The organism is Arthrobacter antibioticus (assembly GCF_030063205.1).
GTDB lineage: Bacteria > Actinomycetota > Actinomycetes > Actinomycetales > Micrococcaceae > Specibacter.
The window spans coordinates 1-57,671 of sequence record NZ_JASISQ010000011.1 but is presented as its reverse complement, the minus strand read 5'-3'; the positions used below and the strand labels follow the sequence as shown (position 1 = coordinate 57,671).

The following is a 57,671-nucleotide window of genomic DNA, read 5'->3' as shown; positions in this document are numbered from 1 at the left end:
ACTATTCGCGATGAGACTGGCTAAACAGAGCTGAAATAGAACCCGGGGGAGTGGCCTAAATCAGAGTGAGCCCGCCGTGTCAGGACTGGTGAAACCACATCCACACGATCGAACCCGCTATCAGGCCCACCCCTGCACCTATGGCGAGACCTGGCGCGCCAGCAAACACGAGCCCCAACCCTGCGCCCATGGAGAGCCCAATGCCGGGCATGGATTCGAATAGGCTCCGGTAGTCTGCTGTTGTTTTTTCTCCCACAGTCATCATGAGCTGACCATACCTCTACCAGTGGTGCTTAGCGAGAGGTGGGGCCGTGCACTCTCACATAGGCCGAGGAGCTGGTTCGAGAACACGATAGGCCAGCAGTTTAATGCGGTCGCCCACTAGTGCCCAGATGATGGCGTAGCCCCAAACGAAAGCGGCCCACCCCCATCCCAGCGGTGTCATGAACAATCCGTACACGGCGATGAGTGTGGCAATCACCTGTGTACCTAAAACTGCCACCAAAAGGATACGGGCGGGACGGATAGACCAAAACGGGCCACGAGTTCGGGTGAGAAATATGGTTAGGTGCCCCGCTACGGAGAGCATCAGATACATCATGGTTTGTAGCTGGGGACGGCCCAGACCAAAGACCATCTCACCAAGGTAGAAGAGACCAAATGCCGCGATGGGACCTACAACGCCCAGAACGGTGGCGATCCCCAAGACTAGGCGCATGTTCCAAGCCTCGGGTTTCATCTTGAAATGGACGTTGTCATAGGCGATGGCGAGAATTGCGCCGTCGTTCAGCAGCGCCAGCATAACTATCATGATCGCGGTGACCGGAAAGAAGTTGAAGAACAGGATCGCCCCGGTAACGAACAACAGCACACGAAGTGTCTCCGCTATGCGGTACATGGCGTAGGAATTCATCCGCTGAAAAATCTTGCGGCTCTCTTTGATCGCATCAATGATCACTGCCAGTCCGGGAGTGAGCAGTATGATGGCCGCGGCCGCACGGGCGGCATCGGTGGCACCGGAAACGGCAATCCCACAGTCCGCCTTTTTCAAGGCTGGGGCATCGTTGACACCATCTCCTGTCATCCCAACAATATGACCGCGCTTCTGCAGTACGTCAATGATGTGGTATTTGTGCTCTGGGAAGACTTGAGCAAAGCCGTCTGCCGTCTCAATTGAGCGCATACTTGCAGGGCTTTCTTCTTTCTTTACATCACCAAGTCCGGATGCGTCGAGAATATTGGTGCCGAGCCCGACTTTCCCCGCGGTCTCTGTGGCAATCGCCAGGGCATCACCGGTGACCATTTTTACGCTGATGCCCATTGACCGCGCTGTGCTGATTGTTGACTTGGCGTCTTCTCTGGGTGGATCGAACAGCGGTAGCACCCCCAGAAATTGCCACTGGTTGTTCTCGTTGGTTTTAGCGACGCCCAACGAGCGGTAGCCGTGTGCAGCAAACGCATTGACGGCGGCCACAACTGTGGCGGTGACCTTGGCACCACCACCGGCAAGAGCAAGAATCACCTGCGGGGCGCCCTTGGTAACTTTGAAAAGATGTCCGTCGGCACTTGTGATGGCGGCCTCGGTGCGTTTATCTACTGGGTTGAACGGCTCGAAGTGAGTCACCGTGCATGAGTTCAATGCCGTTGTATCTTCTAGTCCGCCAAAGACGGCAAGGTCGATCGGATCCTCGTCATCAACTCGGGAAGCCAGTGCACCTGCCAAAATGACCTCTGCTGCGGTGACTGTGTCAACACTGAAAGTCTCGCCCAGAGTTAGAGAGTTTTGGGTGAGGGTGCCAGTTTTATCGGTGCAGAGCACGTCCACGCCGGCTAGTTCCTCAATGGCAACCAATCGGCTAACAATGGCCTTCTGTTTGGCCAGTAACCGGGCGCCTACAGCCATGGTCACCGACAACACCGTGGGCATCGCAACAGGAATTGCGGCGACAGTGAGTACAAGAGCGAACTGCAACGTGGTGAGAACGGCGTCGCCGCGCAGCAGGGATACAAATATTATTATTGCCACGAAAACGGCAGCGAGAAGGATCAGATAGTTGCCTATCTTCAGGACGGCCCTTTGGAAGTGGCTGACGGTGTGTGCCTCGGCAACAAGTTCGGCGGTTTTGCCGAAGTAGGTATGCGCTCCGGTGGCGTAGACCAGCGCACCGATCTCGCCCCGGCGGATGATAGAACCTGAAAATACTGCGTCCCCTGGTCCGCGAGTTGCAGGCAGGGATTCACCCGTGAGAGCAGACTGATCGACCTCAATCGGATCCCCGTCCAGTAGCCGGGCGTCAGCTGGGACAATGTCACCGAGTCGCAGACGAATCACATCACCAGGGACCAGATCCCGAGCCGCCGGGGTGATCCATGCGCCGTCGCGTCGAACACGGGCCGTGATAGCAAGCTTCGCCCGCAAGGCATCTATTGCACTTCCGGCTTGATGCTCTTCGGTGAAACCAACCAACGCGTTGGCAAGCAGAAGAATCAAGATGATGAAAAAGTCTGGCCAGTGCCCCACCACTGCTGATAGGAGCACCGCGATTTCAATCATCCACGGGATTGGTCCCCAAAAATAGGACAGGAACTTCAGCAGCGGATTCGTGTGGTGCTCGGCGATCTCGTTTGGTCCATATTTCAGCAATCGCTTCGCAGCCTCAGCCTGGCTCAGCCCGGCAGCCGTTGTTTCCAGCTGCCGGAATACCTCCTGCATGGGTAATGACTTATCAGCCATGACCCACCACCTCTGAGTTCCACGCCCAGTTGCAGATTTCGGGCAGGTCTTGGCTGTGCTGGTTGATATACAGGTTGTGTTCAGAGAGCTTGTGAGTCATGGCTTGTTTGAGATACTCCGCGGGGGCACCCAGTTGCGGAAGCCTGTCAATGAGGTGCTGAACCAGGTGAAAGCGGTCCAGCCGGTTCCGCACTGGCATATCGACTGCTGTGGTGATAGTGCCCACTTGGCTGTAGCCGCGCACGTATGTGTTTCGATTGCTGCGACGGTGAATCAGGCGGTGGATCAGACTCGGATATTCGTGAAAGGCGAGCACGATGCGTTTGTTTTTGCTGAACAGCGTGTCATAGTCCGGATCAGAGAGGCCAGGTGGATGCTCGTTTGCCGATTGCAGCTTCAACAAATCAACAACGTTGACAACCCGAACTTTCAGTTCTTTCACGTGTTCGCCCACGATTGAAACCGCTGCTAGTACCTCAAGAGTGGGTGGGTCACAGCAGCAGGGAAGGTCGACGTCGGCCATGGAGAACCACTGTGGCATGTCACGCTCACCGGCTACTAGGACTGCGATGTAATGGCGGCTGCGCAAACAATGGTCGGCAACAGTGAGCAGGGAGTTGGTGTCCGGAGAGAGGTGAATCCTGAAGATGTCTGCCTTCTTGTTCACCACATGATCCACATGATCCACATGATCCACAAAGCAAGGATCTTGGTCGGGGAAGCCGTTGTGGTCCTGCCGCCACAGGTGAGAAGCCAGCAAATAGTCTAGCGATGAGGTGTCTTGTCGCCACGGCAATGCCCTAATCTTGAGCTTGGCGCACTCATCGAAAAGCTCCTCGGGTCTGTAAGTACGTAGCCACTGTTCGAGCCGTTCACCGTGCTCGGGATGGGCATCCTCCACCAGTAGTGGAACTTGATGTGAGCGGAACGTGCCCTCAACCGGTAGCCCGTCCACCGTCTTGGGTCCTGTCCACTCTTTGGGGGAGCGCAAAACGAGCACGGGCCAGCGCGGCCAGCGCGTGCAACCATCGACCCGTGCAGCGGAGTGGACGGACAGGATGTCTTCTATGGCTTCTTCCAAGACAGCGGCCATTAGCTGATGCGGCGCGGCCGGGTCCTCACCTTCAACGTAGCGAGGATCATTTCCGCACCCAGGCAGAAGCGCATCCACTTCTGGTGGCTCGATGCGGGCCAACACCGTTGGATTGCTGATGTTATAGCCGTTCAAGTGCACGGAAATGAAATTCTGACCCGGAGTGGTGCCCCAATGCCCCACCGCCAAGGGCTTTACCTCCGTCAGTGGCAAGGGAGATTTGTCGAGGGTCCAGGTAGGGTCTTGACGCCCCATCCTGGTCCCTTCTGGCGCACCAGGCAAAGGAATCGCTACGCTGACGGAGTTTTTTAGCCAACTCATATTCCTGCTCCTTGTGAAATCCGTATCTCCGCGCGTTAATACGAGCAGACTGGTTGTCCCCGTCGGCTCAGTGGTGGATGAACTGTTCCATGGCTTTGCCCACGGAGATGCCCCACGCTAAGGCCCGATCCAGCTCGTCATTTGCCAGACCGTTGTCCGCAGTCACCAAGAAGCTCTCTGGCGTAATCGCTGAGCGCGACCCCCTTTTCGTGAGCGCGTGTTCAATGTGTCCTGACGCTGCACTGGTAATTATGTGGGCTTTGTCCACCCGGGTGTCGAACGCTGCACTCAGTGCTGGAACGAGGTCAAGGTCCCTGATCCATTCACGGACGCCGATCCCTGGCGCCGAGGGTTTAAGGATCAGATGTTTGGTGGAGTCTTTGGACCACCTTGCTGCTTCTTCCCGTGAAGCGGGGCGTGTCATGCCATGGACATGGGTTGGTCCACCGAGAACCAGCAACTCGGCGCAACGAGTGGCGCCAGTGGATCGTGGATCGTTGACGTTTGCAGTGACAACTACGCCAAAAGGGGCCAGGCCCTCAGCGATGGCAAAGGCTATTGTGCGGGTGTTGCCAAACATGGATTCATAGACGACGGCGATGCTCATCTTGATTGCCTTTCCAACGAATGAGGGGTGCGGTGTTTTGTTTCAAGACGTACTGCTCGCGGTCAAGAGCGCCGGTGCCGCACGCCCCACGGCACTGGTTCAGCCAACCCGGGAAATGATGACTTTAAGTGCCTTGGTCGTGGCTGCATTTGAGAATGTCTCGTAGGCCTCCAGCATCTGGTCAAGGTTGAAGAAGTGCGTGGCAAATCGCTCGGCGGCGAGTTTGTGTGAAGCAACGAGCTTGAGCAGCATCGGCGTCGTATTTGCATTGACAAGGCCCATAGTGATGGTGATGTTTCGAATCCACAGTTCTTCCAGATGTAGCGTGACAGCTTCGCCATGGACACCGACGTTGGCGACGTGGCCACCGGGGCGAACAATGTTTAGGGCTACCGCAAATGTCTCCGGCACACCAACGGCTTCAATGGCGACATCCACTCCTGCACCATCGGTGAGCGCCAGGACCTGTTCCTTCCAGTCGGCAGTGTCCGAGACAACCGTGTCGGTGGCACCAAAAGACTTGGCTTGCTCCAACCGTCCACGATCAAGGTCCAGGGCAATGATCGTTGCAGCCCCGCAGAGCCCGGCTGTCATCATCGAGGCCAGGCCCACTGGTCCGGCGCCGATGACCGCCACCACATCACCTGGCCTAACATGGCCGGCTAGAACGCCGATTTCAAATCCCGTGGGGAGAATGTCGGATAGCATAACCGCCGCAATGTCAGTAACACCTTCAGGGAGTTTATGCAGGGAGTTATCCGCGTATGGCACGCGCACATACTCGGCCTGTGTTCCATCGATCAGGTGGCCAAACACCCAGCCGATCCCGGATGCCCCTTCTTCTCCGAGGCAGTGCGAGTACAGCCCCGCGCGGCAATTAACACAGTGTCCACATGACTTGATGCAGGAGATAATGACGCGGTCGCCAACACTGAAGTCTTTGACCCCGGATCCAACTTCTGAGATGGTACCCACACCCTCATGACCCAAAATACGGCCGATACTGACGGCGGGAACATCTCCTTTGAGGATATGCAGATCGGTTCCACAAATTGTTGTGGTGTCGACGCGCACCACGACATCACTGTCATTGAGCAGTTGCGGTGCGGGTACCTCCATCCACTGCTTTTTCCCTGGACCTTGATAAACGAGTGCCTTCATATTTTGTTCCTTAGATGAGATGCCGTGACGTCCCCAGCGACGCGCTTACCTGAGGCTTGTGCGATGCCGCTACCGGATGTATTGGCCCACAGCACCTATTGGCCCACAGCAAAAACGTTACGTCTGCGGCCGCACCAGAAATAGGGCCAGAAGGCCCCTGTGGAGGAGATATTTTGTACGGCGTTGATGCTGTTGGCATTTCCAAGTGGACCAGGACATGAAGCCGTAAGCCGCCGGTAGCGGTGTTGGATTACATGGAACAGGCGGTTCGGGACCTTGTGCCCTGTGCAGGGCAGCGAAGCTGCGGGAATCATAGTAATTGCTGACGCTTTCAGGTGCACGAGGCAAGCTAGATGCAGGGAAGTGGCAGCGGTGCTCAAGCACGCAAGCAAGAAAAGGAACCCAGGCAAACAGGGGAAATCAACTTCAATGAAACTGCACAACGTTTCGCGGACGCTAGGCAGAACGGCTGAGACCGGTGGCTATGGTGCTGTCATTTTTGACATGGACGGGGTTGTCACTGACACAGCCCGGTTGCATGCCACCGCCTGGAAGGCGCTCTTTGACGAAGTATTGCCACGGTTAGGCGAATCGGAAACGGATGCTTTTGATACTGAACAGGACTATCGCCTGTACGTTGACGGCCGCAGTCGCGAAGACGGAATCCGGACTTTTCTAAATCATCGAGGCATCCACGCGCCAGACGGCGGTGCAGAGGATGATTCGGGCACCTTGAGCGTCACAGGCATGGCGGCCCGAAAGCAGGAGATCTTCGCTCAGCTCCTGAAGGATTCGGGGGTGGTTGTCTTTCCCGATGCCTTGGCTTTGTTGCGGCGACTTTTGGGGGCAATGGTGCCAACGGCTTTGGTCACCGCAAGCCGCAACAGCCGGGAAATTCTGGCTGCGGCGTCAATATCGGACCTATTTACGGTTTTGGTGGACGGCACGGATGCCCTAGAACTGGCACTGCCCGGGAAGCCGGACCCGGCCATGTTTCTTGAGGCAGCACACCGCCTAAAAATTCAACCATCGGACATCGTGGTTCTAGAAGACGCCACTGCAGGAGTCAAGGCCGGGGTGTCGGGTGGCTTTGCACTAGTTGTGGGGGTTGAGAGGGGAACCGGCGGGAGCGCCTTGCTGGCATCAGGGGCAAATCTGACGGTCACCGATCTCAATGCGTTATCCCTTGTACGCCCTCTCACTGATGCCACCCAGGGATCAGCCGTAGCTGTGGGTGACCACTACCCTTGGCCGAGTGAGGAGGTGAAGGATGAATGGTCGCTGGAGTACAACCAGTTTGACCCTGCCTTGGAAGGCCGTCGAGAGGCATTGTGCACTCTGGGCAACGGCTATTGGGCAACGCGCGGATCCATTCCCGGCAGTGTTGCGGATTCAGCCCACTATCCGGGGACGTACTTTGCCGGAGTCTACAACCGTGCCGTAACTGAGCTGGCCGGGCGCATTGATGAAACTGAGCACATGGTCAACGCTCCGGATTGGACTTTCCTTTCGCTCCAGCTCCCCGGTGGCTCCACGTTACGTCCAGGGGGCCCGGAGACGCTCAGCCACCATCAGAAGATTGATCTCAAGCATGGGATATTGACGCGGAAAAACCGCTACCTAGACTCGAATGGGCGGACCACCTGGATCACCTCCAGACAGTTTCAGTCAATGGATCAGAAGCACCTCGCCGTACTTGAGATGACAGTTGAAGCTGAAGATTGGGCGGGGGACGTCGACGTCGTTTCGGCTATCAATGGTGCCGTGGAGAATCGTAATTCACCGGCCGATAGTCAGCTGGAAGGTGATCACCTTGTAGCTGTTGGCGGCAGCGAAATAGGAGATGAAAGTGTCCTGTGGGAATCCCGGACCAAACAATCAGGGATCACTATTGCTATGGCCCTTCGCACAAGCCTTCGCAGTGCAAGCGGCGAACCGATCACCAGAGAGCGCGAACTTGTGCTTGACGATGCACGGGCAGGTCATCTCCTAAACTTTTCCTTGAAGCCCGGCGAACCTGTCACGATTATAAAGACGGTGGCCGCAGTAACGTCACGAGATCCGGCGATTTCAACTGCCGGATTGTCAGCCAGCGCGAAGATTCGAGGGGCATCAACGAGTGAGGTGCTCTTGGTGGAGCACACACGCGCTTGGGATGAACTATGGGACAGCTTCGGGGTTGAGCTGGGAGCCGGGCAATCACACTCTCAGGCTCTAAACCTCAACATCTTCCATGTGTTGCAAACCGTGGCGACCGCAGATCCAGACCTTGACGCTGGTGTCCCGGCCAGAGGTCTGCATGGCGAGGGCTACCGAGGACACATATTCTGGGATGAGCTTTTCGTTTATCCCATGGTGACCCTGAGGCGCCCAGATATCACCAGATCTTTTCTGATGTACAGATACCGGCGCTTGGGCGCGGCACGAGCAGCCGCGCGGGCTATAGGACACAAAGGAGCTATGTTTCCTTGGCAAAGTGGCAGTGATGGGCAAGAAGAGACACCATCTACTCTCTTCAATGTCCGCGGGCAACAGTGGATGCCTGACAACTCTCATCTCCAGCGCCACAGTGGTCTGGCCGTCGCCTACAATGTTTGGCAGTACTTTCAAGCCAGCAATGACTGGGTATTTCTAGCTCGTTACGGTGCAGAAATTCTTGTTGAAGTCTCACGTTTCTTCGCCGATCTGGCAGTACTTGACCCTGCCGACGGGCGGTATTGCATTACTGGGGTGATGGGACCTGATGAGTTTCACGACGGCTACCCCGGCCAAGCCGGTGCGGGGCTGCGCAATAACGCTTATACGAATGTGCTTGCATCGTGGGTTCTTTCCAAGGCTGGGGAAGCCGTCGGGGTTGTTTCTGCTGGTGATGGAGGTTTGTTGCGCGCTCGCCTGCTGGTGGATGGGCAGGAACTCGCCGAATGGGAGAAAATAAGCCGTCGGCTGCGTGTAGCCTTCCACGCAGATGGGGTGATCAGCCAGTTTGAGGGTTATGAGGACCTGCTGGAATTTGATTGGGGCAGTTACCGGGCTACTTATGGTGATATTGGCCGCTTGGATCTAATTCTTCAGGCAGAAGGGGATTCGACCAACTGTTACAAATTATCAAAACAGGCAGATGTGCTGATGCTGTTCTACCTGCTGTCTGCTGAAGAGCTGCGTACGGTATTTGAGCGGCTAGGTTACCCGCTGCCGCCAGAAGTTGTACCCCAAACCATCCGTTACTATTTGGCACGGACAAGTCATGGATCCACCCTAAGCCGGCTGGCTCACAGTTGGGTTCTGGCGCGCACCGATAGAGAACAGTCCTGGGCCCTGTTCACCCACGCACTTCAATGCGATATCGAGGACACCCAGGGTGGGAGCACTAGGGAGGGGGTCCACCTCGGGGCGATGGCTGGTACCTCGGACATGGTCCTTCGCTGTTATGGCGGGGTGGAAACCCGCGACAACACCTTACGATTGCATCCTCTTCTGCCGCGGGAGCTCTCGCGGGTGAGCTTTCAACTTTCATTTCACGGTCAATCAATCACCGTCAAGCTCACCCAGGACTCGCTTTCTTTGCACCTAGCTGAGGGCTTGGCCGCGCCTATCCGTGTCTGCATTGAGGAGAACCAAAAAATACTTGTTGCTGGAGATAGTCTGCACTTCTCTCATAAGAGTCAGAAATGCACCATCCGGCACAGCAAGGGCAGTGTGCATAGCTGAAACTCAGTGGATCCATTCCAACAGCTCAAGGAGAACAACTCGGCGTCCCACATTCTAAGGCTCCGCAGACGCTTCCGGAGCTGAGCCCGAAGGCGGATCAGGTGGTGGGTTTACGATCATGACCGGGCAGTGGGCGTGGGCGGTGCAGGCCGAACTGACGGATCCCATCAGCAAACCCTTGAATCCACCAAAGCCACGCCGTCCCAGAACGAGGATCATGGCATCTTCGCTAGCATCAATTAAAACTGACCGGGCAGAGCCTTGTACCAAGTGGGCGCTGAGCTGCCGGGGCCAGTCCAGCCCGAAGGCTCTTTCGACGGCGGAATCGAGCACCTCTTGTGCCGCCCCTTCAAAGTCAAAGTTTCCCAGAGCATATGGAACTACATAGGCATTGGGATAGTTCCAACAGGCCAAGGCTTTCACTTGCGCATCGAGGTGTTTCGCCAACCAAACAGCCTTACGCAGAGCTTCAACGGATGAGTCTGATCCGTCAACTCCCACTACAATGACGGCTGGTTCTTGTGGAGCTTTCATCACGAGGGTGTTCCTTATCTTTGCTGGTATCCCTGATCATGGCACGAAGCTAACCGCAAAGTTAGGGACCTATGACCCTGTGCAGTTTCTCCTGTGGGACTCGATCATTAAAGTGTGCAGACATAGCTGGCGCGCGTGAGAGACCGGAAGCGGCTCACTTCTTTTGCCGCTGGAAGTTGAAGTGAAAGAAACGGATGTGAAAGAGAAGAAGGATGGCTGGGACCATGGAAGAACAGGGAACCCCGAGAACTTCGCGCATTGTGGTTGGTGTTGATGGGTCTGCCGAGTCCGTGCTTGCCCTGAAGTGGGGGCAAAAAATGGCACAGTCCCTTAACACCAGAATTATTGCTGTTACTGCGTGGCACATGGAGACCGTCTTTGGCTCGTACATAATCCCTGACTGGGATCCGGACCAGGATGCGCAGCAGCTCCTTAAAGATGCCGCGCAGGAGGCATTTGGAGATGGGATGCCAGAAGGATTTACTGGGGTGTGTGTCCGAGGCAGGCCTGCCAAGGTGTTGATCGATGCCGCTGAATCCGCCCACATGCTTATAGTCGGCTCACGTGGGCGTGGCGGCTTCAAAGGAATGCTCTTGGGATCGGTTAGTTCGGCATGCGTAGAACATGCACCTTGTCCTGTGTTGGTAGTGCCTCTTTCCTTAGACACGGTCCCGGGGCCTGAGACGGTGGGCGCAAACAACGAGGATACCGATGAGCCCGTCTCTACCAGCTGAGAAGACAAATTTAGGGTGGCCTTCACTCGCCACCACCGCCCACACTAGCGTTGAACAGGTTCTTCTTGACTGTCACTGGAGCGTGATTGGTTTGTGTTCTGAGGAGGCGTGGCGTCGGTTGGCAGAAGTTTGTCCCAACGCTTTGCGCAGCCATCAGGTACGACCATGGTTGGTGTCGGTTTGGGGTTCCCAATGAATTTAGGGCCGAACAAGCTGCGCAGGCTCTTCATTCTCGCGTTACGCACATGGTTGTGCGGGACGGTGCAGACTGGCAAATTAGCGTCGTGGACTTAGTACCGGGTGACGTGGGTTCGCTGGATGGGATGACGTGCTGTCGTTTTATGGGGACCGTAGTGAACGCTGGCAATTGCGTGGGAGTTGTCGTAGCCACGGGTGGTCGTGCCGAGTTTGGCAAGATCGCCTTGGGCGTGGGGGAGCATCAACCACAGACGGAATTTCAACACGGTCTCAAGAGGTTCTCTTTCCTACTTCTACAAGTGGCGCTTGCCCTCACAGCTCTTATTTTCCTTACCAACCTGCTCGGTCGCCCTTTTCTGGTGTCGCTGCTCTTTTCCCCTCATAATAGCTGCGGGCATCACGCCGCAGCTGCTACCCGCCGTCGTCAGGACTTGCTTGGCGGCTGGAAGCCGGACGTTGGCCAAAAGAAAAGTACTGGTTAAACGGCTGGTTTGTATTGGGGATCTAGGTGATATGGATGTTCTTGTCACCGATAAAACCGGCACTCTGACAGAGTGGCATACCAGTTTTACTTCGGCATTCGCCATTGGTGCGGATATTACCGAGGCAGAACATTTTGTCCTGGGACTGGTGTCAACGGAAGTCGACCTGGCTCATGGCGAGGTCTCAATAGTGGGTCAAAATCGGTTGGATGCGGCTGTCTGGGAGGCCCTGCAAGCGCATGATTTTTCTCCTGGCAGCGACGTGCGTGTGGACATTATTCCCTTCGACCATCAGCGTCGTATGACAAGTGTTTTGGTGGTTGATCCGAGTGGGGCGCAACAAATTGTTACGAAGGGTTCGGTTGAGGACGTCATGCCGCTGTGTCTTGACGTGCCGCCACAAGCGCTGCTCCGATTAAATGAACAGTACGACGCCGGAGCACGGGTTATCGCTGTGGCTTCACGTCAGGTGGTGGGAATGAGTGCCATAGTCCCGGCTGAGGAAGTGAGGCTGACATTGGCTGGGTTTCTGGTCTTTGTGGACAAGCCAAAAGCCAACGTTAGGGAGTCCCTAATAGGGCTGGCGGAGCTTGGAATTACGGTCAAACTAGCCACAGGAGACAACGCCAGGGTTACAGAGAGAAACAGGGTTGCAGAGAAAGTGTGCAGGTATCTTGGACTAGCATTAGCCGGAACAAAAAGCCAGAATTATCAGGCTTATGCGGCAGTGGGGTTGGGCTGTGGCTTTTCTTGGCGACGGCGCCAATGATGCCCTGGCGTTACACCAGGGGGATGTTGGAATTTCGGTTGAGAGTGCAGCTGATGTTGCAAAGGACGCAGCGCACATCGTGCTGGCCGGCACGCAAGTAATTTCGGAAATATGCTCAGTGCTGCAACAGCCTGCGTGGTCCTTAGATTTCTGCCGATGCTGCCAGGACAAATCCTAGTCAACAACCTGCTGTATGACACAGGTCAACTCGCTATTCAAGGAGACCGCGTCGATAGGGAACACCCATTAGCCCCCTCCTATGGGGACATCGCCGTCATCCTCCGCTGCTTGTTCTTGTTCGGGCCAATCAGTTCACTGTTCGATTTCACCACGTTCTGCTAAGACGGTTGTGTATTTGGTGTTGGTGGAGCTAGCCAAACTATGGTTTTCCTCCCGGCCAGCCCAACAAAGCACTACAGTTCGCCACCGCGGAACCTCCCTCCATGTACACCGCCGAGCGGCGCGATTCAGCGTTCCAGAGCCACTAATCTGGTCAAGACCGTGGGTCATGAATCCATGAATTCAGCCAGCCTTGGGGGTCCAATGCTCGTTAATCTTCTCAGGTTGTAGAGGGGGTGGCTTGTGAAAAAGTGAAATATCCGACGCTAAGGTTTTGTCGAGCGCCGTAGTGGTCTGTATTTGCCGCGTTTGATCTGGTTGTTGCGGGGCCAGGTGTAGTCGCCGGTGAGGTTGATGTGTTCCCATCCCAGGGGTGAGAGGAACCGCAGCAGGTCGGGGTCCGTGGCGTTGCCCTCCTGGTTCAAGGTGGTGATGGTGCGGTCGAGGTAGACCGTGTTCCAGAGAACGATGGCCGCGGTGAGAAGATTCAGCCCCGAGGCCCGGTAGCGCTGTTGCTCGAAGGATCGATCGCGGATCTCTCCCAGACGATTGAAGAAAACGGCACGGGCCAGGGTGTTCCGTGCTTCTCCCTTGTTCAGCCCGGCTGTGACCTTGCGCCGCAGGTCGGGATCTTGGAGCCAGTCCAGCAGGAAGAGAGTTCGTTCCAGTTTGCCCAGTTCCCTCAGTGCGGTAGCGAGGCCATTTTGGCGTGGGTAGGCGCCGAGTTTGCGCATCATTAGGGAGGCGGTCACGGTGCCGGTTTTGATGGATGTGGCCAGGCGAAGGATTTCGTCCCAGTGTGCGGTGATGGTTTTGGTGTTGATGGTGCCGCCGATCAACGGAGTTAACGTCGACAGTCCCGGATCGTTGGTGGGTGTGTAGAGGCGGGTGTCGCCGATGTTGCGGATCCGGGGTGCGAACCGGTATCCGAGCAGGTGCATGAGGGCGAAGAGATGGTCGGTGAACCCGGCAGTGTCGGTGTAGTGCTCCTGGATCGCCAGATCGGACTCGTGATACAGCAGCCCATCCAAGACGTAGGTCGCGTCGCGGTCCCCGACATTGATCAGTTTGCTGTGGAAGGGCGAATATTTGTCAGAGACATGCGTGTAGATCATCCGTCCGGGCTCGGACCCGTATTTCGGGTTCACATGCCCGGTGGATTCGGCATGGCTACCGGCGCGGAAGCGCTGCCCGTCCGAGGAAGAGGTGGTGCCATCGCCCCAGTGCGCGCCGAATGGGTGTGCGTGCTGGGTATTGACCAGCTCGGCCAGGGCGGCACTGTAGGTTTCATCCCGGATATGGGAAGCCTGCTGGCGGTCGAGCTGGGCGTAGGTGACGCCGGTGCATGACTCTGACATCTTGGTCAGGCCCAGGTTGATTCCGTCGGCCAGGATTGCGGTGAGCAGGAGCTGCTTGTCCTTGGAGGGTTGGCCGGACTTGAGGTTGGTGAAGTGGCGGGTGAAGCCCGTCCAGCCATCGACTTCCATCAAAAGGTCGGTGATTCGTATTCGCGGGAACATGGCGCTGGCCTGATCGATCAGGGGTTGGGCGTGTGGTGGCACGATCGTCTCGAGCGGGGTGATCTTCACGCCGCTGGCCGTGATCAGCACCCCGTGCAGCTCATCACGGGACGCCAGGGCGTTGACTTGGTGCAGCCGTTCACTAAGCAGGGCAAGACGGTTCTTGAGATATTCTTCGCCGCCATTGGCTGTGACCAGGGGAAGGTCCCCGGCGTTCTTCATGGCCGTGTAGTCGGAGCCGGCCAGCAGGTAGTCATTGAAGTCACGGAATTGCCGGGAGCCGGTGACCCACATGTCTCCTGAGCGCAGCGCATTCTTGAGTTCCGCCAGGGCGCAGAACTCGTAGAATCCACGGTCTGTGCCGTTCTCGGTAAACACCAGTGGCTTCCACCTGGCCCGGATGAACGACGTGGGTGCATCCTCCGGGATCTTTCGGGCTCCGGTGGTATTCATTGTGCGGATGACCGTGATTGCGGCCACCAGGTCTTGGGCGGCGGGGGCTGCTTGGAGGTCGAGGACGGCAAGAAATGCCGGGGTGTAGCGGCGCAGCGTGGTGAAGTGGGCGCTGACGAGCGCGAGGTGGTCCTCGAGGGCTGGCCGGGTCAGGTCCTTGGCTTGGGCGATGCTTTCAGCCAAGGATTCCCAACCGATCGCAGTTTCGATCGCGGCGAAGGGATCTTCACCGTTCTCCTTGGCTGCGATCAGGGTATCGCCGAGCTTGGAGTGCAGGCGCATCATGGCTGCGACGGTTGCACGGGAGGCCAAGGTGTTCTGGTTTTGTTTGTTCCGGGCGGTGCGAATGATCCGGCCAATAATTCGGTCATGTAGATCGATGATTTCATCGGTGACGGTTGCCATACTTTCCACGGACATGGCGAACAGAGTCGCGTACCGGCGTCCGGGCTCGAACTTGGCTAGATCTGCCGCGGTCATCGAGGCGCCCTCGCGGGCCAACTTCAGCAACCTGTTCCGGTGCACCAGTTTGCCGGCGTCCCAGGGCAGGTCAAGTGCACGCCAGGTCGTGAGTCGGTCGATGTGCTCGTTCATCGACCGTGCGTTGGGTCGCAGTGGTGCCTGCCGCAGCCAGCCGATTTCGGTCAAGGAACTATCGGTGCGGCGAAGCAACAAACCATCCAGACGCCCTCGGTGCTCCTGGGAGAGTTGGTCGCATAAGATGGCGTAGATTCGCCGGTTCGCCCGGGTCAGGGCCTGCGCGCAGGCCCTTTCAATGACCCCCACCCCGGGCGAGGCAACCTTCCTTGAGCGCAGGAAGTCCTGCGCGCCTTCGACCAAGACGAGGCCCTTGTCTGTTTGTGCGGCCACCTCGTCGACGTGTTCCACGATCTGACGGAAGTCCTTGATACCGAATGCGGACATGCCCAGGTACGCGCCAATCTCCCGTCCATGTTCTTGCCGCGTTTCCCCACGTGTCCCATATTCATCCCAGGCCTCGGCCGGGATGGCCAGGCGGGCCGCGACCCAATCGATCATTTCAGGGGGCACTTCGGTGTCGTCGGCCAACGCGATACCCGGGTGCCGAAGCAGACACAGCTGGATGGCAAAGCCCAACCGGTTGGCATCCGCACGTCGTTGGCGAATCAACGACATGTCTGCTTCGCTGAGTGTGTAGTGGGCAGCGAGGACCCCGGCACCGGTGGGGATTTCAAGGACTTGGCCGCGTTCGGCAGTCGTGAGCAAGGAACGAAGGGCCATGTTAGAAATCCTTAGTTAGTTGGAAGGCCACGAAGTACGGTCTTGTCCTCGCGCTGCTGCGGAGAGCCATGCCCGCGAGTCATGGTTTGGCCAGGTGCCGGTAGATGGTGGGACGGCTGACGCTGAATTCCTGGGCGATGTGCTCGACGGTATGGGCACGTTTCCCGTCGGCATCCTTTTCCTCATACATTTCCCTTGCCAGCTTGACCTGGCGGGGACCGAGTTTTGGTTTCTGCCCACCGGTGCGCCCTCGTGCCCGGGCGGCGGCTAGCCCGTCGCGGGTCCGTTCGGACATCAGCGCGTGTTCGAACTCGGCTATTGAGCCGAGGATCTGGAAAAACATACGTCCGGCGGGTGATGACGTGTCGATGCCCTGGTCCAGGACCACCAGGTCCACGCCGCGCTCCTGCAGCGTATTGGACAGGTCTATGAGGTTTTCCAACGACCGCCCAAGACGGTCCAGCTTGGTGACAACAAGCTGGTCGCCGGACCGGTTGGCCGAGAGCAGCGCCTTGTCGAGTTCGGGCCTGCGGGCGAGTTTTCCCGAGGCGGTGTCGAGGAACACCTGCTCGCAGCTCGCCGCGCGCAGGGCGTCGTGTTGGGCCTCGGGGTGCTGATCGCGTGTTGAGACACGCCCATATCCGATTCGCATCACCAAAATGTATCACCAACCCGGTTGAGCGTTACATTGACGCGTACACGGCAAACGTTACAAAATCGGCTGCGGCAATCCGCGGGCCACGAAACCGAAGACAGAATGTCTCGCGAACGTTCGTTACCGGACATCGTGGAGGCTTGGCTTGGCCCGGATACTCGACGAATTCACAAGCCACCCCAACCACAACATGTACGCCCGGCAGTGCGCTTGTGATGGCTACTTTGTCTATCTGGTTCTTCCTGCTCAGTCTGCTGTTTTTCCTGTCACGCGAGACCCGAACTTCCGGGGACGTGGCCATGCACATCCAAGCCGGCTCCCAGCCCTACTCGGAGTCGCTACCAGTAGGCGACCCCAACAAATGCCCCGCCGGGACCAGCCCGGCGGGGCATTTCACTGACCAACCTTCGTCAAAAGCCGTCACGGCACCATCGTGAAACAACGGGACGGTCAACACCTAAGTTGTCCTGTTAGGAGACGAGAACCCCCCGTTTGGACAGTCGAGATCTCGTCAGTTGTCACCACCATCGTTCTTTGCTGCCAATTCCTCGCTGGCTGGGTCTATGGGACTAGTGCGCGGGATTCAAGGACAAGACTGGTGTCGCATCGTGATTCGACGTGATCGTTATGGGTGGCGATGAGGATGCTTGCTCCCTTTTCGGCCAGATAGCGAAGGGTACTTATGACCATGTCTGCGTTGTCGTCATCGAGGGCTCCGGTGGGTTCATCGGCCAGGATAAATACGGGCTTTTTTACGAGCAACCGAGCGAGGGCCACTCGCTGTTGCTCGCCACCACTGAGTTCGTAAACTAGGTCCCTGGAACGTCCAGTGAGTCCAACATGTTCCAGCGCTTCTTCGTAGACCTTGTGCTTCTCAGTGCGGCTTAGTTTGCGATTCTCTCCGCCGGCCACGGTGAGGTTGTCGTGAATGCTCGTGTTTTCAATTAAGGCGTAATTTTGGAATAGGTAGCCGAGGGTATCGCGGCGAAAGATGCGCTGTTGACGCTGGTTGTAAGAGGTGGTATTGGCACCTTGTATCAGCACGTGGCCAGCGGTGAGGGGCTCGAGGAGACCAAGGCAGTTTAGTAACGTGGATTTACCCGACCCACTGGGTCCGCGGACGGCCATCATTTCACCGCTATTGACGGTGACATCGAGTTCTTCCCAGAGAGTGCGTTGGCCGATCGTCTTTGTGAGTCCGTGTGCAGAAATCATCGAATCCTTCCTTTCTATGCGTCCGCCGAGTGTGAACGGATCAGTGAAGTTTTATAGCCCCGCAGCGCGAGTAGGGTGAGTGTGACGCTGAGGAGTGCAATGGCTAGGGCGATGGTAGGCGCCCATTGTACGAGTGGTTGTGATTCTCGAAGGATAGGTGAGGTGGCTCCCGTAGATCCGGCGGCTGTCGCTGCTGCGTCCTTTGCTGCCAGAGCGATCCCATAACCGATCAGTGCAATTGCTGCGGCGGACTCTACGGCTAGCAGCCACGCGTTGACTTGCCAAGACTGCCAACCGTGGATGAAGCTAACAAAGATTCTTTGGGCGTTCTTGCGGGTGTAGACGAGAGCGGCGCCCAGGGAGGTGACCAGCAAGACCAAGAGTGCTGCGCCGATGCTGAAGAGGTGGTTGCGGAAGGCTGCCGCATCCTTTTGGAAAGTGGCACTTGCGTCTAGAGCTGCTGGGCGGAATCCTGTGACAAACCCTGAGGCTCCCGCCTGATCGGTTCTGGCGATCATGTCTTCCGGATCAGTGAACAGGAGCCCTCCACTGGTTGCGTACGCGTAGTAGTCGCCATCGGGCATCCATGTACCGCCGGAGGGCACCGCAAGGACGACTGCATTGGGAAAAGATGTGCCCGCTTGAATGCCGTCGAAAGAGGAGAAGGCATTGATGCGCTGGTCGTCTGCAATGAGGACGGTCTCTTTTACGGGGCGATCCACGCCAATCGAGAACGAAACCGTTTCGGAGATCTTTTCCAGCTCTGGTTTCAATGAATTCGGTACCAAAAGCCGGACAGTGTCTGATGGAAGGATTCGTTGGCCCTGAGCGTCAAGCACAGTTTCGCGTTTGAGATAGGTCGAATTGACATACACCACCGGCGGTCCCGACACGGGGGCGACCGTCCCATTCGGGTCATAGGACTGGAGCGCCTCAAAGGGGAACATTTGGGCGAAAACCACGGTCCCGTCTCGGTCGGCCTTCCTTGCAGCTTGACCAAAGAGCTGACCGTGCTGCATGAATTCTTCCTGCGACAGGTTGGTTTTGAACTGAAGCATGGAGAGGTCGCTGTTGGCGGCCCAAACAGCCTTGCTTTCTTGCTGCCCCAGGACCTGTCCGCCCAAGACCAGAGTCGCCGAAACGATACCAAAGGCAAGGAAGGAAGCGACGATCTTGACTACGTAGACGGCGCCGAGGGTGCTCTTCGCAGGGATTTGTCCCTTTACGGCAGCTATGAGGGGAACCCTCCAAGCAAGCAGCAACACCCCACCATGAGTCAATAGGGCTGCTGTCGACAAGCTGGCAGCCACCAGGGCAGCGAACCAAGCGAATCCAGCAACCTGATGGAGTGAGTTATAGAAGTACAGTGCGACTAATGTGATCACAGCGAGTCCAGCGTAAATCGGTGTTGTGAACCGTGCCAAAGCAATTAGATCCCGACCGAGGGATGTCCAGTGCGAGCCACCCTGGAGCCGCTGAATAGCGTAGCTTCTAGCATTGAGGATCACCCCGGCTCCGGCGCTAACAATGACTATTAGGGCCAGGACCATGTAACTGTTTCCGAGCCCCGATGTGGATAGGAACCATTTGAAAGTCTCCAATGGACTAACGGACGCTGTACTAACTTCCAGTCCCATGCCCTGAAGCCCGGTGATTACTGCTTGTTCCAAGGAACTAGATCCAAAAACAACATATTGACCGCGGACATCCAAGGATGAGATCTTCGCGAAGGGCTGCACCGTTGTGGTCATAGATCGCGTAAAATCCGGATATCCTTTCTCAATCCATGAAGCAGAACTGGCCGAACTAGCTCCCACAGCCAGATATAGATTGCGGTGAGAGGTGGGGTTGCGCAGATCAGGAACAAGCCTGGCAATATTTCCCTGATGTTCCAATGCTGCGGACTGGATGAATGCCGAGGCAGCGCGCATATCAACATTCTGGACGTCACCCCCAACGGTGAGATTCATATCCGCACCTTGGAGCACGATCTCGTCCGAAGCCGACATGAAACCTAAGGCAAGTAATACTGAAAAGACTGCAATTACAAAGTGAACAAACCCAATAATCTTGTGAACCATCAATGCTTCTATCGTTCGGAAGAGGAATCTACGCAAAATATACGATGACAACAAAAATAGCCCTTGCCACCCGATGTCAGCGCGGCTACGGGGGGCGAGGGCTATTTTAGAGTTATTTAGCAGAAATTGTAGAAGTACTGGTAGCTGACGCCCGGGATTTGGGTAACGGACTTGAACGACCAAGCATTGGCCACAGTGCAGCCTGAACTATAGTTCGCCCCGTTGGCCTGAACGGTCGAGTAGTGGTTCATTCGTGCATGGAAGTAGTTAGAATAAGCCACTGAACCGTTGGTTCCATACTCCAACACACCCCCTCCAACGTTCATGGATGCCGCCATGGCGGGCGCAAGAGCACCAGCCGACAAGGCCGCCGTGAGACCAAGAATTGCAAATTTCTTCTAAAAGGACATTTCTCCCCCTTGGGAACATCGCTTGAGTAGTAACTTGAGTAGTAAAGAGCTGGCGCGGATAGAAGTAGGCAGAGTCACAGACCTGGCTCAAAACTCGGACGATCGAAGACCTACCTCTTGAGATTTGCCGTCAGTTCACCTTGACTATAACAACTCACAGCAGGCTAGTCGGAATTGAGTGAGATATTTCTTGGAAATTTCTTTTACTTAATTTCAAGTTCCGGTATCTCTGATTGTTTATCGTGCACAACAGCCACGAATCTCCCCGTGGGCCTGTCCACCATTCGCCTAGATTGTTGATTTCCCGCCATATAGCAGCCATGCACAACTAAGATACACCCGCAATGGTTTTGACGGATTACCAATTTCACGCGGCAAGGCGCGGTCGGTGTCGTACCCTCGAAGCAACAAGTTGGCGGAGTAGTGGAGTTGCTGGCGGGAAGCAGGGGTTGTCGTTTTCGGATCGGGCGGACATCGCTGTAGGCATCCTGGCTGGCAAGTCGGATCGGCAGATCGGTGTTGATCTCGGCCGGGACCACACCACTATTTGGCGCGAACGTCGATGGAACTCGACGAAGACCCGTGGCTACCGGCCCGTGAGTGCTGCCTGCTCTGCCGGGCGGTAGCGCAGGCGCCCGGAGACACGGAAAACCGAGACGAACCAGATCCTTGCCGCGCGGCTGAGGGAGGATCTGGGGAGGTCCAGGACGCCGCGGCAGATTGTGGGCCGTTTGCGTTTGGCTATACATCTGCTAAATCGCCATGTCGGGAGTCCTGAGCCCTGGAGATGCTCTCACCCCTGGGATGGGAACACATCAACCTCACCGGCGACTACACCTGGCCACGCAACAACCAGATCAAACCCGGCAAATGCAGACCACTACGGCGCTCGACAGAACCTTAGCGTCGGATATTTCACTTTTTCACAAGCCAACCCTAGAGGGAGACTATAACTTATCCGGCATCTGCGGGCCGCTTCCAGAGAAGGAGGGTAGCCTGTGGGGAGTAAGCCGTTTTTGAGGCTCGTAACACAATGACTGATGGGCCATCAAAGGTGGGTAAGGTGAAATATTCCGATGCAAATAATTCCACACCATTGTTGCCAGCGGCGGCAGGAACGCGCATTGAGGACCTACTCCGGGAGTTCGTAGACAGAGCGGGTGAACTGCTCTCCACACAGGAAAGAATGCGCGGCCTGCTTGAGGCTGTGGTTTCCGTAGCAGAAGACCTGAGTCTGGATGCGGTTCTGGAGAGAGTTGTTAGATCTGCTTGCACACTCCTTGACGCTCGCTATGCTGCTCTTGGCGTTATCGCGGAAGACCAATCCCTGAGTCATTTCATCACTGTTGGAATAGATGAAGAGCTCATCCGCAAGATTGGCCCATTGCCCACCGGTCACGGTGTTTTAGGGCTGTTGACAAGTGACCCACATCCGATGCGGTTACGTGATCTGCACGATCACCCCGCCTCCTACGGGTTCCCTGAACACCATCCGTCAATGGTCTCTTTTCTGGGAGTTCCTGTGCGGGTTAGAGGGAGAGTTTTCGGAAACCTTTACCTCACAGAGAAGTCAGATGGGGCGGACTTCACGGCGGAGGATGAGGAGTTGGCTGTTGCTTTGGCGGCAGCTGCGGGCGTTGCCATTGAAAATGCTCGTTTGTTTGAGGATGCCAGACGCCGCTCGAGCTGGTTGGAAGCGAGCATGAGTGTCACTGGCCGGATGATGGATGATGATAGAAACATCACTGGAAGTAGTTTGGATATGATTGCGGCCACCGCGTTGGCCGAGTCTGACTCCGCACTGGCCATGATTGGTGTTTCCTCTGACAAGGGACCTGACTTATTCGTTGCTGCTGCTGCCGGAGAGCGGGCATCACTGCTTGTTGGCCGCTCGCTTGTCCTGGATTCCCCGGAAATCGTGGAGGTCTTGAGAACAGGTGTCCCAACAGTGTTCAATGACGCCACTGGCCTACTGGGTAAAGCGGAAGGCACCACTCTTGGGCCAACGATCGTCATTCCGTTGGGCCCTCAGGGCACCAACCAAGGCTTGCTAATACTTGCAAAGAACCAAGATTCTGAAAGTTACTCCAAGATCGTAGTGGAGATGAGTGCAGTGTTTGGCTCTCACGTTGCTTTGGCTTTGGAATTAGCCAGGACACACCGTTTGCGTGAACAGATTATGGTCTTTACCGACCGGGATCGCATTGCCAGGGACTTGCACGACGTCGTCATTCAGCGCCTCTTTGCTGCAGGGCTGAGCATGCAGAGTATGCAGCGTCTCATTACGGATAAAACAGCGTTGGAACGGATCAAAAATGTCACCACTGAACTGGATGAGACCATTCGGGATCTACGTAACACTATTTATTCATTGCAGGTCAGCTCCAACGAAACGGAGCTTCTCAGTGACTTGATCTTGCGAGCTGTCCGAAACGCTGCGAAGCCTCTCGCGTTTGCACCGCGCCTGAATCTTGCAGGACCCATCGATTCCACGGTATCCGAGGAGACGGCGAAACATCTGCTGGCGGTTTTATCTGAAGGATTGAGCAATGCCGTACGTCATTCCAAGGCTGGGGTCATCGAGGTTTGCGTGGACGTGACAGCGGATAAAGTTACTGTGACTATTGTTGACGACGGCATTGGAGTGGGTGAGCCGGGCCGCCGTAGTGGGCTGCTAAACATGGAAAAAAGGGCCAAACTTCTGAACGGGACTTTTGAGATTGAGAGTACTGAAACTACTGGAACTCGCATGACCTGGGAAGTTCCTAGTGAAGATGCTCAGTGATTCGGTGGTGGGATCATCCAGCTTTTGTTGGTGATAAAAACTGCCGCCTGTGTGCGTCGGACGAATCCCAGCTTTGCCAAGAGTGAAGAGACGTAGTTCTTAACAGTCTTTTCTGCCAGAAACATCTCACGGCCAATGTCCCGGTTGGTCAAGCCGGCGCCAATGAGGTTTAGAACACGGCTTTCCTGCGGTGTTAGGGCAGCGATCCGCGGATCTGTTCGTTCTGGTTCTGCCAGTCCTTGAATCACTTTGGCCACGACGTCGGGGGAGAAGAGTGTTTCGCCCTTGGCGGTGCGGCGCAGCGAGGTCAGCAGATCTGTTCCATCGATTTCTTTCAGCACGTAACCGCATGCACCGGCAAGAACCGCGCCGCGAAGGGCTTGTGCGTCGTCGTAACTGGTGAGTATAAGGCATTGCAAGGAGGGGTCCACAGACCGCACGTTGCGGCAAACTTCAATGCCGGTTCCATCCGGGAGCCTTGCATCCAACACGCAAACATCCGGATGCAAAGCCGGAATAAGTCTTGTCGCCTCCAGAGCGGAGCCACTGGAGCCGATGACGCTGAAGCCTTCGCCCTCAAGGAGTTCTTTGAGTCCGCGTCTGACTAGTTCGTGATCGTCCAGTATAAAGACCGTGATAGGCGCCAACGCTGGAGTTGCTGTGTCTTTCGCCGTCGCATCCAGCTGAACCATTAGTCTTCCCTCCGTTCGTAATGCGGATCATTCCAGCCAGTCTCTCCTATGCGCCAGTGACCAACAAGGGCCGAAAGGCCCTGAGCAGCAGAATGGGTAGTGGAGGTTCTCCGCTATGAAATATCCTTGAAGTTCGGACCTGAATATACACCGCTGCGCGTGTTTGCTGCGAAGCTCTCGCTGCGGCACTCCTGTAGGGTTCAGGCATGGTGTACTTCCGGTCTGATTCATTGTGAGCAGGAAAGTCAAGATGGGCCACGATAGGCCGCATAAACCGCATCGTCGGGGACTTTCCAATGAAGAAGTAGCTAACCGGAATTCGGCAGGGCTGACAAACCGGGTATTGCAATCCTCCAGTCGAAGTCTGTGGAGCATTGTGCAAGCGAACGTGCTCACATTGTTCAATGCGATCGTGGCAGGGAGTTTTATCCTTCTGCTGATGCTGGGCCAATGGCGAGATGCGCTGTTTGGATTTGCTGCCGTGGGTAACGCGGTGATCGGCGTGGTACAGGAGTACCGTGCCAAGAGGGCACTTGACCGGCTCGCCGTCATCAATACCCCGGATGCACGGGTCCTTCGGGAAGGCGCCGTGCAGGACATCGCGGTCGAGGCCGTGGTGCGCGATGACATCCTTGTCTTTAGAGCCGGGGACCAGGTGTGCGCTGATGCCACGATGCTCGACAGCGAGGGCCTGGAAATTGACGAATCTCTCCTTACCGGTGAGGCAGAACCAGTAGTAAAGTCTCCGGGAGATCGAGTCCTCTCCGGCTCAAGTGTGGTGGGCGGAAACGGGAGGGCAAAGGTCACCCATGTGGGGGCAGAATCCTTTGCCAGCAAACTAAGCGCTGAGGCCAAGCAATTTTCGCTTGTTAATTCTGAAATTCGCAATGGGCTCAATAGGGTGCTGCGATGGATCACGTGGGCGCTTCTTCCCATTATGGCGATCGTTGTCAACGGCCAGATGCAGGCCGCGGGCGGCTGGGAAGCAGCCATCAGCACCGGAACCTGGAAAACTGCTGCAGTGGGAGCAGTAGCGAGTATCATCGCCATGGTTCCATTGGGTCTGGTCCTACTGACAAGCGTCGCCTTTGCCGTCAGTGGTGTGCGGTTGGCCCAACAGAAGGTGCTGATCCAAGAACTTGCCGCTGTTGAAGTGCTGGCGCGGGTGGACATTATTTGTTTGGACAAAACTGGAACCCTCACCGAGGGTGCCATCATGTTCGACGCCGTTCACTCCCTTGCCACGTTATCCTCACGGAGCCTGGACCAAGGTTCCGGATGGCGGCAAAGCCTGGGTTGGTTTGGCACGGAACCAAATGCGAATGCGACGGCGCGGTGTCTGGCGAAGGAGTTCCCGGCTCAGAGGGGACTCAATCCCGTGGCCACGACGCCCTTCTCATCCGAGCGCAAGTGGAGCGCAGTTTCGTTCTCTAATACTGACACCGCTGCCGGTACTTGGCTGCTGGGCGCCCCAGAGATGGTCTTGGACCCCGGCGTGAGTACTGAAACAGGTCACGGTCTGTCGACGCTGGAACCATCCGGTTCTGTTGTCGCAGTGCTGGCCGAAGCTAAAAGACTCGCGTCGGCTGGCATGCGAACACTTGTGCTCGCCCACAGTACCGAGTTGATCTCAGACGGTACCCGGTTGCCATCGGGGATATCGCCGGTGGTGCTGCTGACTTTTCGCGAGAAGGTGCGCGCTGACGCGGCTCGCACAATCTCGTTTTTCCACGAACAAGGTGTTGGAGTGCGCGTCATCTCCGGTGACGATCCTGCGACGGTGGCAGCTGTTGCCCGTGAGGTGGGTGTGCATGTCGAGAAAGGCTACGACGCTCGTCAACTGCCCGAGGATCCCGACAAACTAGGTGATGTTATGGACAGACACTTTGTTTTTGGTCGGGTCACCCCGGTCCAAAAGAAACAGATGGTCAAGGCGCTCCAGCAGCGCGGACACGTAGTCGCGATGACGGGGGACGGGGTCAACGATGCCCTCGCACTGAAAAATGCTGACATTGGCATCGCCATGAATTCGGCTGCGGCAGCTACCAAAGCGGTCTCCAAGCTGGTGTTGCTGGACGGCCGGTTCGACCGTTTGCCGAGCGTCGTGGCGGAGGGCCGGCAAGTGATCGCTAACATTGAGCGGGTTTCCATGCTGTATTTGAGCAAGACAGCATACGCCGTTGCAATGTCGGTGATCTTTGGGGCACTTATCTGGGGTTTCCCTTTCCTTCCCCGCCAACTCTCCGCTACTGATGGTCTCACGATCGGTATCCCGTCCTTCTTCCTCGCTTTGATGGCAAACAATCGCCGGTACCGTCGAGGATTCTTGAAACGTTCCCTCTCCTTCGCGATACCTGCCGGGCTTATCGTTACCGCCAGCATTCTGGGCGTGAAGATGTACGCGACACTGCACGGAGAATTCTCCACGGTAGAGGTTCAGAGCGCATCAGTGATCACGCTTTCGCTCATCGGCCTGTGGGTTCTCGTGATAGTCGCCCGACCGCTGAACTTGAAGCGCATCGCCGTCGCTCTCGCCATGTACGCCGTGCTTGGTGGGCTGCTGTTGATTCCGCTCCCCAGAGACTTCTTCAACGTGGTGGTACCTCCGGCGCAGCTGCTACAAGTCACAGTGATAGCCTCACTGATTGGGTGCGTGGCGGTCGAGATTCTAGGACGGGTCCGGGCACGGATCAACTCACATGCCGACCACCAGGCCATCCCCGGCTAGAGCTGGCAGAAAGCCGCATTTACAGTGTCAGTGACGGATTTATAGGTTTCCAGAAGGAGCACTTCGTCCTTGATATTGATGAAGGCCCAGAGGAAGTCACCGCGACGCTGAAAGAAGTGTCATCGCTGGGCACTGTCTTTTTCATCTCTGCCAGCATCTCTGGACCGAGTAGACGGCCATCAAGCACTGCTCGGGTGAACTCATTGAGTTCGCTGGGGTGGAGATGACTTTTCCGGCTGCCCATCCCCACGAGGGATCGAGGCGGCTCACGTTGGTCGGTGTGCCCTTTGCCTCCGGGTGAAAGCCTGAGGGGTGTGCACCTCTGAAGTCCTGTTCGCCAACCTCTGGAAAATAGGTATGTTTAAAATTCAGTGGTTCTGGCTGGTTACTTCTACCGGACAGTGGTTTGCGTGGCACCGTTGAGACTGAATACAGCCGGTGGACATCATCATGGCTCGGGCAGCATGGGTGGAGTCGGCGCCGATCCGGATCCGGTCATGAAGTCAGGAGTGAGATCTTCAGGAAAACATGGCTTTGCATATTGCTAAAACATCTGTCCGTGATCCCACACAGAGTTTGAGCCCCACGGGTTCCCCCGGAGAGAGTTCGCGCATAGTTGACATGAACTGGATGAGTTCCCGTGGTGTTGAAAAAACTTTGTGCGCTGCCGAACTCACACATTGCACTCCCTCTTGCATATTACGAGCCTTGGCAATTTCGGCGGTCACCTCGCCGACGGGAAGGACACCGCCAATGCTCGGCTTGGCGCCTGGACTTAGCTTCAGTGAGAGGCATTTAACGGATGGGTGGGCAGCCGTCTCGGCGAACATCCGCGGATCAAAATCACCGTCCTTGGTGCGGGTCCCGAAGTAACCGCTGACGATCTCCCACATAAGATAATCCCCATCTCGTAGGGCTGAGAGCAGTCCGGGCCGCCGGTACGGACAGTTGGTGCGTGCTCGGTTGGTTCCAACGGTGCCGTGGAATGCACAAGATCTTCGTAACCAACTTCCCCAGCAGCGCGTTCAGTACCAAAAGCTTGTTTTTAGTTTGGCGACTTTGGCCCGTTCGCAGATTAAGGATCGAGGGCTTCTTCTGCCCGGTACCGGTGATGGCCAAAATAAGTAACGCCACAAGAAGCACTGGAACCAGAGTCACGAGAAACAACATGGAAACCATCAGGATCCTGAGCATGAGATCAGAACAAACTTGGCAAGCCCATCCATGAGCTGATTTGACCAAGAATATTACGGACAGTCATAGAACTAGAAAACCGCTGCCTTTAGCGGATTATCCGATACCAGCAGCCGCACGCAGGCCATGTTCGACGGCGTGAGTAGCTTGGCCGCCGTCGGACGTGAAAGAGAGCCGGGTCTTAGAAGATCGACTAATTTAGCGGGTCTTGGCACGGTGTGCTGAGGCTCGGCTGGTCCGCAAAGATGGTGTCAGAGGAGGGGGCGCAGGGGGATGAGGACGGTTTCACTAAACCTGGAAAGCAGAGACCGGTCCTGCCATTCATCCACTGTCAGCACCTTGGCGTTGCGGCTGTCGATTTCGAAGATCTTCTGCATATCAGAGGCGAAATCTTCATCATGGATTTCAAGGTTGATCTCGTAATTCCCTGTCAGACTCAACCTGTCGATATTGGCGCTGCCCACGGTGGACCAGCTACCATCAATCGTTGCCGTTTTTGCATGGATCATCGCGTTCCGATAGAGCAGGATCGTGACTCCATCGTTAAGCAGGGACCGGTAGAACCCGCGGGACAACCAGTCCGAGAGAACGTGGTTGGAATCCTCGGGAAGAATAATCCTAACGTCAACCCCGCGCCGACTGGCAGCAAGTAACGCCCTGAGGATCTGCTGGTCAGGGATAAAATAGGCCATGGTGACGTAAATATGTTTTTGTGCCCGCGTGATCGCATCCAGATAAACCCCGCGGATCGGAAAAACAAGATCCGAGGGGATATTGTTGACCGCTCGGATCCGAGGTTCCCACACCTCGGGACGCGTGTGCGGAATTTCTGGGGTTGTGCCGGAAGCGTTCTCATTCCAAACGTTGACAAACGCTTGACGCAAATCCCACACGGAGGGCCCCACGAGGCGTAGATGAGTATCTCGCCACTCGGTGGCGTAGAGGGAACCAATATTATAGCCACCCACGAAGCCAATCTCACCATCAACGATAAGCAGTTTGCGGTGATCCAGCCCCGTGCTGCGGATGGTTTTGGTGAGCATTGAGGTGCGCAGCACAGGGAATCGATGCACATGGACATCTGGGTGGAACCGGAAAAAAGAGGTTGGCACTACCAAGTTGGCGAAACCATCATAGATGAGAAAAACCTCAACGCCACGACTGGCTGCTTCATTAATCGCGTTCTTGAACTGCTTCCCGGTCTCGTCGTCTTTCCAGATAAAAGTTTCTATCAGGATGGATTCTTTTGCTTCCCGGATCGCTTGGAGCATGTCGCTATACAGGTCAGCACCGTAGGTGTAGGTGGTGACAAGCGTATCGGCGATGGTCTTCTCGAATACTCCCGGGTGTGGGAAGCCTTTGCGTTTAGTGCGGTCTCGTTTTTTAACTATGTCTACAACAACAAGCCCTGTGATCACGACTGCTTGTACGGCTGCGAAGGCTAATAGTGAGCGACCTACGGTCTTTCGTGCGATCTCAGCTGCCGGTTCCCGGAGTAATTCATCCATTGGTAGAGTCTATCGGTTGGGAAGTCCCTCACTAGCACCGTCCCACGGCGATAGACTCAGATCGGCCGGAAGAATTGCAGATACACGGCGTACATACTGGCCTAGCAACAAATCTATTGGTACTGCTCGCTCCAGTATTGTTCAGTGTTGGAGTAATCCGCAGTTTGGCAGAGAACTTTAGCAGGCAATTTCGGTAGGTATTGGAGAAGACCCTGTGCGGGTGTCAGCTGGTAGACGCGGCCACGATGCACTTCCCCACCCCCGCTCGCGCTGAAGCTGGAGCGAGGGTTCTGTTTTTGGTACTTTCACTTGCCAACTTAGGAGTATTCATGACCGTCACCGCTTTTTTTACTATTCGCATCCATGGCGACCACTCACTAGCCCGGGTGGCTGGGGCATGAGGGCTGGTAAAGAAACTCGCAAGGTGGCAAGCCGCGCCGGTAACAGTCAAACACTGACCATGATCGCCCGGATCGGCTTTGCCGCCAATGGGCTGATTCACGTGCTGATGGGATATCTAGCTCTTCAGATTGCTTTCCACCATGGAGGGGAATCAGACCAGTCAGGTGCGTTCGCGCAACTGATGAAGCTGCCCGGGGGTGTGATTGTTTTGTGGGTCACCGTTGTAGGCCTGGCAGCTTTATCTCTATGGTTTCTGCTTCAGGCAGGACTGGGGATCGGTTCATCATCAAAAAAACGTTGGACACGCAGTTTGTCTGCTCTGGGCAATGCCATCGCCTACATCGCGGTAGCATCGACGGCTCTCTCCTTTGCGCTGCGGCGCCCCAGCGACTCCTCAACGTCAACGAGCCAGACCAGCGCAGATATTCTCTCCTTTCCCGGCGGCCAGTTCTTGCTAATTACTATTGGACTCGCCACGGTTGGCATTGGTTGCTACTTCATCTATAAGGGTGCCCGGCAAAAGTTCCGTAACGATATCCGCATACCCTCCGGCAGTGCCAAAAAGGTTGTTGTTGCGGTGGCCATTACAGGACATATTGCTAAAGGAATAGCTATCCTCACGCTTGGTATTCTGTTCATTGTTGCAGCCGTCAAAGTTGATCCAGGAAATGCAACAGGTCTTGACGGTGCCCTGAAAGCCTTGACAGCGCTACCCTTTGGGGAAGCAGTTCTGGCCGTGGTTGGCGTCGGACTTATTGCGTATGGACTCTATAGCTTCGCCAGGGCCCGTTTGGCTCTGCTCTGAGGCCAGGGATGGTGTGCAACTCTCAGCCTGGACTATCTGGCAGAAAAAAAGATGAGGACTTAAGAAGTTACGCAGGTATCTCCGCAGGCAAAGTTAACTTGCCACGTTCGAGGTTTTTTCAAGACGTACTAGGAGGCTCGGATTCCGGACCGCGGACCTCAGAGTCTGCTATCTGGTGCTGCTGCCACTAATGTACGCGTGTACTCATGTTTGGGGTTGGTAAAAACTGATTCAGTGGCACCGGATTCAACAACTTCCCCAGCCCGCATGACCAGCACAGAGTCGCTCATGTGTCTGACAACTGCAAGATCGTGGGAAATAAGCAGGTAGCTCAGCCCAAGCCGCTGCTGCAGATCATCAAGCAAGTCAAGCACCTGAGCCTGAATGGAGACATCTAACGCGGAGACAGGTTCATCGCAGATCAAAACCCGCGGGTTCGGTGCCAGAGCCCGTGCGATTGCCACTCGTTGCCGTTGCCCACCAGAGAGCGTGGCTGGATTACGGGCTGCCACTTCGGGATCCAGTCCCACCATCTCAAGCAGTTCCTGGATCCTCACCGCGTGGCAGCGGGGGTTGCGTGTTGCGCCGGAGCTTATCGCGTCGGCAAGCAACGAAGCCGTGGAAAGACGGGGATCGAAGGAAGAAAGCGGGTCTTGATAAATTGCACCTAGGGAGGAGCGGAGAGCACGGCGTCGAGACTCCGGGACCCCGCTCCACCGTTCACCGAAGAGCTCAACAGATCCAGAATCGGGGCTCAACAGCCCTAAGACCATACGTGCGGTTGTGGTCTTTCCTGATCCGGATTCGCCCACCACTCCTAGGGTACGGCCAGCGAATAGTTCGAAGTCAACGTTACGTACAGCGCTAAAACTCGACGACTTGGCTAGAGGGAAGCTCTTGGAGAGACCGCGGGCACTGAGTAACGGTGGAGACTTGGCGTCAGCTTTGATTTGGTTCGCAGCATGCGCTCTGGGCTGAGGCATTGGCGTTGCTGGGCCATCGCTGGGCGGGGATAGCCGGCTAAAGCGGGGTTTATCCTCAGGAGCTGCGGCTAGAAGTGCACGTGTATACGGGTGTTGTGGGTTTTCGAATATCTGTTCGCGGGTGCCACGCTCGACTATTTTTCCGGCCTGCATAACGGCAATGGAATCGGCCACCCGTGCCACGGCCGCTAGATCGTGGCTGATTAGGAGCATTCCCGAGCCTTCTGGGCGCAAATCACTGAGAAGACGCAGCACCGATGCGGCGATTGTCGCATCCAGTGCAGTGGTAGGTTCATCTGCGATGATTAGTGCCGGCTCTAACGCGATTGCAGAAGCGATCAACGCCCTCTGACGCATACCCCCAGAGAGCTCTCCTGAGCGTTGGGAGGCACAACGTATTGGGTCATCCAAGCCAGCTGCCGTTAGCAGTTCAATGACGCGTGAGGCGCGTTGTGCCCCGGAACCTGTTGAGTGCAGACGCAGTGTGTCGTCGATTTCCTTGCCGACGGTTCGCAGCGGATCCAGCGAGGTTAGAGCATCTTGCAAGATCAGGCCCACCCGCTTGCCACGGATGGCCCGCCAGCTTCTTTGGGAGAGATTCCTAGCGTCACGGCCCCCTATGTCTAGTGTTTCGGCGTGCACAAGTGAGCCGGGGCCAGCCAGGCCAATCAGCGATCTGGCAGTCACTGACTTACCCGATCCTGACTCGCCTACTAGGGCCAGGCACTCCCCGGCGTCCACCGTGAAGGAGACGTCATGCACTACGTTCTTCCCGGCAAAGGAGACGTTGAGGTCCATGACCTGCAAAAGGGGCTCAATTCCACTCATTTGGGACCACGCGCCTTCAAGGATCGAGAGAGCACTGTGGCGGCGGCAGCAACGAGCACAATGGCAAGGCCTGGGAAGAGCGTCATCCACCAGGCGAGGGCAAGGTATGTACGGCCGGCTGAAAGCATGGTTCCCCACTCGGGTGCTGGGGGAGGTGAGCCGAGTCCCAGAAAGCTCAGCGACGCCGACCATAGAATGGCCTGTCCAAGCCCCAGAGTGGCAAGTACAACAATAGGTGAGAGAGCGTTAGGAAGAATGTGGACAGTGAGGATTCTGGCCCGGCTACGCCCGAGTACCGTGGCGGCCTCGACCATGGGGGAGGTGCGTAGTGCAAGGATTTGGGCGCGAATAAGCCGGGCATATCCGGGAGCAGTAGTCAGCCCTACCGCTATGACTGTTGTGCTCACGCCGGGGCCAGCAAATGCAATGAAAACTAGCGCCAGCAACAGTCCGGGTAGTGAAAATAGCACCTCCAAGATTCGGCCAACACCAAAGTCCAGCCACCGTCCACCGAAGCCTGCAAGGATGCCGAGCACTAATGCCAGAACAAGTCCTATTGCGGTTGCCGCAGCACCAATAAGCAGCGATGCACGTGAGCCGTGGATGATGCGCGAATAGATGTCCCGGCCCGATTCGTCAGTACCAAGGAAGTGCCCGGCACCGGGCGCGGAGAATGCTTCGACAGGGTTGATGGCCAGCGGATCAACCGGAGCCAGGAGATTCGGTGCGGTCGCCGCAAGGATGAAAAAGAGCAGCACAGCGGTGGAGAGGCAAAGGGGGACCTGAGTTGCAAATTGTCTTACCAAGCTGGCGCTACGAAGCAGCGGCGGCCTCCTCGACATTGCCACCAAGGGATCTTTTGTTGGTTGGCTAAATTCTTGGCCTGTCATTGTGTTGCTATCCGTGGGTCCGCGATTCGTTCGGCAATATCGGATAGGGCCATAATGACGATATAGGCGGCGGATGAGAGCAGAGCAACGCCTGTGACCAAGGGGATATCCCTAGAAGTGACGGCAGAAAGAAGTGAGCGTCCCAGACCTGGACGGGCAAAGATGGACTCAACCACAACTGCGCCCGAGAGAAGCGATCCCAGGGCCCACCCGGAGAGGGCAATGCCTGGAAGTGCTGCGTGCCGCAATGAATGGCGCAGCAGTACCCCTATCTCCGATTCCCCTCGGGCCCGCGCGGAAAGAGCAAAAGCCGAGCGTTGGGCTTCTCCCATGGTGTCCCGCATAACCTGACCTAAAAAACCTGCCAGCGGAAGAGCCAGTGTGGCTACGGGCAAAACAAGACCAGCCGGTGTGCTGGTACTCACCGGTGGGAGCCAACCCAGCAGGGTGGAAAAAACCATGATCAGCACACTGGCCAGCCAAAAGTGGGGTACTGCAGCCGAGACGATCTCCAATCCCGAAGCCACGCTCGAACCCACTGCACCACTGCGAGTCGAAACCACAGCAAGCAGAAGCGCCATGGTCCAGGCCACCAACAGTGCTAGTACGGCGAGAGTCAGTGTAGAAGGAACCAACTCAACCAGCACTTCCGAGACTGGACTCTTCAACGAATATGACGTGCCCATGTCTCCCGTGGCAAGTCTGCGCAGTTGAGAGAAATACTGCACGTGCAGCGGTAAATCCAAACCATATTGGGCTCGAGCTGCTGCAAGGGCTTCGGGGGAAGCTTGGGAGCCTGGACCACCCATGATGGCTTCGGCCGGGTCCCCTGGGATCATCCGAATTGCAAAGAAGATGGCCGTGGCAACCGTCCAGAGCACAAAGACGGCGCCACCGACTTTGCGCAGGAGCCATCGCAGGCACGCCACGAAAACATCCGATTTATTAGGGAACGCTGCAGGAGATGTAAGCACGGGCGGCGGTGTTTTCTTCTCAGTGCCTAGTTAGCCAACCAGGCATCGACGAAGAGCGGTGTTGCGACTGCAGTGGTGGAACCCACGTTTTTCAGTTTATCCGAGTAAAGAAAATGGTTCTGCTGGTCATAGAGAGGCAGAACGTAGTAGCCCTCAAGAACCTGCTTTTGCACCTGGGCATACAGCTCTTTGCGCTGCTCTTCGTCCTTTGTAGTCCCGGCGGCGTCAAGCAAGGCATCAAGGTTTTCGTTTTTGACCTGGGAGAGATTGGCAAAGTAACCCGAGGGGGCGGGAATGGTTGAATCAGAATGGAAAAGGATGGCTAAGACGCTCGGACCAACCTTGGTGTACGGAGCGGAGACGAGGTTGTAGTTGTTTTTGGCCAAGTCGCCATACCAGCTGGAGACATCCAAGAGGTTGATCTTGATCTCGATGCCAGATTCTTTGGCAGTGGCCTGCATCTGTTCGAAGAGTGATTGTTCAGCTGGGATGGACTGGCTGGTACTTACCGGAAAATTAAGGGAAAGCCTGGCCCCGTCCTTAACCCGGTATCCCTCAGCGTCGCGTCGTTTCCAGCCAGCGGCATCGAGTAACTCGCCAGCCTTTGCCGGGTCGTAGTTGAAGAGTTTTTCCTCAGAGTATGCCAGCGGTTCAACGCTGGAGAGGGGTGAATAGGAACGCGGTGCCGTGTCGAAGAAGAGAGAATCAATACTTGCATTGACGTTCACCGCGTGGATGAAGGCTTCCCGGACGTTGACGTCGTTGAACGGGGCTTTAGAAGAGTTCAGCTCAATACGATTCGCGGCTCCGGGGCGCGGTGCATCCAGGTGCTTGATACTGGCAATCTTGCCGGCTGCGGCAATGGCGTCAGGCTGGGCGTTGTCGATGACCTGCACTTCACCGGATTGCAGGGCAGCATAGCGGGTTGCCGCCTCGGGGATGAAGCGCCAAGTGATGGAATCCAGGTGCGCTTTCCCTGCGTTTGCAGCGCTCGGATCAGGGGAGATGTACGCGTCGTTGCGCACAAGGTTTACGGATTCCTGCTTTTTCCAGGATTCAACCTTGAAAGGTCCAGTGCCCACAGGGGATGCACAGTTCTCGGCTTGGGGACGCTTAAGCGCAGTAGGGGACTCAATGGATACCCAGGGCATGGAGAACGATTCCAGCAGTGAGTTATCCGGGGTCTTGAGGCGTAATTCAAGGGTGTTGGTATCGGTAACCTTCATGGAATCGATTTTTCCAAGGGCTAGGTAGCCAGTGGATGAAGCGGTGCTGGGATCTAACAGGTGCTCAAAGTTGCTCTTGACTGCTTCAGCGTCCAGTGCGGTGCCATCGGTGAAGCTTATGCCAGCACGAATCTTCACTGTTCGGGTGAGCCCATCATCTGAGACAGTAGAGTCTTCGGCGAGCCAAGGAACCAACAAGCCTTCGGCGTTTTTGGTATAGAGCGTCTCCAAATATTGCGAGGAGACAAGCGCTTGTGGGTAGTTGCCCCCAACATGGGGATCTAGGCAACTGGGTTCGGCGTCGCCGGAAGCGTAAACCAGGGTTCCGCCAGCAACTGGTGTGCCGGCATCGTCGCCAGCACCCGCCGTGGGGCTTACGGGTGAGCAGCCTGTCAGAATAAGTGCTGCGGCTAGGGCCGTAGCTGCCGGAAATAAACTGTTGGCTAAGGGGCGAGCGAGAGTCATGAACATCTTCCTGCGGACCAGTAAAGTGAAACATTGTGGGGGTGCTCACCATCCGTTCTCTCGGCCATGGGCCGGCTGTGGATTGGTGGGCGCCGCGTTCAACCCTAGCCGGGCGACCGAGTCGCCGCGGTGCCATGTGGCGCAGATCATAGTTCCTCTGGGCAGGGGCGTGATGAGTGTCCGGACCCTGAGAAGCCTTAAAACACTTTGGAGAGGAACATTTTGGTTCGTTCGTGCTGGGGTTTGGAAAGGACTTGCTCAGGATTCCCGGATTCCACCACGACACCACCGTCCATGAACACCAGCGAGTCAGCCACTTCACGGGCGAATCCCATTTCATGGGTCACCACAATCATCGTCATGCCACTGCTGGCCAGTTCCTTCATCACATCCAGAACCTCGCCCACAAGCTCGGGATCCAGGGCGCTTGTTGGTTCATCAAAGAGCATCAGTTTCGGATCCATGGCTAAAGCCCTGGCAATGGCAACGCGCTGCTGCTGACCTCCGGAAAGATGAGCCGGGTAATAATCGGACTTATCGCCCAAACCAACCCGTTCCATCAGTTCTTTTGCTCTCGCTGCTGCCTTGGTTTTTGAAAGTCCCTTTACCCGCATCGGGGCCTGGATTATATTTTCAAGCGCCGTCAGGTGTGGGAACAAATTGAAGCGCTGAAAAACCATCCCAATCTCTCGGCGCTGAAAAGCAGCCTCTTTGGGCCGGAGTTCGTATAGTTTCTCGCCCCTCTGCCGGTAGCCCACCAGCTGACCATCCACGGAGAGCCGTCCGGCGTCGACCCGTTCCAAATGGTTGATGCAGCGTAGGAACGTCGATTTCCCGGAACCGCTGGGACCCACTATGCAGAGGACTTCACCGGCATCAACTTTCAGACTGATGCTTTTCAGGACCACGTTGGAACCAAAACTCTTGGATACGCGGTCCGCATGCACCATCGGAATATTGCTCATCCCTTGCCGCCTATCTCGTTGCCAAGGGGTTCGGTGGTGAGCCCTATAGCTGCTGGGGGCGTTCCGGGACCGGAAGCCTTCTCGCTTTTGCGCTGACCGGAGCCGCGGGAGAATCGCTTCTCGATGAAGTGCTGGCCGACCATGAGGATGGAGGTGAACAAGAGATACCAGATAGAGGCGACAATTAGCAGCGGGACCGGTGTAAACGTGACCGCCGAGATGCCGCGAGAGACGCCATACAGGTCAATACTTAGTGGGATAGCCGCCACCAGGGACGTGGTCTTGAGCATTGAGATGACCTCGTTGCCCGTCGGTGGAATGATGATGCGCATTGCCTGAGGGACCACAATGTAACGCATGGTCTGACTCCAGGACATTGCCAGAGCGCGTGATGCTTCCTCCTGTCCTTCATCCACTGAGAGCAACCCCGCTCTGACAATCTCTGACATGTACGCGGCCTCGTTCAAAGCCAGACCGATGATTGCAGTGACAAACAGGTTAGTGAAAATGCCATTCTGAAAGGTAATCCAAGGAGTCATGAACGGCACTCCAACGGTTAGCACCGGGTAAATTAGGGCGACAATGCCCCAGAAAACCAGCTGAACATAAACAGGAGTTCCACGAAAAATCCAAATGTAGAGCCAGGCAATACTTTTCACAACAGGGTTAGGGGAGAGCCGCATAATTGCCAACAGCAAGCCCAATGCTATGGCCAGGACCATGGCATACACCGTGAGTTGCAACGTCACCAGGGCTGCCTGGCTGATTCGTTTGTCGAAAATAAACTTTCCTACGTTCGACCAGCCATAGGCTTCACGTTGAAAAGCGTCGATGATAAAGACAGCCAGTAGAGCCACCAAAATCACGGCCACAATAATGCGCCATGGATGGCGCAGTGGGATTGCCTTGACTACTTCGCCATCCTGCTCAACATGCAGTGGAAGCGAAGGCGCCACGGGGGTTTCGCTGCTCTCCGGTGTCCTCATGGCTTGTTAGCTTTTCGCGCCTACGTTGATGGTGGCGGTGGAAACTGAGCCACTTTCTACACCCCATTTGGTGAGGATCTTGGTGTAGGAGCCGTCGTCGATCAGGGCCTGTAGCGCGTTCTGAAGAACGGGCTTGAATTCTCCGTCCTTGATGACAGGCATCCCATAAGGGGCAACTTCGAAAGCGTCGCCGGAAGTGTGGAGCTTTCCATCGGTTTTAGAGATCGCAAAGAGGGTGACAGGTGAATCGGCACTCATGGCATCCACCTGTCCAATGACGAGTGCATTGGTTGCCTGGTCTTGAGAGTCGAATTTGAAGATCTCGATGGCTGCTTTGCCGGCGTCGGTGCAGGCCTTGGATTTGGCTGGAACCTCATGAGTGTCCTCATAGGTGGTGGCCTGCACGGCAACTTTTAGTCCACAGGCGTTGTTGGGATCAACCGTTTTATCCACGGGGGAGGCCCATTGGATTCCTGCCATGTAGTAGTTCACGAAGTCGACCTGCTTTTCGCGTTCTGCCGTGTCCGTGAAGGAAGACATGCCCATGTCATTTTTCCCGGCGTTGATGGCTGGCAGGATGTTATCGAAGGTACCGATGTCGAAGTTAACTTTTAGCCCCATCACCTCACCAAGGGCGTTTGCGAGGTCTACCGACCAGCCAGCGGGCTTGCCGTTGGCGTCCTTGAACTCATTGGGTGGGTAATTATTAGCCATTCCCACATTTAGCACACCGGCACTCTTGATCTTTTCCGGCACAGAGGCCGCGATTGCATCATTTTTCTTGACCACAATGGCATCGCCTGAGGCAGAGGAGCTGGCACCTGGTGCGGTAGCGCTGTTGTCCACGCAACCGGTTAGCATCATTGCTACGGCGGCAGTCAGTGCGGGAATTGCATACTTTGCGCGCATTGGGTGTCCTTAGTGGGTGATCGAAAGTGATGTACCTTACTGCGTGTCATCGTAGTCGAGGCCATAGCTAAAAAATGCAGTTTCGGTGGCCGACTCACCTTGCTTGCTCTTTGTGGAGGTGCTGAGCACTATCTTCTTCTTGTAGATCTCCGCAGAATCTTGCTGGTGCTTGTTTGCGCTGCGTCCATACCGGCTGTGCGGATCAATGGCGGATTTGTTGATGCCCGGCAGGCGAGCCCCGTTGCGAAGTGGGAGCCACGAGCCCCACTCACCCTGGCAGCGTGGATCGAAGGAGAACGCAAACAAGCTTTTGCACCAATACTCCCCAAGGGCACCGGCCTTGCAGGTTACACCTAAGCCGACCTGGACAATGTCGCTACAGCCCTAAACAATGGGACCCGGGAACGCCACGGCTACGGCAGCAAAACCCCAGATGGTGAACTAGCTACTGATGAAGACTTGCGGGGAGCAGAATTTGCCGCTATCTACCGTGCACCTTACGTAGATGCCTGCAAAATATCCTTGAATGGCGTCCGGACGCGGTCATCACTTGTAGCGAAAGCTACAAACACGCGGAGCTCATCCCGCGGTCGGTCCCAGGCAGGGCACATATCCTCTGCGAAAAACCACTGGCCCCCTACCTGGCCCATGCGAAGGACGGTATTACGGTTAAGGCGCCTGCGAAGGTCATTTCATTAACGGCCATTGCTGTCAGATCTTCTGCTGTATATCAAGAACTCAGGGCCTTCGTGCGAGCAGGGCTGCTTGGTCAAGTTCTCTCCATAGTGGGAATAACCAATGGGTGGCTACCTAGCGATCGAGCATGGTTAACTGATCCGGTTCTAGTTGGTGGTGCCTAAAGCCTCAAACACTTACTGACCGTCAGGGGAGCATGTGGTGCCATGAAGATTGATCCAATTGCATCCCCTGTGGGTTGGTTCGATGCTGGCGGTTGTGAAGGCGGCCCAGCGATCCGTAGTTATAGGGCCTCACGTGCAATGCTGAGCGTTGCCCTTTGATGCTGAGAATCAAACCAACAAGTCAGCTATGAATCCAGTGCCGAAGTCCCGTGACGTGCAACTAACCTCAGGAATCCCAGATGGGGCCGAATGCTGGTACGCCACGTGGTTCAAATTCGCCAACGACCCGTCCGGTGACCGATTTATTTGAAACACAGATCACTGCGTCGGCGCCGGAGGCAACAAAGGCGTTGTAGGCAAGTTCAAATACATCAGGTTTGCCCTGCTCCGAGGTGTTCCAGATGACGGTTTCGGGCTGCGCCGAGGTGACTTCACCAACGAGCTCATCGCCGTAAGTGGCATGTGGGGTTTTGGTCACCCAATCGAGCCGAGCCCCCTGTGTATCGGTAAGTAGGTGGCCAAGCACTGGACCAATGCCGCTTCCTGTGACAACGTAAACCACACGATTTAAAAGTCACTTGGCGTTTGCCACGCCGACGGTGGGAATGCCGCGAATTCATACATGCGCTGGCGGCTTCTCGATGAATTCTGATGTCCACCCGCCAGCCCGCGAGACCACCATGCGGTATCCAGATTCACCTGATGTAGCCGTGATTGAGCTTGACAATTACTACGTGGGGCGAAGGACGCTCAACTGTGATCGGCACACGCCGCAGCAACAACCAGGGCCATACTGCTAGTGCACTGGAGGCCACGAGCATCCAGAAGATTGGTGAGGTCAAAAGAGCCTGCTCGAACGTTCGGGCCGGCGTCTGTAACTGGGCCAGAAGCATTGCATTCACCCACGCACAACCTATGACGGCCCGAGTCCCGAAGCGATGCGACGCCTCAAAGACATCGTGGCGACGGGTACGAAACTTTGGCCCCGCTAGGGCGCAGATGGTGAGTAACAATGTTGCCACGATGAGCGCCATGGCTACGGATACGTCGTCGTAGCCCGCTTCTCCATCAGCCCATGCTGGAGCAAGAAGTGCAACGTAAACGATGTACCAGGCCGTGCCGGCCAGAGCGCCGCCAACATGCTAACCACCCACATGGTAGTACTGGGCAAGGCGCCATCGTAGCTTCTGTGGCCAAGAGGATGGCGCACGTGTAGCTGGCCAGGAGATGAAGTTCACCATCCGGCCATCATTCCCCAGAGGAACACCAGCGCATTAGCGCTGAGCACTCCCAGGAAGAGAACTACGTAGAGGACAACTCGTGCACGGCCGCGAGGCGGCATTTGATCAGGCTGCACCTATTCAGTCAGTGGGGGATCGGCTAGAGAGTCGCCAGTTGCAAGCACGAGAACATTTTTTAGTCTCATGTGTACTCTCAGCAAATTTTCAAGCTTTACCCAGTTCATGTTATTGAAATGTTCAGCCCCGAGCGTCGTATGGACTTTTCACGCTGTAGTGCGCCCGCATTTAATTTCCTGCTGAGTATGCATCGGCTCCGGATCCGGTGAGCCACTACTGTCTGTGGGCACGTCCTCCACGGCGTCGTGAGGTCCAGGCAAGATATCCGCCAAAAGCCGTCACTACCCCAACACCACCGGCCACCAGCGGATTCTGCCAGATGCGCAGTCTCTCCCGATCTGCCGCCGTGAGCTCACCAATACCTCGAATGAATGCCGCAACAATCATCCCGGCCACAAGTCGGTTACCTATCTGTTCGGCTCGGGTCATTAACGGGTCTAATTCTGCGGCTCGAAGGTGAACTTCAACGCCGTCGTCCAAGTGGTCAATTAATTTTCTCACTCGATCAGGAAGTTCAGCGGCGAGAACGGCAGCATCTAATCCCCATCGGGAGAAGTTGCGAAGGAAATCCTGCGGAATTGCCCGTTCGAAGGCAAATCTGCTGGCGTAGGGCTTGACGACTGTACCTAGGTTGAAGTCTGGATTCAATCGAGCACCCATGCCTTCTGTCATGAAGACCATTTTTGTCAGCATCGCGATCTCGCTAGGCAACTGAAGATGATGATTACGCAAAATAGCGAGTATTTCTCCTATGAGCGGTGAAATTTCGATTTCACCCAAAGCCCTTCCCTGATATTGCTTCATAAAACGAAGTACATCCTGACGAAAAACACTGCGATCCGTAGATGGGCGGTTGATTGAAAGTTCCAGCAATGACCGGCAGATGCGGTCTGCGTCATTGAGGCTAAGCGCCAGTAAAAGGTTTCCGAGGTGTCCTCGAAGTTCTTTGTCGACCTCTCCGACCATGCCAAAATCAATTAAGGCTATGCGAGTATTAGTTTCGACAAACAAATTGCCCGGGTGCGGGTCCGCATGGAAAAAACCGTCCTCAAAGATCATTTTGACCGCAGCCTTGGCTGCTAGCTCAGCCAAAAAGTTCTTCTCGGCGGCAGGCATGGCAAGGACTTCTTCGTCGTCGATCTTTAGTCCAAAGATGCGTTCGATCGTCAGAACTCGGGAAGTTGTACTATTCCAATAGATTTTTGGAATATGGATGCTGGGATCGTCAGCAAAATTTTTAGCGAAACGTTCCGCATTGTGTCCCTCTTGCAAGTAATCGAGCTCCGCCCGAAGGGTTGTGGCGAAATTGGCGGAAATTGCCTCAAGGTTGTAATCCGCTACGAGCGTCCAATTGCGGCTTAGATGTTGGGCCAGGTTTTGCAGGATCTCCAGATCCTCCTGCACTTGGGCGACTACTCCTGGGCGGCGGACTTTAATGACGACGGCTGTGCCGTCATGCAGTGTTGCTGCGTGGGCTTGCCCAATCGAAGCGCTTGCCAACGGAGAATCGCTAAAGGCCTTAAAGAGCTCTTCAGGACTTGCTCCCAATTCCTGCTCGATGAGGGACCTGATGGTTCCGGCAGGCACTTCTGGGGCACTGCTTTGAAGTTTGGATAATGCAGTGAGGTAGCCCGGCGGCAGAATATCGGGACGTGTGGAAAGCACCTGGCCGAGTTTAATGAAAGTTGGGCCAAGTTCTTCCAACGCACGCCGCAACCGCTCGGGATCGGAAAGATCCTCAGACCCCTGCGATCCCGAGCCAGGTAAAAACCGACCCAATCCCAATCTTGTAGTCAGAGAGCCAAAACCATGGCGTGCCAAAATCTCTGCAACCTCGGCGTACCGTTCAAAATGGTTACCCACTGAATTGCTCCCATCATTGCTGACCCGAAACGCTGATACGAAGCTAACCGCGTACCAAACACTAACGTGAGCCTACTGCTTGATGCGAAAACACTACATGCGCTAAGAAGAGCAGAAGGTTCTCCCGGGCGTTTGCGGCCCGGGAGAACCTTCTGCTCTTCACGGCAGCTTCATTGGTGAAACGATATTCTCAAAGTGAACGGGCGACGAGTTCCTTCATGATCTCGTTGGTGCCACCGTAGATCTTCTGGACGCGTGCCGCGGCGAACCTGCGGGCAATGGGGTACTCGGCCATGTAGCCATAACCACCGAAGATCTGTAGGCACCGATCCACGACCTTGTTCTGCATATCAGTGCACCAGAACTTTGCCAAGGAAGCAGTCGGGGCATCGAGTTCACCTTTCACATGCTCTGTGATGCAGTGATCGACAAGCGTCCTTGCAGCAAGGCTATCCGCCAGGCACTCTGCAAGCACGAACCGAGTGTTTTGGAAACCCAACAGGTTCTGTCCAAAAGCATCACGGTCTTTGGCGTACGCGGTGGCCTCCCGCACCGCGAACTCACACTCTGCCGCCGCCGCGACAGCGATCCCAAGGCGTTCTTGGGGGAGTTGCTCCATCAGCTGCACAAAACCCTTGCCCTCAACGCCACCGAGCACATTCTCAACTGGTACCTGCATATCCACGAAGGAAAGTTCGCGGGTGTCCTGTCCGTGCATGCCGATTTTCTGAAGGACCCGGCCACGCTCAAACCCGGCAAGATCTGAGGTTTCGGCAACAATGAGCGACAAAGCACGTCCACCCTTTTCATCGCTTGTGCGGGCTACGATGACCAAAATATCGCAATGGGTGCCGTTGGTGATAAACGTCTTTGAACCGTTGAGTACGTAATTTTCTCCTTCACGCTTGGCGCGGGTACGCACGCTTTGGAGGTCGGAACCAGTTGACGGTTCGGTCATAGCGATGGCGCCAACCAGCTCTCCGGATGCCATGCCTGGGAGCCAGCGGTGTTTCTGTTCTTCAGTGCCAAAGGCTGAGATGTAGTGCGCAACGATTGCACTGTGAACAACATTTGCCCATGCCGTGTCGGCAATGCGTGCCTGTTCTTCCATAATGACCGCTTCGTGGGCGAAAGTGCCGCCACCTCCACCGTATTCCTCCGGGATGCTGATGCACAGAAGTCCGGCTTCTCCGGCCAGTTTCCAGAAATTGCGGTCCACGGCATGCTGCTCCGCCCAGCGCGCGTGATGCGGCGCTGATTCCTTCTCCAAGAAGATGCGTGTCATAGCCCTGAGGTCATCGAGTTCTTCCGTGCGCCACGGCGAACGGTAATCGTCCATCATCATGTTTGTTCTCCTAATTCCTGATTAATTGCTGCTCGCGACATCTGCCGCTCGGTGACTGCCTGGACACATTCATATTCGCTGGTTGCGGACCCCGCGTAAACGCTGGCATGTTGACTGCGAATGGTCTTCTTATCAAACTTACCGACGCTCGTCCGTGGGATTTCCGTGACGATCGTCATCGCCTCGGGTAATTGCCACGCCGCGAATGCGGAGGAGAGGTGCGAACGAATGTCGGCTATGTCCACTGTCGCGTTTGATCTAGGAACAACCAGTACAAATGGGCGTTCCTGCCATTTGGGGTGAGGAAGCCCCACAACGGCAGCCTCCGCAATGTTTGGATGGTTCAGCAACAGGTTCTCCATATCGATGGAGGAGATCCACTCGCCACCACTCTTTATGACGTCCTTGATCCTGTCGGTGACCTTCAGGTAGCCGTCGGGGTCGATGGTCCCGACGTCACCACTGCGCCAATACCCATCGACGAAGCGGTCCTTTGCATCTTCGGCAAGCATATTGTGATAGCCGCGAGTGACCCACGGCCCCCGGACGCAAATCTCGCCCTGGGTGACTCCATCCCACTGCACGTCCTGGTCAGAACCGTCGACTAAGCGAATCTCGACGCCGGATACTGGCAGCCCTTGCTTGCGCTTGAGATCAAGAAGTTCCGCCGGGGTGAGGCGTGCGCGGACACTGGCCTTATAACGGTTCATGGTCACAAGGGGTGTTGTTTCGGTGGCACCGTAAGCATGAACGGTTTCGGCTCCAGTAAGATTTTCGAAGCCGCGCATCAGCGTGAGCGGTGGTTCGGTGGCGCCGGATAGCATGCGCAAATTACTGAGATCCGGTTTGACCTCCAGCGTCTCAATGTATTGAAGCATCGGAATGAAGATAACGGGCGCCCCGTTGGTAATGGTCACACCTTCGTCGATGAGTGCATCAGTCAATGGACCTGTATCTTCGGCCATGTAACGCCCCGGCAGAACTATTTTATTGGCCATGAGTGCCGCAGCCTGAGGCAGGCCCCAAGCCTGCCCATGGAACATGGGGGTGATGAGCATGGTGCAGTCATCCAAGGTCATACCAACGTTCGCGGCAATGGCATAGGAATGCAGGTAGATGGCTCTGTGTGAATAAAACACGCCTTTGGGCCGTCCGGTCGTTCCAGTGGTGTAGCAAGCACTGTAGGCGGAATGCTCATCTATCTCAGGCCAGTGAATATCAGCTTCGCTTGCTGCGAGGAGTTCTTCGTAGTGATGGGCGTTGGGCAATGTTGTTGTTATCTCGGACATGGGCTTATCACTCATGATGATCCATGTGGTGACACTGGGCATTGAAGGTGCTACAGCTTCTGCCAAAGGAAGCAACGATTCATCGACGCAGATCAGAGATGTATCGCTGTCTTTGATCACGTAGCTGAGATCCTCGGGCCCAAGCCGCAGGTTTAATTGCACCATGACGGCAGCCAGACCTGGGATAGCCCAGTAGAGCTCAAAGTGACGGCGGCTGTTCCAATCGATGATGCCGACTCGTGTAGCCGGGCCCACACCGAGAGAACGTAGTGCGTTGGCGCCACGCTTGATCCGGTCGTAGGCCTCTGCATAGTTGTATCGGTCCCAGCCACCACCGGCGGTGCGATAAACAATCTCGCGCTCCCCGTGGGTTCGCGCAGCATGGCGGATGAGTGTAGTGGTGTTGAGCTGAACGTCATCTCCCATAGTGGAAGGATGACCTGAAACAATCTCTTTGGTGTTCATAGTCACGGCGTTTCCTTATCGAGCTGCCATGCGCAGTGCTCCGTCAAGACGGATTACCTCGCCGTTGATCATTTGGTTCTCAACTATGTGGGCCGCCAGTGCAGCGAATTCGGTGGGGTCGCCAAGCCGCGAGGGGAACGGCACCTGCGCTCCCAGTGAGTCGCGGGCCGCTTCAGGGAGGGAACCCATCATTGGGGTGAGGAACAACCCCGGGGCTATGGTGGCAACCCGGATTCCATACCGGGCAAGCTCCCGAGCAATGGGCAGTGTCATGGCGCTCACGCCACCTTTGGATGCGGCGTACGCTGCCTGCCCAATCTGTCCGTCAAACGCTGCTGCCGAGGCGGTGTTAATAATGACCCCACGTTCGCCACTGGCTCCGGGCTCATTGGTACTCATTGCCTCAGCGGCTAGCCTGATGACGTTAAACGTACCGGCTAAGTTGATGGTGAGCACGCGCAGGAAGGCATCCATAGGATGGGGCCCCTCTTTGCCCAGCACCTTAGTGGCGATCCCGATGCCTGCGCAGTTCACGATTCCTGACAAGGGGCCAGGCTGCGATGTTGCCACAGAGATGGCGTGGGCTACTTGTTCAGGATTGGTGACATCGGTTTCCACGAAGATGGCCCCCTCCGGTGCTGGACCCTTCAAGTCGGCTGCGATGACGTGAGCGCCGCGTTCAAGGAGCGCATTGACCGTCGCCTCGCCAAGGCCCGAGGCCCCACCGGTCACGATGAAAGTTCGGTTCTTAATTTCCATGGTTTCCTCTAGATTCTTTCGATGATGGTGCAGTTGGCCATGCCGCCGCCCTCACAAATGGTGAGTAGTCCGTATCGTCCTTCACGCCGCTCAAGTTCGTTCAACAACTGGGCAAGCAGACGGGCGCCGGTTGATCCAAGGGGATGGCCAATAGCAATTGATCCGCCGTTGACGTTGAGTTGATCCTGTGGGTAGCCATATTCGGCGGCCCAGAGGAGCGGAACCGGTGCGAAAGCTTCGTTGACTTCTACGAGGTCAATCTCGCCAATACTCAAACCTGCCTGATCAAGTGCACGCTGTGTTGCCGGCAGGACCGCAGTGAACTGCAGGACGGGATCATCAGCGGCCACGGCCATGGAGACAATTCGCGCCCGGGGACGCAATCCGGCAGACTCAGCCTGAGAGCGTTCGGCGATGAGTAATGCGGCTGCGCCGTCGCTCATCTGGGAAGAGTTTGCGGCGGTGATGACGCCATCGGGGGAGAACACAGGGGCCAGTGCAGCCATCTTTGCTGGGTCCAGGACTGCCCGAATACCTTCATCTCGAGTCATAGCCGCCACTGTGCCGTCTTTAGAGGTTCCGTCCACTGGAACAAGCTGTGAAGTGAAGTACCCGGCCTCCGTTGCTGCTGCTGCACGTCGGTGACTACGAATGCTGAATTCATCGAGTTGTTCGCGGGTGAACCCCCACTTGCTAACGATCAACTCTGCGGATGGACCCTGGGCTGGGATAGTTCCGCCGAACCGAGCCAGGGATCGCTTTCCATACCACTGACCTTGAGGTCCACCGGGGATGAACAATGGCCCCAAATCTACCCGTGACATTGATTCCACACCCGCGCCGATCGCGAAATCATATTCGCCGGACTTGATGCCTTGTGCGGCAAAGTGGACTGCCTGCTGGCCAGAACCACACTGGCGGTCAAGAGTTGTTCCAGGAAGCCCGATAGGGAAGCCAGCGCCGAGGATAGCGTTACGGGCAACGTTCCCTGCCTGTTCGCCGCTCTGGATTCCGCACCCAACGATCACATCAGCTAGGCGGTTCTGATCTATCCCTGTACGTTCTGCCAGGGTTGAGAGTGTTTGAGCCAAAAGGTCCACTGGGTGCCACTGGCTCAGCTGACCGCCACGCTTGCCTACTGGTGTCCTGACGGCGTCAACAATTACTGCTTCGCGCTTCATAAAGGTTCTCCTAGCTGTAAGTGTTCAAGAGTAGATTCAAGACCGAATGTCGTCGCGTAGGCGATGTTTGAGGATTTTCCCTGAGGGGTTGCGTGGAATCTCGGCAATGACGAGTTCGCGTGGCAGCTTGTAGTCGGCAATTTGTTCTCGTCCGTACTCGCGCAGTTCATCCAGTGTCAGCTGCTGACCGGGCAACAGAGTCACCACAGCAACAACGGTCTCGCCGTAGTCTTCGTGAGTACGTCCAACAACCGCGATGTCGGCAACCGCTGGGTGCCCGGCCATGGCACTTTCAACCTCGGCGGAGTAAACATTGCGTCCCCCCGTGATGATCATGTCTTTCATTCGGTCCACAAGGGTGATGTAACCCTCCTGGTCCTCTTGTGCGAGGTCACCGGTATGGACCCACCCATCCCGGATTGTTGCTGCGGTAGCTTCAGGATTGCGCCAGTAGCCTTTCATCATCGTTTCCCCGCGCATGATCATCTCGCCCACTTCGCCAGTGAGGACCTCATTGCCCTCGGGGTCAACGATGCGGACCTCAGTATTGGCGATGGCGAACCGGCCACTGGCCGAGGGGCGCTCCAGTACTTCATCGTGAGTGAGCAGGATACCGCCCGGGCCACCCTCCGTCTGCCCACATGCTTGAACGATCCACGCGTTCGGCAGGGCCGCCACCATTTGTTGGGCCAAGCCCGCAGGCATAGGTGCCGCGCCATACATGCAGATGCGAAGACTGGAGAGGTCGCGTGTGGACAAGCTCGGCGAGCGCATCAGGAATGTATACATGGTAGGGACGCCAAAAAAGAAGCCAATACGTTCGGATTCAATAGCTGAAAGTACCGTTTCCGGTTCGAAAGCCGGCAGGATCACGTGTGTCGCGCCGAGCATCATGCCCGGGATGAGGACTAGGTTCAGATCGGCTGAATGATAAAGCGGTGCAACATGTAAAAGTCGCTCTGCCATACGTAAACCAAAGCCCACACAGGAATTGATGCCCACCCAAATGATGCGATGGTGGTCAAACAATGCCCCCTTGGGCCGGCCAGTAGTTCCTGAGGTGTAGATGATCAACGCGTCGTCGTCTTCGGCAATGTCGACGTCGGGGGCTTGGATTGGTTGTTCTGCGGCGAGGGTGAGCACATCCTCGTAGCCCGGAACGGATCCGAGCGCTAGGGCGGGGACATCAGCTTGGCGTTTGCTTGCGTCTCGCCATCCGGAGATGGCTCCGGCAACCTCCGGGCCAAAAACGAGCAGTTTTGCTTCGGTGTCCGTCAGGAAGTAATCGATCTCCAGTGGTGCCGACCGCGGGTTGACAGGGACAACGATTGCACCTGCGCGCAGTCCGGCGTACAAGGCGATCACAAATGCGTCGCTGTTCCCTGAGAGGAGGACGAGTCTGTCGCCTTTGACAAGACCGCGTGCCTTGAACTCGTTGGCGAGTTGGCTGACTCGCCGGTCAAGCTCAGCGTAGGTGTGAGTGAGCCCACAATAACTTAAGGCGATTCGATTCGGACAGCCCGCGGCTGTCCGGGCGAGGATTCCTGCTAGGTCGGGCATGATTACTCCTATTCTGCGGTGCTGGTGGAATTGCTACGCTGGGAACTGGTGGCAGCCACATATTCTGTGGCTGCATCCCCAGGGAGGAGAACGGGGACAAGAGGCAGATCGTGGGCTTGCCCTAGGGCCGCCCAATGAGAGTTCGGCTGGCTAGCGAATTCTCGGGTTATCTCCTCCCGTGTGCTGCCAATATGAGTCTGGAGACGAGCAGCGAAGTGTGGCTCGAGCGCCCCCACAGCAATGTAGCCATCTGCACTCTGGTAGATACCGTACGTTGGCACCGCCCCACCAAGGATGGCCCCGGGGGAGGTGAGCCCGTGCCGGACTCCAGCCGCAGCGGCATGTGCTGCCACATCAAGAACCACCTTCTCGTGGATTTCTTTCACGCCTTGATCCTTCTGGCGAAGAGCCATGAGGGTGGCCACCACTGCCCGCTCGGAGCCGAGCAGATCCGCGACTGGGATGAGGGGAAGGTCCGGGGGGAGCAAGGTTCCGTGTGCGGCTTGGTACGTCAAGTCATGACCGGGCTGCTCAGAAAGTGGACCATCGTGGCCAACAATTTCAACCAGCGCTATACCGTGATTCCTGAGTGTTTCTCCGAGATTAAGTCGGTTCAGTGCGGAAGGCCGCATGGAGGTGAGAAGAACGTCGGCCTGAGCGAGTAGCTCTTCAAACGAGGAGCGGCTGGAGGGGTCTTTCAGATCAAGTGAGATGACTTCTTGTCCTGCAACAAGTTCGTCATACCATCCAGGGGCAACACTACGCAGGGGGTCACCCTGGAGCGGTTCCACCTTGATGACTCTGGCACCTAACTCTGCCAACCGTGAGGCAGCAAGCGGTCCTGGGAGATTGATGGCGACTGTGACTATGACAATGCCTGCCAGCGGGTTGGTCAATGCAGCTCCTGACGTCAGTGTTCAAAAATGCTCTTTGTACAGTTGTACAGTATCCAATACGGTAGTACAAGAGGTTGTAGTCTAATATTGAGCTGTGAACAGAGATAGCAGCAAAGAAAAGATTTCCCAGCCGGAGGTTCCTTCAACTCCCTGGTCACCCAAGGATCTGACCTCCAAGGCACGTATCCGCAATGCGGCGCTGAGCCTTTTTGCCAGACTTGGTGAAGATGGCACGTCCATGCGTTTGATTGCTGCCGAGGCGGAGGTGACAGTTGGACTGGTGGCCCACCACTACGGCACCAAAGAGGGGCTACGCGAGGCGGTGGACTCACTGGTCGTTAATCTTTTCGCGGATACCCTTACCTCGGTGCCGATGACGGGCTCATCCCGGGCAATAGTGGCGCTTCGAGACGCTGCTGTGGCTGCGATGTTGGAGAGTAATCCGGTCATTGTCGACTATCTTCGCCGCTCACTGTTGACAGGACCTGGACAGGCCGGTGATGTCCTGAGCAGGCTTGCTGTTTTGACGGCGGAACAGGTACGCTCGCTGCGTGGCACCGGATTGGCTTCAACGGAACGCAGCGTGACAGAGCAAACGGTTACGATGATTGTCCGCCAGTTTGGCCGACTTTTCCTACAGCCTTTGGTCAACCGAATTGTAGATGAGTGTGGAGAGCCAGGTGAGGTAAGCCCTGAACTCGTCGTCGGCATCAGGGCGTGATCCTAAAAAATCGGTGAGTTGGATTCGGCTGTTCCGCGATGCATGCCCTCGGCGCGCAGTAGATTCAACTAGTTTCACGTTGTGTAGCATGACGCATTTTTCATCTCTGGGAGAACCAGCACCGCAGGTGCAATGATGTGAACAAGTAGTCAATAGAATCAGAACCATATTTCTCTTACTCCTGAAGAGGTCGTTGCATGAGGGTTCAAAACTGTCTTGATGCATTGAAGCAGGCCAGTCGGCTTGTCGATGCCTTGCGACTTGCCGATGATTTAGCCGTGCAAGCTGGTCGCAACGGGGGCGTGCGAAACCTGCGTATTCTTCGACGTGCCATTGGATCCACAGACCAGATTGTGGCGATTGCAGCGATTCACGCTGTGGCTCAAATGGATGGTGAAGAAGTTGACGTGGTGCTCTCTGACCTCCTCTCGAGTCAACAAAGATTCATCCGTGAGCACGCAGCCTGGGCGCACAGATCCCGTGTGCCCCGGCCCGGATCCGTTGGACGGTTGATAGGGCTCGTGGTTTCTGGCGGATTTGCTTCGATGCTGGCCCAGCGAACTTTAGAAGTGTGGGCCACCTCATCGCCTGACCTTGTCGCCATTGGCCTCGAAAGCGCGCTGCTAGGTGTAAAAGAACCGACGAGTCGTTACCGCTTGGTAGAGACACTTGGTTTGGTACAGCAGCCGGTTGCCACCACTCCGTTATTGGAAGTGGCACAGGACGGGAGCGAAGAAATAAGTGTCCGTGTTGCGGCTGTTGCGGCACTAGGTCAACGCCAGAGAGAAGCAGAAACAGTTGAACTACTTGAAAGACTCGTTACTTGCGGAGGAAATATTGGGGAAGTAGCCGAACTTTCCTTGGTGGATCTTGCTGCTCAGGAAGCTCCCGACAGCGTGGAGATGGTAGTTGCTCCTGAGACAGGGCTGACGGTGGCCCAGCTGTTCCTCCACGCTGATATAGATGCGACTCTGAGCCGAGCCGGAAGCGGGGACAACGGCGGGATTGCGACCTTGTTGGTGCGTCTCGGTGATGCACTCGTAGCTGATCAGGCCCCGGTAAACGATGAAGCTGAAAAAACTGAGAAAGCTGAGAAAAGTCCAACAGCAGAAGAGGTAAGCGTCCGCAGTCTGCCAATCGGTCGAGTGCTGACACTCTCTAGGGGCGACGTCATTGATGCGGCGCAGAGCATTGTGGAATTAGAGAGAGTCAAACAGGGACATATATATGCTCGTATCCCGCTGCTCCAGCCCGCACCGGCGTCGGCGAAAGCGTGGACATTACTGGTGGCAGCCCGGCGAGGCATCAGCCGGATGCTCAGGGCTGCCGGAGACGTTCACGTCATTCATTTGAGGATGGCAGATGTGGGCAGTTTAGCTGCGTTCGACGTGGCCCGTGCCCTTGAAATTCCTGTTGTCTTCACCGTGGCGCCGGATCCCCATGCTGTTATTGATTCGATGGATCGTGCGGGGACTTTAACAAGGGAAAACTTTGGAACTATTGATGAGATAGAACATTTTTGGTTCCGCGCCAGGCTTGTGCAGCGGCTAGCGACCAACTCGGCTCATAGCGTTTTCTTCCCCCGCCCAAACTTACGCCGAGACATCATTAATTTGGTCGGAATCGACGTAGCGAAAGAACCTCTTCGGCATACTATTGTCCCTGAAGGTGTTGACCTGAAAGTCATTGACCAAGCAGTGCGTGAAGCTGAAGAACATGCTGGCGGTAAACCAGCAACAGCAGCACTACTTGAGTTAGAAGACCTTCTTCGCGGACTTCCGCCTGCGCGACGTGGGTTGCCACTAGTGATTAGTGTCGGCCGTTTCCACAGGATTAAGGGTATGGCAACTGTTGTTGAAGCCTGGGCAGGGAGCGAGCTGCGTGATAAGACCAACCTTCTACTGATCGGGGGGAACCTCAAGAACCCCTCTGCGGATGAGCGTGAGCAACTAGGGCTAATCGACGCCATAGTTCAACCGGCTGACAGGCTAAAGGCGGGCTTGCTACTTCCCGGCCACCAGCCCAACAATACGGTGGCCAGATGGGTTGCCGCTGCACGCACTGGAGTACCCGGCTATGCTGCGCCGCTTGGTGTTTACGTGTGTGGGAGTCTCAAAGAAGAATTCGGCATTGCGCTGCTAGAGGCTATGGCATCGGGCTTGCTGGTAGTTGCTCCCGACAGCGGCGGCCCAGCAACTTACGTGGAACAAGGCCGCACAGGATTTCTCACGACAACGTGGGATACCACCATGCTCGGTGACGCCATAGTTTTAGCACTGGAACAATCGGTCAATGAATCTACAGACGATCGAGCTGCTTACGCACGCAGTGTTGTTCAAGAACAGTTTACGATCGAAGCCATGGCACATACTTTGAACCACGTTTATACCTCCGTACATTCTGACGATATCGAAATGCGAAGAGAGTTGATTACTTACCCATGACAGTCCTGATCATCAGTCCGGATTACGCTTCACACCTTTACCCACTTGCTGCCATGGGAACCAGCTGGCAAGACGCGGGTGAGAGGGTGGTGGTTGCGACCGGGCCCGCAACCTCTTCCATAGTTGAGTCCTTTGGCTTCGACTATGTTCCACTCCAGCTAAGTAGAGGGTCCAACCCAGGTGTGATCCGTGCTGCGGAACAGCCCAAAGGGGAAGATGCGGCCTTGCTTGGTTTTTTTTCAGCCACTCGCAGGGGCATGATTGAAACCCTTTCATTCCAAGCCGAAGCGCGCCTGAACGACCTCATGTGGGAGCCGGTAAGGACCGCTCGTTCTGTGCAAGCAATCATTGCGGAACTCAACCCCCATACGATCATCGTTGATCATTTAGCCTTCAGTGCCCGCCTTGCCATGGTGGCGGCAGGAATTCACCACATCGACGTCGTCCTGGGCCATCCCACAGCTCTGCCGCTCCCCGGCGCCTCAGAGGTTTACGGGCTTCCACCGCACTGGCCTATCGCATTCTCACCCAGTGAGCAAGAGCTCGATGAACTGAAAAACCTATGCGTGAAAGTTGCCGAATCTTTCACCTCCGAGTGGAATCATGCGTTGGCCGAGTTGAACCCTGCGTTGGATCCCTCTCCAGATGCATTCGCCGAGCATGGCGACCTGCTAGTTTTTAATTACCCCGCAGAGCTGATGAGCAAAGAACGCGCACAATTGCTGCCAGAACACGTTTTCATGGGCTCCTCTGTACGTTCAGAACGGACAGAACCGAAGGTGGAACGATGGCTAGCCTCAAGCAACGAACGCTTCGTTTATGTCAGCTTTGGTAGTTTCCTTTCAGTACGTGATGATGTTCTCGGCAAGGTAGTTAGAGCGTTGCGGGAATCGGGGATCCGAGCAGCAGTTGCCTATGGGTCATCAGATCTGACGGCACTGGGGGAGATTCCTGATCATTGGCTGGTAGGTGAATTTCTGCCACAGGTGACGTTGCTGGAGTCGGCGGCAGCCGCTGTGACTCACGGAGGCAACAACAGTGTCACAGAATCTATGACTTTTGGGGTCCCGTTAGTGGTCATGCCGTTCTCTACAGACCAGTTTGCCGGTGCTGCGGCACTTGAATCGGCTGGTTTCGGGGCGGCGCTGGCCCCAAATACCAGCACGGTAGAGGACATCCGCACTGCGCTGGGTACCGTGCTGGAATTGCCTGACGAAAAGCGAGCGGCTCTGCATGCGCTCGGCCACAACCTGCGTCAAAAAACCGGGCATGCCAAGGTTTGGTCCGCCCTAACAGGTGGGTGAACAACTTTAACTTTCAACACGATGGGCACCTAATCGTGGCCTCTGTTGTTGGGGCGTGCGAGTTGCTATCATGTCCCCATGACTGAACTACGTGATGCTCATCTGTTGGTTGTGGGGGCTACTGGCGGGATCGGTTCCGCAGTCTGTCGCCGGTTACGTGATGCAGGAGCGCGACTAACGCTGGCGGGAAGAAATGAGTCCAGCCTTGAGGCCCTAGCGCAGGAACTTGGTGCAGCCGTGATCACCACTGTGTCTGCTGATCTAAGTCTGCCAGATGGACCAGCAACGCTTGCCGCGGCGGTAGCGAAAGAGGGGCGCATCGATGGTGTGGTTTATGCTGCAGGGGTTGTGGCGTTCGGACCCTTGGCAGAACTCGATGATGACACTTTTGATGAGTTAATGCTGTTGAACTTTGTCGCTCCAGTCAGACTATTGCGCAGCTTGCTTCCCTATTTGAGCCCGGGAGCAGTGGTGGTCCACCTAAGTGCGGTCGTTGCTGAGCAGCCGATGAAGGGAATGGCTGCTTATTCTGCTGTGAAGGCTGCTCTGACTGGATTTAGTACTGCTATGAGTGCCGAGCTGCGTCGACAAAAAATACGGGTCCTTGATGTTCGTCCTCCCCACACTGAGACGGGTCTGCACACCCGACCAATTTCTGGTGTCTCACCGAGGCTAGGTGATGGACTGGATCCAGTCGAGGTTGCCAGCCGGATAGTGCTAGCAATTGCCGACGATGAGTCTGACTTACCAGCCTCAGCCTTTAGATAATATAGTTCCCCCGAGAGTGTTTTCCAGGTTGTCCACGAGATCCAGGACGATTTCGTTTCGACGCATAAATGATGGCTTCATCGGAGGATCAAATTTGGCGAACCGTGGCGAGCCTACGGTTCTCAGACCTGCGTCAGCCACAGCCTGTCTCAACCTCTTGAGATGGCGATCATAGTTTGCCTCTGTCCACCGGCCACTAAAATCAATCACGGCCGAAAGGCTTTCCGGAACTGCACGAATTCTCACGAGTGAGTTGTTGGGCTTGGGTACGTTTTCCAGTGTGCTTCCTTCTGGCAGAACAAATGCTACTCGGAACCCGGCAGGCTGGGAAAGATCGGTCTCCACATCAAATCCCTGCTGAAGGACAGGTGCTGTCATCTCAAGCGTTTCCGCTGCCGAGTCCTGAACCACCGGTGATGTCATTGAGAGTTTCTGGCTTGAGTGGTTTTCCCCAGTGATATAAGAAAAAAGATAGCGAAACGCCTTCTTGCCAGCTTGGTCGAAAGTGCCTTGTGTAATCACCTCAGCCAGCAAGTGTTTGGGATAACGGCGCACTTGGAAAACCTCGTGGCTTTGAACAATCTGGTACGGCTGCTGATCAGTCATGCCATCACACTACTCCGCTACGGCAGCAGTGTTTCTAAACAAATGAGTAGTTTTAGAATAGAAAGACCGCGTTCGATGAAAAAATGTGTTTCGATCGAACGCGGCCAGCTTCTTTTCTGCGATTGCTCAGGTACTGAGCCGTGTCGGTTGAGACCGTCACTGGCGCTGAACTGCAAGTCGTGTTTCTGCTTACAGAACTTTGGCTAGAAAAGCCTTAGTGCGGTCCATTTTCGGGTTCAACAGCACCTCCGCCGGTTTACCGGATTCCACAATGGCTCCGTTGTCGAAGAAATTCACAGTGTCGCCAACTTCTCTGGCGAACCCCATCTCATGAGTGACCACAATCATTGTCATCCCCTCTCGGGTCAGCTCCTTCATTGCTTCTAGGACCTCCTCAACCAGCTCAGGGTCTAGTGCTGAGGTTGGTTCATCGAACAACATTATTTCTGGATCCATAGCAAGGGCCCGTGCGATCGCCACTCTTTGCTGTTGCCCGCCCGAGAGCTGGTGGGGGCGTTTGTGGCGATGACTATCGAGTCCCACTTTGCGTAGTTCTTCCACTGCACGCTTTCGGGCAATGGATTTATTCATACGCCGGACTTCTACTAGGGCGCACACCACGTTTTCCTCAGCAGTCAGGTGTCCAAACAGGTTGAATCGCTGAAACAGCATGCCCAGATTGGATCGGAACGCAGCGTATTCCTTCGTTGACCATTCGTAGTACTTACCTTCCCTGTACTCGTAGCCAACGTGTCTACCGTCTACGGTAAGGGTTCCAGAGTCGTAGCTCTCTAACGCATTGAGACAGCGCAAAAAGGTTGACTTGCCAGAACCTGAGGGACCAATGATACAACTTACCTCACCAGGTTTTACGGTGAAATTGACTCCGGTGAGGACCTGATGATTTCCGAATGACTTGGTCACGCCCTCTGCTTGAACGTGCAACTGCGCTGTCATGACATCTCCTTGCCTGTGGCAGAAACTTCGTCCCCAATAGTGAGCGGCAAAGAACCGGGCGTAGCGCTTTCTCGTGTCTGACGAGAGCCAAGAAATATTCTCTGCAGCATACTTGGCCTGCGGACCAGCCTGACAGCCTCTGAACCGAAGCGTTTTTCCAACTTTGACTGGAAGAACGTCGCTATTGCTGTCATGACCATGTACCAGATGGATGCAACGATGAGCAGCTCCATAATCAGGTTGTTCTGCTTATAAATCTGGGAAGCGTTGGTCATCAGATCGTTTCCCGCCACGACATAGACCAGCGACGTGGTCTTCAACATGGAAATGAACTCATTCCCTGTGGGAGGGATAATGATGCGCAGGGCTTGGGGAAGCACAATTTTGCGCATGCGCTTACCCGGGGTCATCCCCAAGGCAAGTGCCGCCTCGGATTGCCCAGCATCAATGGCTTGAATCCCGGCCCTGACAGTTTCGGCAAAGTACGCGGCAAGGTTTAATCCCAGGCCCAGCAGCGCCGAAGTGAATCCTGTCATGACGTCGTTGGTGTTCCAGGGTTAGCGGCCATAATGTGTGTATGCAAAGTGGCTTTTGACCAGTAATCATATGGGATGCAGGGCCTTGTACATGCTTTGAAAGCATGTATGGTGACAGTTCCCAAGAACCACCCCCGTTGTGGTG

General features: G+C 55.9%; 48 protein-coding genes. 13 read left to right on the top strand and 35 right to left on the bottom strand.

Going from position 1 to position 57,671, the window contains the following annotated elements:
* Positions 1-79: 79 nt before the first annotated feature.
* The 5 genes from QMG40_RS16915 to QMG40_RS16895 form a co-directional block, all read right to left on the bottom strand.
* The gene (locus QMG40_RS16915; protein WP_283532303.1) at positions 80-265 is read right to left on the bottom strand and encodes a hypothetical protein; all 186 of its coding nucleotides are present in this window, start codon (positions 263-265) and stop codon (positions 80-82) included.
* Positions 266-319: 54 nt separating this feature from the next.
* Positions 320-2,734 carry a plasma-membrane proton-efflux P-type ATPase gene (locus QMG40_RS16910; protein ID WP_283532302.1) on the bottom strand — a complete coding sequence of 805 codons (2,415 nt, stop codon included), beginning with the start codon at positions 2,732-2,734 and terminating at the stop codon, positions 320-322.
* On the bottom strand, positions 2,727-4,148 hold the full coding sequence (locus tag QMG40_RS16905; protein WP_283532301.1) for a phosphoketolase family protein: 1,422 nt from the start codon (positions 4,146-4,148) through the stop codon (positions 2,727-2,729). The genes QMG40_RS16910 and QMG40_RS16905 overlap by 8 nt, the downstream gene beginning before the upstream one ends.
* Before the next feature lie 67 nt (positions 4,149-4,215).
* Entirely contained in the window at positions 4,216-4,755 is a 540-nt protein-coding gene (locus QMG40_RS16900) for a flavodoxin family protein (RefSeq protein WP_283532300.1), read from the bottom strand.
* 99 nt (positions 4,756-4,854) lie between these two features.
* Positions 4,855-5,916 (bottom strand): zinc-dependent alcohol dehydrogenase family protein, encoded by a 1,062-nt coding sequence (locus tag QMG40_RS16895; RefSeq protein ID WP_283532299.1) that lies wholly within the window; start codon positions 5,914-5,916, stop codon positions 4,855-4,857.
* Between the two features lie 429 nt (positions 5,917-6,345).
* On the opposite strand from QMG40_RS16895, the gene QMG40_RS16890 reads away from it, so the two are divergent.
* Positions 6,346-9,624, top strand: a complete 3,279-nt coding sequence (locus tag QMG40_RS16890) for a beta-phosphoglucomutase family hydrolase (RefSeq protein WP_283532298.1) — start codon at positions 6,346-6,348, stop codon at positions 9,622-9,624.
* Between the two features lie 54 nt (positions 9,625-9,678).
* Here the strand turns inward: QMG40_RS16890 and QMG40_RS16885 are convergent, their stop codons facing one another.
* Positions 9,679-10,158, bottom strand: a complete 480-nt coding sequence (locus QMG40_RS16885) for a universal stress protein (RefSeq protein WP_283532297.1) — start codon at positions 10,156-10,158, stop codon at positions 9,679-9,681.
* 224 nt (positions 10,159-10,382) lie between these two features.
* Between QMG40_RS16885 and QMG40_RS16880 the strand changes: the two genes are divergently transcribed.
* The 3 genes from QMG40_RS16880 (at position 10,383) to QMG40_RS16870 (ending at position 12,341) form a co-directional block, all read left to right on the top strand.
* The gene (locus QMG40_RS16880) at positions 10,383-10,892 is read left to right on the top strand and encodes a universal stress protein (RefSeq protein WP_283532296.1); all 510 of its coding nucleotides are present in this window, start codon (positions 10,383-10,385) and stop codon (positions 10,890-10,892) included.
* 353 nt (positions 10,893-11,245) lie between these two features.
* Positions 11,246-11,572: a P-type ATPase gene (locus QMG40_RS16875; protein WP_283532295.1), complete on the top strand. Its 327-nt coding sequence runs from the start codon at positions 11,246-11,248 to the stop codon at positions 11,570-11,572.
* Positions 11,573-11,603: 31 nt separating this feature from the next.
* The gene (locus QMG40_RS16870) at positions 11,604-12,341 is read left to right on the top strand and encodes an HAD family hydrolase (RefSeq protein ID WP_283532294.1); all 738 of its coding nucleotides are present in this window, start codon (positions 11,604-11,606) and stop codon (positions 12,339-12,341) included.
* A 605-nt stretch (positions 12,342-12,946) separates the two neighbouring features.
* Here QMG40_RS16870 and QMG40_RS16865 read toward each other — a convergent pair.
* The 5 genes from QMG40_RS16865 to QMG40_RS17465 form a co-directional block, all read right to left on the bottom strand.
* On the bottom strand, positions 12,947-15,913 hold the full coding sequence (locus QMG40_RS16865; RefSeq protein ID WP_283532293.1) for a Tn3 family transposase: 2,967 nt from the start codon (positions 15,911-15,913) through the stop codon (positions 12,947-12,949).
* Positions 15,914-15,992: 79 nt separating this feature from the next.
* On the bottom strand, positions 15,993-16,565 hold the full coding sequence (locus QMG40_RS16860) for a recombinase family protein (RefSeq protein WP_110106785.1): 573 nt from the start codon (positions 16,563-16,565) through the stop codon (positions 15,993-15,995).
* 564 nt (positions 16,566-17,129) lie between these two features.
* On the bottom strand, positions 17,130-17,783 hold the full coding sequence (locus QMG40_RS16855; protein ID WP_110106786.1) for an ABC transporter ATP-binding protein: 654 nt from the start codon (positions 17,781-17,783) through the stop codon (positions 17,130-17,132).
* A 14-nt stretch (positions 17,784-17,797) separates the two neighbouring features.
* Positions 17,798-19,753, bottom strand: coding sequence for a hypothetical protein (locus QMG40_RS16850; protein ID WP_283532292.1), 1,956 nt, complete (start codon positions 19,751-19,753; stop codon positions 17,798-17,800).
* A gap of 227 nt (positions 19,754-19,980) precedes the next feature.
* Complete coding sequence (locus QMG40_RS17465; RefSeq protein WP_459253033.1) at positions 19,981-20,229, bottom strand: lactococcin 972 family bacteriocin; 249 nt, start codon at positions 20,227-20,229, stop codon at positions 19,981-19,983.
* 494 nt (positions 20,230-20,723) lie between these two features.
* Here QMG40_RS17465 and QMG40_RS16845 point away from each other — a divergent pair, with 494 nt between their 5' ends.
* Both QMG40_RS16845 and QMG40_RS16840 read left to right on the top strand, forming a co-directional pair.
* Positions 20,724-20,900, top strand: coding sequence for a helix-turn-helix domain-containing protein (locus QMG40_RS16845; RefSeq protein WP_170120978.1), 177 nt, complete (start codon positions 20,724-20,726; stop codon positions 20,898-20,900).
* Positions 20,901-21,337: 437 nt separating this feature from the next.
* Entirely contained in the window at positions 21,338-23,059 is a 1,722-nt protein-coding gene (locus tag QMG40_RS16840) for a GAF domain-containing sensor histidine kinase (RefSeq protein WP_283532291.1), read from the top strand.
* Here the strand turns inward: QMG40_RS16840 and QMG40_RS16835 are convergent.
* Positions 23,053-23,751, bottom strand: coding sequence for a response regulator (locus QMG40_RS16835; protein ID WP_283532290.1), 699 nt, complete (start codon positions 23,749-23,751; stop codon positions 23,053-23,055). The genes QMG40_RS16840 and QMG40_RS16835 overlap by 7 nt on opposite strands.
* A 250-nt stretch (positions 23,752-24,001) precedes the next feature.
* Between QMG40_RS16835 and QMG40_RS16830 the strand changes: the two genes are divergently transcribed.
* Positions 24,002-26,479 carry an HAD-IC family P-type ATPase gene (locus tag QMG40_RS16830; RefSeq protein WP_283532289.1) on the top strand — a complete coding sequence of 826 codons (2,478 nt, stop codon included), beginning with the start codon at positions 24,002-24,004 and terminating at the stop codon, positions 26,477-26,479.
* A 368-nt stretch (positions 26,480-26,847) separates the two neighbouring features.
* Here the strand turns inward: QMG40_RS16830 and QMG40_RS17460 are convergent, their stop codons facing one another.
* From QMG40_RS17460 to QMG40_RS16820, 3 genes are all read right to left on the bottom strand, one after another.
* Positions 26,848-26,925 carry a glutamate synthase-related protein gene (locus QMG40_RS17460; protein WP_459253035.1) on the bottom strand — a complete coding sequence of 26 codons (78 nt, stop codon included), beginning with the start codon at positions 26,923-26,925 and terminating at the stop codon, positions 26,848-26,850.
* A gap of 72 nt (positions 26,926-26,997) precedes the next feature.
* On the bottom strand, positions 26,998-27,372 hold the full coding sequence (locus QMG40_RS16825) for a glutamate synthase-related protein (protein ID WP_283532288.1): 375 nt from the start codon (positions 27,370-27,372) through the stop codon (positions 26,998-27,000).
* Positions 27,373-27,924: 552 nt separating this feature from the next.
* Positions 27,925-29,181 (bottom strand): phospholipase D-like domain-containing protein, encoded by a 1,257-nt coding sequence (locus tag QMG40_RS16820; RefSeq protein WP_283532287.1) that lies wholly within the window; start codon positions 29,179-29,181, stop codon positions 27,925-27,927.
* 397 nt (positions 29,182-29,578) lie between these two features.
* Between QMG40_RS16820 and QMG40_RS16815 the strand changes: the two genes are divergently transcribed.
* On the top strand, positions 29,579-30,388 hold the full coding sequence (locus QMG40_RS16815) for a DUF1206 domain-containing protein (RefSeq protein ID WP_283532286.1): 810 nt from the start codon (positions 29,579-29,581) through the stop codon (positions 30,386-30,388).
* Between the two features lie 158 nt (positions 30,389-30,546).
* Here QMG40_RS16815 and QMG40_RS16810 read toward each other — a convergent pair whose 3' ends face one another.
* The 8 genes from QMG40_RS16810 to QMG40_RS16775 form a co-directional block, all read right to left on the bottom strand.
* Positions 30,547-32,199 (bottom strand): dipeptide ABC transporter ATP-binding protein, encoded by a 1,653-nt coding sequence (locus QMG40_RS16810; RefSeq protein ID WP_283532285.1) that lies wholly within the window; start codon positions 32,197-32,199, stop codon positions 30,547-30,549.
* Positions 32,196-33,089, bottom strand: a complete 894-nt coding sequence (locus QMG40_RS16805; protein ID WP_283532284.1) for an ABC transporter permease — start codon at positions 33,087-33,089, stop codon at positions 32,196-32,198. The genes QMG40_RS16810 and QMG40_RS16805 overlap by 4 nt, the downstream gene beginning before the upstream one ends.
* Positions 33,086-34,063 carry an ABC transporter permease gene (locus QMG40_RS16800; protein ID WP_283532283.1) on the bottom strand — a complete coding sequence of 326 codons (978 nt, stop codon included), beginning with the start codon at positions 34,061-34,063 and terminating at the stop codon, positions 33,086-33,088. Before QMG40_RS16800 ends, QMG40_RS16805 begins: the two co-directional genes overlap by 4 nt.
* A 26-nt stretch (positions 34,064-34,089) precedes the next feature.
* Positions 34,090-35,754 (bottom strand): ABC transporter substrate-binding protein, encoded by a 1,665-nt coding sequence (locus tag QMG40_RS16795; RefSeq protein ID WP_283532282.1) that lies wholly within the window; start codon positions 35,752-35,754, stop codon positions 34,090-34,092.
* A gap of 197 nt (positions 35,755-35,951) precedes the next feature.
* The gene (locus QMG40_RS16790) at positions 35,952-36,719 is read right to left on the bottom strand and encodes an amino acid ABC transporter ATP-binding protein (protein WP_283532281.1); all 768 of its coding nucleotides are present in this window, start codon (positions 36,717-36,719) and stop codon (positions 35,952-35,954) included.
* Positions 36,716-37,705 (bottom strand): amino acid ABC transporter permease, encoded by a 990-nt coding sequence (locus QMG40_RS16785; protein ID WP_283532279.1) that lies wholly within the window; start codon positions 37,703-37,705, stop codon positions 36,716-36,718. The genes QMG40_RS16790 and QMG40_RS16785 overlap by 4 nt, the downstream gene beginning before the upstream one ends.
* Positions 37,706-37,711: 6 nt before the next feature.
* Positions 37,712-38,614, bottom strand: coding sequence for an ABC transporter substrate-binding protein (locus tag QMG40_RS16780; protein WP_283532278.1), 903 nt, complete (start codon positions 38,612-38,614; stop codon positions 37,712-37,714).
* 36 nt (positions 38,615-38,650) lie between these two features.
* On the bottom strand, positions 38,651-38,920 hold the full coding sequence (locus QMG40_RS16775) for a hypothetical protein (protein WP_283532313.1): 270 nt from the start codon (positions 38,918-38,920) through the stop codon (positions 38,651-38,653).
* A gap of 167 nt (positions 38,921-39,087) precedes the next feature.
* Between QMG40_RS16775 and QMG40_RS17455 the strand changes: the two genes are divergently transcribed.
* Positions 39,088-39,474, top strand: coding sequence for a Gfo/Idh/MocA family oxidoreductase (locus QMG40_RS17455; RefSeq protein ID WP_459253034.1), 387 nt, complete (start codon positions 39,088-39,090; stop codon positions 39,472-39,474).
* Positions 39,475-39,700: 226 nt separating this feature from the next.
* Here QMG40_RS17455 and QMG40_RS16765 read toward each other — a convergent pair whose 3' ends face one another.
* From QMG40_RS16765 to QMG40_RS16725, 9 genes are all read right to left on the bottom strand, one after another.
* Positions 39,701-39,952 (bottom strand): hypothetical protein, encoded by a 252-nt coding sequence (locus tag QMG40_RS16765; RefSeq protein ID WP_283532277.1) that lies wholly within the window; start codon positions 39,950-39,952, stop codon positions 39,701-39,703.
* Positions 39,953-40,169: 217 nt separating this feature from the next.
* Complete coding sequence (locus tag QMG40_RS16760) at positions 40,170-40,376, bottom strand: hypothetical protein (protein ID WP_283532276.1); 207 nt, start codon at positions 40,374-40,376, stop codon at positions 40,170-40,172.
* A gap of 669 nt (positions 40,377-41,045) precedes the next feature.
* The gene (locus tag QMG40_RS16755) at positions 41,046-42,695 is read right to left on the bottom strand and encodes an ABC1 kinase family protein (RefSeq protein ID WP_283532275.1); all 1,650 of its coding nucleotides are present in this window, start codon (positions 42,693-42,695) and stop codon (positions 41,046-41,048) included.
* A gap of 190 nt (positions 42,696-42,885) precedes the next feature.
* Entirely contained in the window at positions 42,886-44,040 is a 1,155-nt protein-coding gene (locus QMG40_RS16750) for an acyl-CoA dehydrogenase family protein (RefSeq protein ID WP_283532274.1), read from the bottom strand.
* A complete protein-coding gene (locus QMG40_RS16745) occupies positions 44,037-45,794 on the bottom strand; it encodes a long-chain-fatty-acid--CoA ligase (protein ID WP_283532311.1) in 1,758 nt (585 codons plus the stop codon). Before QMG40_RS16745 ends, QMG40_RS16750 begins: the two co-directional genes overlap by 4 nt.
* A 15-nt stretch (positions 45,795-45,809) precedes the next feature.
* Positions 45,810-46,553, bottom strand: coding sequence for an SDR family NAD(P)-dependent oxidoreductase (locus QMG40_RS16740; RefSeq protein ID WP_283532273.1), 744 nt, complete (start codon positions 46,551-46,553; stop codon positions 45,810-45,812).
* A gap of 8 nt (positions 46,554-46,561) precedes the next feature.
* Positions 46,562-47,734, bottom strand: a complete 1,173-nt coding sequence (locus tag QMG40_RS16735; protein ID WP_283532271.1) for a thiolase family protein — start codon at positions 47,732-47,734, stop codon at positions 46,562-46,564.
* 36 nt (positions 47,735-47,770) lie between these two features.
* Positions 47,771-49,294: an acyl-CoA synthetase gene (locus QMG40_RS16730; RefSeq protein WP_283532270.1), complete on the bottom strand. Its 1,524-nt coding sequence runs from the start codon at positions 49,292-49,294 to the stop codon at positions 47,771-47,773.
* Between the two features lie 8 nt (positions 49,295-49,302).
* Entirely contained in the window at positions 49,303-50,190 is an 888-nt protein-coding gene (locus QMG40_RS16725; RefSeq protein WP_283532269.1) for a CoA transferase, read from the bottom strand.
* A 94-nt stretch (positions 50,191-50,284) separates the two neighbouring features.
* Between QMG40_RS16725 and QMG40_RS16720 the strand changes: the two genes are divergently transcribed.
* The 4 genes from QMG40_RS16720 (at position 50,285) to QMG40_RS16705 (ending at position 55,427) form a co-directional block, all read left to right on the top strand.
* Positions 50,285-50,911 (top strand): TetR/AcrR family transcriptional regulator, encoded by a 627-nt coding sequence (locus QMG40_RS16720; protein WP_283532268.1) that lies wholly within the window; start codon positions 50,285-50,287, stop codon positions 50,909-50,911.
* 197 nt (positions 50,912-51,108) lie between these two features.
* Positions 51,109-53,355: a glycosyltransferase gene (locus QMG40_RS16715; protein ID WP_283532267.1), complete on the top strand. Its 2,247-nt coding sequence runs from the start codon at positions 51,109-51,111 to the stop codon at positions 53,353-53,355.
* Entirely contained in the window at positions 53,352-54,659 is a 1,308-nt protein-coding gene (locus QMG40_RS16710) for a nucleotide disphospho-sugar-binding domain-containing protein (protein ID WP_283532266.1), read from the top strand. The genes QMG40_RS16715 and QMG40_RS16710 overlap by 4 nt, the downstream gene beginning before the upstream one ends.
* Before the next feature lie 78 nt (positions 54,660-54,737).
* A complete protein-coding gene (locus QMG40_RS16705; RefSeq protein ID WP_283532265.1) occupies positions 54,738-55,427 on the top strand; it encodes an SDR family NAD(P)-dependent oxidoreductase in 690 nt (229 codons plus the stop codon).
* Here the strand turns inward: QMG40_RS16705 and QMG40_RS16700 are convergent.
* The 3 genes from QMG40_RS16700 to QMG40_RS16690 form a co-directional block, all read right to left on the bottom strand.
* A complete protein-coding gene (locus QMG40_RS16700; RefSeq protein ID WP_283532264.1) occupies positions 55,413-56,033 on the bottom strand; it encodes an SOUL family heme-binding protein in 621 nt (206 codons plus the stop codon). The two genes, QMG40_RS16705 and QMG40_RS16700, sit on opposite strands and share 15 nt — an antisense overlap.
* 189 nt (positions 56,034-56,222) lie before the next feature.
* Positions 56,223-56,990: an amino acid ABC transporter ATP-binding protein gene (locus tag QMG40_RS16695; protein ID WP_283532263.1), complete on the bottom strand. Its 768-nt coding sequence runs from the start codon at positions 56,988-56,990 to the stop codon at positions 56,223-56,225.
* Positions 56,987-57,526, bottom strand: coding sequence for an amino acid ABC transporter permease (locus QMG40_RS16690; RefSeq protein WP_283532262.1), 540 nt, complete (start codon positions 57,524-57,526; stop codon positions 56,987-56,989). Before QMG40_RS16690 ends, QMG40_RS16695 begins: the two co-directional genes overlap by 4 nt.
* Between the last annotated feature and the right edge of the window lie 145 nt (positions 57,527-57,671).

Excerpts from the sequence above, each read along its gene's own strand:
- QMG40_RS16915 (WP_283532303.1), bottom strand. The coding sequence starts at position 265 with ATGATGACTGTGGGAGAAAAAACAACAGCAGACTACCGGAGCCTATTC.
- QMG40_RS16910 (WP_283532302.1), bottom strand. The coding sequence starts at position 2,734 with ATGGCTGATAAGTCATTACCCATGCAGGAGGTATTCCGGCAGCTGGAA.
- QMG40_RS16905 (WP_283532301.1), bottom strand. The coding sequence starts at position 4,148 with ATGAGTTGGCTAAAAAACTCCGTCAGCGTAGCGATTCCTTTGCCTGGT.
- QMG40_RS16900 (WP_283532300.1), bottom strand. The coding sequence starts at position 4,755 with ATGAGCATCGCCGTCGTCTATGAATCCATGTTTGGCAACACCCGCACA.
- QMG40_RS16895 (WP_283532299.1), bottom strand. The coding sequence starts at position 5,916 with ATGAAGGCACTCGTTTATCAAGGTCCAGGGAAAAAGCAGTGGATGGAG.
- QMG40_RS16890 (WP_283532298.1), top strand. The coding sequence starts at position 6,346 with ATGAAACTGCACAACGTTTCGCGGACGCTAGGCAGAACGGCTGAGACC.
- QMG40_RS16885 (WP_283532297.1), bottom strand. The coding sequence starts at position 10,158 with ATGAAAGCTCCACAAGAACCAGCCGTCATTGTAGTGGGAGTTGACGGA.
- QMG40_RS16880 (WP_283532296.1), top strand. The coding sequence starts at position 10,383 with ATGGAAGAACAGGGAACCCCGAGAACTTCGCGCATTGTGGTTGGTGTT.
- QMG40_RS16870 (WP_283532294.1), top strand. The coding sequence starts at position 11,604 with ATGGATGTTCTTGTCACCGATAAAACCGGCACTCTGACAGAGTGGCAT.
- QMG40_RS16865 (WP_283532293.1), bottom strand. The coding sequence starts at position 15,913 with ATGGCCCTTCGTTCCTTGCTCACGACTGCCGAACGCGGCCAAGTCCTT.
- QMG40_RS16860 (WP_110106785.1), bottom strand. The coding sequence starts at position 16,565 with ATGCGAATCGGATATGGGCGTGTCTCAACACGCGATCAGCACCCCGAG.
- QMG40_RS16855 (WP_110106786.1), bottom strand. The coding sequence starts at position 17,783 with ATGATTTCTGCACACGGACTCACAAAGACGATCGGCCAACGCACTCTC.
- QMG40_RS16850 (WP_283532292.1), bottom strand. The coding sequence starts at position 19,753 with ATGAATCTCACCGTTGGGGGTGACGTCCAGAATGTTGATATGCGCGCT.
- QMG40_RS16835 (WP_283532290.1), bottom strand. The coding sequence starts at position 23,751 with ATGGTTCAGCTGGATGCGACGGCGAAAGACACAGCAACTCCAGCGTTG.
- QMG40_RS16830 (WP_283532289.1), top strand. The coding sequence starts at position 24,002 with ATGGGCCACGATAGGCCGCATAAACCGCATCGTCGGGGACTTTCCAAT.
- QMG40_RS17460 (WP_459253035.1), bottom strand. The coding sequence starts at position 26,925 with ATGTCCACCGGCTGTATTCAGTCTCAACGGTGCCACGCAAACCACTGT.
- QMG40_RS16825 (WP_283532288.1), bottom strand. The coding sequence starts at position 27,372 with ATGTGGGAGATCGTCAGCGGTTACTTCGGGACCCGCACCAAGGACGGT.
- QMG40_RS16820 (WP_283532287.1), bottom strand. The coding sequence starts at position 29,181 with ATGGATGAATTACTCCGGGAACCGGCAGCTGAGATCGCACGAAAGACC.
- QMG40_RS16815 (WP_283532286.1), top strand. The coding sequence starts at position 29,579 with ATGAGGGCTGGTAAAGAAACTCGCAAGGTGGCAAGCCGCGCCGGTAAC.
- QMG40_RS16810 (WP_283532285.1), bottom strand. The coding sequence starts at position 32,199 with ATGAGTGGAATTGAGCCCCTTTTGCAGGTCATGGACCTCAACGTCTCC.
- QMG40_RS16805 (WP_283532284.1), bottom strand. The coding sequence starts at position 33,089 with ATGACAGGCCAAGAATTTAGCCAACCAACAAAAGATCCCTTGGTGGCA.
- QMG40_RS16795 (WP_283532282.1), bottom strand. The coding sequence starts at position 35,754 with ATGACTCTCGCTCGCCCCTTAGCCAACAGTTTATTTCCGGCAGCTACG.
- QMG40_RS16790 (WP_283532281.1), bottom strand. The coding sequence starts at position 36,719 with ATGAGCAATATTCCGATGGTGCATGCGGACCGCGTATCCAAGAGTTTT.
- QMG40_RS16785 (WP_283532279.1), bottom strand. The coding sequence starts at position 37,705 with ATGAGGACACCGGAGAGCAGCGAAACCCCCGTGGCGCCTTCGCTTCCA.
- QMG40_RS16780 (WP_283532278.1), bottom strand. The coding sequence starts at position 38,614 with ATGCGCGCAAAGTATGCAATTCCCGCACTGACTGCCGCCGTAGCAATG.
- QMG40_RS16750 (WP_283532274.1), bottom strand. The coding sequence starts at position 44,040 with ATGATGATGGACGATTACCGTTCGCCGTGGCGCACGGAAGAACTCGAT.
- QMG40_RS16745 (WP_283532311.1), bottom strand. The coding sequence starts at position 45,794 with ATGAACACCAAAGAGATTGTTTCAGGTCATCCTTCCACTATGGGAGAT.
- QMG40_RS16740 (WP_283532273.1), bottom strand. The coding sequence starts at position 46,553 with ATGGAAATTAAGAACCGAACTTTCATCGTGACCGGTGGGGCCTCGGGC.
- QMG40_RS16735 (WP_283532271.1), bottom strand. The coding sequence starts at position 47,734 with ATGAAGCGCGAAGCAGTAATTGTTGACGCCGTCAGGACACCAGTAGGC.
- QMG40_RS16730 (WP_283532270.1), bottom strand. The coding sequence starts at position 49,294 with ATGCCCGACCTAGCAGGAATCCTCGCCCGGACAGCCGCGGGCTGTCCG.
- QMG40_RS16715 (WP_283532267.1), top strand. The coding sequence starts at position 51,109 with ATGAGGGTTCAAAACTGTCTTGATGCATTGAAGCAGGCCAGTCGGCTT.
- QMG40_RS16710 (WP_283532266.1), top strand. The coding sequence starts at position 53,352 with ATGACAGTCCTGATCATCAGTCCGGATTACGCTTCACACCTTTACCCA.
- QMG40_RS16705 (WP_283532265.1), top strand. The coding sequence starts at position 54,738 with ATGACTGAACTACGTGATGCTCATCTGTTGGTTGTGGGGGCTACTGGC.
- QMG40_RS16700 (WP_283532264.1), bottom strand. The coding sequence starts at position 56,033 with ATGACTGATCAGCAGCCGTACCAGATTGTTCAAAGCCACGAGGTTTTC.
- QMG40_RS16695 (WP_283532263.1), bottom strand. The coding sequence starts at position 56,990 with ATGACAGCGCAGTTGCACGTTCAAGCAGAGGGCGTGACCAAGTCATTC.
- QMG40_RS16690 (WP_283532262.1), bottom strand. The coding sequence starts at position 57,526 with ATGACAGGATTCACTTCGGCGCTGCTGGGCCTGGGATTAAACCTTGCC.